The organism is Roseovarius salincola (genome assembly GCF_026891095.1).
Classification (GTDB): Bacteria; Pseudomonadota; Alphaproteobacteria; order Rhodobacterales; family Rhodobacteraceae; genus Roseovarius; species Roseovarius salincola.
On record NZ_JAPTNL010000023.1, the window covers coordinates 1 to 43,212 of the forward strand.

At 63.4% G+C, this 43,212-nt stretch carries 40 protein-coding genes and 1 tRNA gene; 19 read left to right on the plus strand and 22 right to left on the minus strand.

Annotation, left to right across the window (positions count from 1 at the left end; translation table 11 throughout):
- Window positions 1–102: 102 nt before the first annotated feature.
- A complete protein-coding gene (locus tag N5A93_RS17520; RefSeq protein WP_268956390.1) occupies window positions 103–393 on the minus strand; it encodes a hypothetical protein in 291 nt (96 codons plus the stop codon).
- 348 nt (window positions 394–741) lie between these two features.
- Here N5A93_RS17520 and N5A93_RS17525 point away from each other — a divergent pair, with 348 nt between their 5' ends.
- The 3 genes from N5A93_RS17525 to N5A93_RS17535 are packed head-to-tail and all read left to right on the plus strand — an operon-like array spanning window position 742 to window position 3,090.
- Window positions 742–1,053, plus strand: a complete 312-nt coding sequence (locus N5A93_RS17525; RefSeq protein WP_268956391.1) for a DUF3489 domain-containing protein — start codon at window positions 742–744, stop codon at window positions 1,051–1,053.
- 28 nt (window positions 1,054–1,081) lie between these two features.
- Window positions 1,082–1,453 carry a DUF2924 domain-containing protein gene (locus N5A93_RS17530; RefSeq protein ID WP_268956427.1) on the plus strand — a complete coding sequence of 124 codons (372 nt, stop codon included), beginning with the start codon at window positions 1,082–1,084 and terminating at the stop codon, window positions 1,451–1,453.
- Window positions 1,450–3,090 (plus strand): recombinase family protein, encoded by a 1,641-nt coding sequence (locus N5A93_RS17535; protein ID WP_268956392.1) that lies wholly within the window; start codon window positions 1,450–1,452, stop codon window positions 3,088–3,090. Before N5A93_RS17530 ends, N5A93_RS17535 begins: the two co-directional genes overlap by 4 nt.
- A gap of 172 nt (window positions 3,091–3,262) precedes the next feature.
- Here N5A93_RS17535 and N5A93_RS17540 read toward each other — a convergent pair.
- Window positions 3,263–3,337 (minus strand) — tRNA-Gln (locus N5A93_RS17540).
- Between the two features lie 138 nt (window positions 3,338–3,475).
- Entirely contained in the window at window positions 3,476–3,976 is a 501-nt protein-coding gene (locus tag N5A93_RS17545; protein WP_268956393.1) for an SH3 domain-containing protein, read from the minus strand.
- 112 nt (window positions 3,977–4,088) lie between these two features.
- Between N5A93_RS17545 and N5A93_RS17550 the strand changes: the two genes are divergently transcribed.
- Both N5A93_RS17550 and ggt read left to right on the plus strand, forming a co-directional pair.
- Entirely contained in the window at window positions 4,089–5,075 is a 987-nt protein-coding gene (locus tag N5A93_RS17550) for a 2-hydroxyacid dehydrogenase (protein WP_268956394.1), read from the plus strand.
- A 26-nt stretch (window positions 5,076–5,101) separates the two neighbouring features.
- Complete coding sequence (gene ggt / locus N5A93_RS17555) at window positions 5,102–6,895, plus strand: gamma-glutamyltransferase (RefSeq protein WP_268956395.1); 1,794 nt, start codon at window positions 5,102–5,104, stop codon at window positions 6,893–6,895.
- A 219-nt stretch (window positions 6,896–7,114) separates the two neighbouring features.
- On the opposite strand, the gene N5A93_RS17560 is transcribed toward ggt, so the two are convergent.
- The 3 genes from N5A93_RS17560 to N5A93_RS17570 form a co-directional block, all read right to left on the minus strand.
- Window positions 7,115–8,188: a 5-(carboxyamino)imidazole ribonucleotide synthase gene (locus N5A93_RS17560; RefSeq protein ID WP_268956396.1), complete on the minus strand. Its 1,074-nt coding sequence runs from the start codon at window positions 8,186–8,188 to the stop codon at window positions 7,115–7,117.
- Window positions 8,181–8,681: a 5-(carboxyamino)imidazole ribonucleotide mutase gene (purE, locus tag N5A93_RS17565; RefSeq protein ID WP_268956397.1), complete on the minus strand. Its 501-nt coding sequence runs from the start codon at window positions 8,679–8,681 to the stop codon at window positions 8,181–8,183. The genes N5A93_RS17560 and purE overlap by 8 nt, the downstream gene beginning before the upstream one ends.
- Before the next feature lie 62 nt (window positions 8,682–8,743).
- Complete coding sequence (locus N5A93_RS17570; RefSeq protein ID WP_268956398.1) at window positions 8,744–8,968, minus strand: YdcH family protein; 225 nt, start codon at window positions 8,966–8,968, stop codon at window positions 8,744–8,746.
- Window positions 8,969–9,126: 158 nt separating this feature from the next.
- Here N5A93_RS17570 and N5A93_RS17575 point away from each other — a divergent pair, with 158 nt between their 5' ends.
- Together N5A93_RS17575 and N5A93_RS17580 are read left to right on the plus strand one after the other, a co-directional pair.
- Complete coding sequence (locus N5A93_RS17575) at window positions 9,127–9,540, plus strand: Hsp20 family protein (RefSeq protein ID WP_268956399.1); 414 nt, start codon at window positions 9,127–9,129, stop codon at window positions 9,538–9,540.
- Window positions 9,541–9,545: 5 nt separating this feature from the next.
- Complete coding sequence (locus N5A93_RS17580) at window positions 9,546–9,773, plus strand: DUF1150 family protein (protein ID WP_268956400.1); 228 nt, start codon at window positions 9,546–9,548, stop codon at window positions 9,771–9,773.
- Window positions 9,774–9,815: 42 nt separating this feature from the next.
- Here N5A93_RS17580 and N5A93_RS17585 read toward each other — a convergent pair whose 3' ends face one another.
- Both N5A93_RS17585 and N5A93_RS17590 read right to left on the minus strand, forming a co-directional pair.
- The gene (locus N5A93_RS17585; protein WP_268956401.1) at window positions 9,816–10,517 is read right to left on the minus strand and encodes a hypothetical protein; all 702 of its coding nucleotides are present in this window, start codon (window positions 10,515–10,517) and stop codon (window positions 9,816–9,818) included.
- Between the two features lie 76 nt (window positions 10,518–10,593).
- Window positions 10,594–12,306, minus strand: coding sequence for a bifunctional sulfate adenylyltransferase/adenylylsulfate kinase (locus N5A93_RS17590; RefSeq protein WP_268956402.1), 1,713 nt, complete (start codon window positions 12,304–12,306; stop codon window positions 10,594–10,596).
- 302 nt (window positions 12,307–12,608) lie between these two features.
- Between N5A93_RS17590 and N5A93_RS17595 the strand changes: the two genes are divergently transcribed.
- Entirely contained in the window at window positions 12,609–13,661 is a 1,053-nt protein-coding gene (locus N5A93_RS17595; protein ID WP_328407290.1) for a cytochrome-c peroxidase, read from the plus strand.
- Between the two features lie 282 nt (window positions 13,662–13,943).
- A complete protein-coding gene (locus tag N5A93_RS17600; RefSeq protein WP_268956403.1) occupies window positions 13,944–16,445 on the plus strand; it encodes a GcvT family protein in 2,502 nt (833 codons plus the stop codon).
- A 32-nt stretch (window positions 16,446–16,477) separates the two neighbouring features.
- Here the strand turns inward: N5A93_RS17600 and N5A93_RS17605 are convergent, their stop codons facing one another.
- Complete coding sequence (locus N5A93_RS17605) at window positions 16,478–17,362, minus strand: LysR family transcriptional regulator (RefSeq protein WP_268956404.1); 885 nt, start codon at window positions 17,360–17,362, stop codon at window positions 16,478–16,480.
- Between the two features lie 125 nt (window positions 17,363–17,487).
- Here N5A93_RS17605 and cuyA point away from each other — a divergent pair, with 125 nt between their 5' ends.
- Entirely contained in the window at window positions 17,488–18,510 is a 1,023-nt protein-coding gene (gene cuyA, locus N5A93_RS17610; RefSeq protein WP_268956405.1) for a D-cysteate sulfo-lyase, read from the plus strand.
- Window positions 18,511–18,579: 69 nt separating this feature from the next.
- On the opposite strand, the gene N5A93_RS17615 is transcribed toward cuyA, so the two are convergent.
- The 9 genes from N5A93_RS17615 to N5A93_RS17655 all read right to left on the minus strand — a co-directional run bounded on the left by N5A93_RS17615 (window position 18,580) and on the right by N5A93_RS17655 (window position 27,056).
- The gene (locus N5A93_RS17615) at window positions 18,580–19,191 is read right to left on the minus strand and encodes a DUF937 domain-containing protein (protein WP_268956406.1); all 612 of its coding nucleotides are present in this window, start codon (window positions 19,189–19,191) and stop codon (window positions 18,580–18,582) included.
- Window positions 19,192–19,330: 139 nt separating this feature from the next.
- Window positions 19,331–19,672, minus strand: coding sequence for a carboxymuconolactone decarboxylase family protein (locus tag N5A93_RS17620; RefSeq protein WP_268956407.1), 342 nt, complete (start codon window positions 19,670–19,672; stop codon window positions 19,331–19,333).
- Between the two features lie 90 nt (window positions 19,673–19,762).
- Window positions 19,763–20,530 carry an HNH endonuclease gene (locus N5A93_RS17625; RefSeq protein WP_268956408.1) on the minus strand — a complete coding sequence of 256 codons (768 nt, stop codon included), beginning with the start codon at window positions 20,528–20,530 and terminating at the stop codon, window positions 19,763–19,765.
- 48 nt (window positions 20,531–20,578) lie between these two features.
- A complete protein-coding gene (locus N5A93_RS17630) occupies window positions 20,579–21,238 on the minus strand; it encodes a DUF938 domain-containing protein (RefSeq protein WP_268956409.1) in 660 nt (219 codons plus the stop codon).
- Window positions 21,239–21,240: 2 nt separating this feature from the next.
- On the minus strand, window positions 21,241–22,176 hold the full coding sequence (locus tag N5A93_RS17635; protein ID WP_268956410.1) for an aldo/keto reductase: 936 nt from the start codon (window positions 22,174–22,176) through the stop codon (window positions 21,241–21,243).
- A gap of 128 nt (window positions 22,177–22,304) precedes the next feature.
- Window positions 22,305–23,393 (minus strand): BMP family ABC transporter substrate-binding protein, encoded by a 1,089-nt coding sequence (locus tag N5A93_RS17640; protein ID WP_268956411.1) that lies wholly within the window; start codon window positions 23,391–23,393, stop codon window positions 22,305–22,307.
- Window positions 23,394–23,430: 37 nt separating this feature from the next.
- Window positions 23,431–24,351, minus strand: coding sequence for an ABC transporter permease (locus N5A93_RS17645; protein WP_268956429.1), 921 nt, complete (start codon window positions 24,349–24,351; stop codon window positions 23,431–23,433).
- Entirely contained in the window at window positions 24,351–25,439 is a 1,089-nt protein-coding gene (locus tag N5A93_RS17650; protein WP_268956412.1) for an ABC transporter permease, read from the minus strand. The genes N5A93_RS17645 and N5A93_RS17650 overlap by 1 nt, the downstream gene beginning before the upstream one ends.
- A 99-nt stretch (window positions 25,440–25,538) precedes the next feature.
- Window positions 25,539–27,056 (minus strand): ABC transporter ATP-binding protein, encoded by a 1,518-nt coding sequence (locus N5A93_RS17655; protein ID WP_268956413.1) that lies wholly within the window; start codon window positions 27,054–27,056, stop codon window positions 25,539–25,541.
- Window positions 27,057–27,244: 188 nt separating this feature from the next.
- On the opposite strand from N5A93_RS17655, the gene dnaE reads away from it, so the two are divergent.
- Window positions 27,245–30,748: a DNA polymerase III subunit alpha gene (dnaE, locus tag N5A93_RS17660; RefSeq protein WP_268956414.1), complete on the plus strand. Its 3,504-nt coding sequence runs from the start codon at window positions 27,245–27,247 to the stop codon at window positions 30,746–30,748.
- Between the two features lie 10 nt (window positions 30,749–30,758).
- On the opposite strand, the gene N5A93_RS17665 is transcribed toward dnaE, so the two are convergent.
- Window positions 30,759–30,953, minus strand: coding sequence for a SlyX family protein (locus N5A93_RS17665; protein WP_268956415.1), 195 nt, complete (start codon window positions 30,951–30,953; stop codon window positions 30,759–30,761).
- Between the two features lie 111 nt (window positions 30,954–31,064).
- On the opposite strand from N5A93_RS17665, the gene hisS reads away from it, so the two are divergent.
- From hisS to hisG, 3 genes are read left to right on the plus strand one after another with little or no spacing between them, the layout of a single operon-like run.
- Entirely contained in the window at window positions 31,065–32,543 is a 1,479-nt protein-coding gene (hisS, locus tag N5A93_RS17670; protein ID WP_268956416.1) for a histidine--tRNA ligase, read from the plus strand.
- Entirely contained in the window at window positions 32,540–33,625 is a 1,086-nt protein-coding gene (locus N5A93_RS17675; RefSeq protein ID WP_268956417.1) for an ATP phosphoribosyltransferase regulatory subunit, read from the plus strand. The genes hisS and N5A93_RS17675 overlap by 4 nt, the downstream gene beginning before the upstream one ends.
- Window positions 33,622–34,317 (plus strand): ATP phosphoribosyltransferase, encoded by a 696-nt coding sequence (gene hisG, locus N5A93_RS17680; protein WP_268956418.1) that lies wholly within the window; start codon window positions 33,622–33,624, stop codon window positions 34,315–34,317. Before N5A93_RS17675 ends, hisG begins: the two co-directional genes overlap by 4 nt.
- Window positions 34,318–34,488: 171 nt before the next feature.
- Here the strand turns inward: hisG and N5A93_RS17685 are convergent, their stop codons facing one another.
- Complete coding sequence (locus N5A93_RS17685) at window positions 34,489–35,088, minus strand: outer membrane protein (RefSeq protein WP_268956419.1); 600 nt, start codon at window positions 35,086–35,088, stop codon at window positions 34,489–34,491.
- Between the two features lie 289 nt (window positions 35,089–35,377).
- A complete protein-coding gene (locus N5A93_RS17690; RefSeq protein ID WP_268956420.1) occupies window positions 35,378–35,806 on the minus strand; it encodes a DUF1489 family protein in 429 nt (142 codons plus the stop codon).
- Window positions 35,807–35,901: 95 nt separating this feature from the next.
- On the opposite strand from N5A93_RS17690, the gene N5A93_RS17695 reads away from it, so the two are divergent.
- The 5 genes from N5A93_RS17695 to N5A93_RS17715 all read left to right on the plus strand — a co-directional run bounded on the left by N5A93_RS17695 (window position 35,902) and on the right by N5A93_RS17715 (window position 41,819).
- Window positions 35,902–38,181, plus strand: coding sequence for an adenosylcobalamin-dependent ribonucleoside-diphosphate reductase (locus N5A93_RS17695; RefSeq protein WP_268956421.1), 2,280 nt, complete (start codon window positions 35,902–35,904; stop codon window positions 38,179–38,181).
- A 343-nt stretch (window positions 38,182–38,524) separates the two neighbouring features.
- Window positions 38,525–38,923, plus strand: a complete 399-nt coding sequence (locus tag N5A93_RS17700) for a hypothetical protein (RefSeq protein WP_268956422.1) — start codon at window positions 38,525–38,527, stop codon at window positions 38,921–38,923.
- The gene (locus tag N5A93_RS17705) at window positions 38,923–39,309 is read left to right on the plus strand and encodes a hypothetical protein (protein WP_268956423.1); all 387 of its coding nucleotides are present in this window, start codon (window positions 38,923–38,925) and stop codon (window positions 39,307–39,309) included. Before N5A93_RS17700 ends, N5A93_RS17705 begins: the two co-directional genes overlap by 1 nt.
- 445 nt (window positions 39,310–39,754) lie before the next feature.
- Entirely contained in the window at window positions 39,755–40,537 is a 783-nt protein-coding gene (locus N5A93_RS17710) for a DUF5131 family protein (protein ID WP_268956424.1), read from the plus strand.
- Window positions 40,538–40,562: 25 nt separating this feature from the next.
- Window positions 40,563–41,819: a three-Cys-motif partner protein TcmP gene (locus tag N5A93_RS17715; protein ID WP_268956425.1), complete on the plus strand. Its 1,257-nt coding sequence runs from the start codon at window positions 40,563–40,565 to the stop codon at window positions 41,817–41,819.
- Window positions 41,820–42,094: 275 nt separating this feature from the next.
- On the opposite strand, the gene N5A93_RS17720 is transcribed toward N5A93_RS17715, so the two are convergent.
- Window positions 42,095–43,006: a Kiwa anti-phage protein KwaB-like domain-containing protein gene (locus N5A93_RS17720; RefSeq protein WP_268956426.1), complete on the minus strand. Its 912-nt coding sequence runs from the start codon at window positions 43,004–43,006 to the stop codon at window positions 42,095–42,097.
- Window positions 43,007–43,212 lie beyond the last annotated feature (206 nt).

The following is a 43,212-nucleotide window of genomic DNA, read 5'->3' on the forward strand; positions in this document are numbered from 1 at the left end:
CTGCTGCGCTTGAGCTACGCAAGGACTCCGCTCAGCAGGCCTTGACCGCAACCTAATCACGAGAAAGAAACAGGAACGGATTCTACATCCAAACGGCCCACATTAAGGGGCTGGGTCAATCTTGTAAATACCGCTGGCGTCGATCTTGGCCAATTCATCATATGCATCAAGAAGTAGTGGAGAATCGTTTGTCTGAGCGCCTGTGTGGGAAAATCGGTTTGCAGTAACAAGAGAAGCACCCAATTGCTTCGCCAAACTCTCCATCAGGCGGGTTTTGCCTGCTCCGGGTTCTGCCAAGACTACAATGAAGCGCGATGCGGCCAAAAGAGCAGCTTCGCTATAGGTCTTGTCGTCAGAGAAAAGGGTTCGGTGAAGGTAGAAATCTGAGTTCATCGCCGTACCATAACGCGAACCTCAATTTGTCGCCATACAAGACAGGGCAAAGCCCGACGACAATTGTTCCAAATGAAGCAAGGCATAGAACTCATTTACATCGGCTCGGTGTCCTCAAAGCCGACTTTGGCGCATAGCGCAGCGAAAGTCCGGTTTCCGCCCCCAGTTCCCCTTTGGCCCCGCAGATTTCCTCCGTTTGGCCGTCATTCTCAACTGGACTTCGCGCGTGCGTCGAGCGGTACTGTCACCCGCGACGCAAGTGTTTGATCGTGACCTTCGGCCCGGAATGTCGGGCTTTGTTTGGTAGCAGGGGCAAAACGTCCCTGCCATTGAGCAAGGGAAACGACCATGACGACAGCCAGCCCCAATCAATCTAAGACAGGCGCGAAGTCAAAATCTCTAATAAAACGAACGACCAAGAAGGAGCAATTGATCCGCATGCTGAGCGGCAAGGCCGGCAGTGATGTTGCCGCACTCAGCCGGAAACTCGGCTGGCAAAGCCATACGACGCGCGCGGCACTGAGCGGGTTGCGCAAAGCCGGGTATGAGATCGCAGCAGAGAAGTCCAACGCAGGTAAGCCGACGCGGTATCGGATCACGGCTGCACCCGACCCAGCGGACAGCAAGCTAAAGCCCAAGGTGTCCGCTCATGCCGGGTAAGCCGCATCCGGACCGGGACCAGGTGCGCATGCACTGGGAGGAGGCCTTCGGGGCTCCTCCGCCAGCATACCTGTCGGTGAGTTTCATGGAGCACGCGATCTCTTATGAGGCCCAGTGCCGACAGAACGGCGGCTTGCCCGCCAAGACGCGAACTGCGTTGAGGCGCATCGCGGAAGGCCGACCATCCGCCACTGCCTCGCCAGGTCGCCTGCGTCCCGGCGCGCTTCTCGTACGCGAATGGAACGGGCGCACCTACCACGTTGAGGTGACAGCCGACGGCTACATTCTTGACGGTCGAACCTGGGCATCGCTCTCAGCAATCGCAAAACAGATCACCGGCACGATTTGGTCCGGGCCGCGCTTCTTTGGCCTGAATAGCCGAGCGGGGAAGGGGCCATGAACAAGGTCCGCTGCGCCATATACACTCGGAAGAGCTCGGAGGATGGGCTGGAGCAGGAGTTCAACTCGCTCCATGCACAGCGGGAGGCTTGTGCCGCCTATATCGCCAGCCAGAGGCACGAAGGTTGGGTCCTGTTGTCCGAAGAGTATGATGATGGCGGCTTGTCCGGCGGGTCGCTGGAGCGTCCTGCCTTGCAGCGCTTGCTCGATCACGTGCGGGACGGTCGCGTGGATCAGATCGTAGTCTACAAGATCGACCGCCTGACCCGCTCGCTCGCCGACTTTGCCAAGATCGTCGATACCCTTGATGCGGCTGATGCGTCCTTCGTCTCGGTCACCCAGTCCTTCAATACGGCAACCTCGATGGGGCGGCTGACCCTGAACATGCTGCTCTCGTTTGCCCAGTTTGAGCGTGAAGTCACCGCTGAGCGCATCCGCGACAAGATCGCAGCGTCCAAGCGCAAGGGGCTTTGGATGGGCGGGCAGGTGCCCATGGGGTATGACGCGGATGGCCGCACGCTGAAGCTCAATGAAGTCGAGGCTGAGGCGATCAGAACGCTCTACGATCTCTACGAACGATTTGGGACAGTGCGCGCGGTCAGGGATGAAGCAGAACGCCTTAATCTGCGAAGCCGCCGCAGAACCTCCGCCAGCGGGCGCGTGACCGGCGGCGGCCACTTTGACCGTGGCCACATCCATCACATTCTGACCAACCCGATCTACGCGGGCCGCATCCGGCATCGCGAAAAGGTCCATAAGGGGGCTCATCCAGCGATCATCGAGCCGGAGCGATGGGAGAGAGTTCAGGACAGGCTGAAAACAGGTGCGACCCGCACCCGAGACAGGCGGAAAGCTAAGAGCAGAAGCCTGCTTTGCGGAAAACTCCATGATGAGACCGGCGACAGGCTGACCCCGTCGCACTCAAAGACTAAGGCAGGGGTCCGTCTGCGCTACTACATCTCTCACCGCCTGATCGCACAGAGCGGAAAGCCTCGTCCGGATGCGTGGAGATTGCCGGCCGCGGAGCTTGAGCGAAAGATTGTGAATCTGATCGAATCCACCCTCACTTCAACGGGGTTTTTGGCAAAGCTTGTTGAGAATGTATCAGCGGATGCGATTGGTCGGCACGCGGCTTGCCTTGCCGCCAACGCTGCTGATGGCGCTCTGGCAACGCCTCTGAAGCTCGTCGATCGGATCGATCTGGCGCCTGGCACAGTTCAACTAAGGCTCGACCCGGTCGAACTTGCTAAAGTATTGGACATGGTCCCAGACGATCTGAATAAGTCCGCTCTCGCTCACACATTCCCGTTCCAGCTTCGTAAACGCGGGGTGGAGACCAAGATCATCTTGGCTGATCGGCCTCAAGAAATAGACAATACCCTGATCCGCAACATCGCGCGCGCCCATGCCTGGTTCGAACGGATCAAAGCAGGTGAAACCTTCTCAGACATCGCCACGACCGACGACATCTCGAAGCGTCGCATCCAGCAACTTGTAGGTCTGGCCTTTCTGGCTCCCGACATCGTCCGGGATGTCTTGGATGGACAACAGCCGCCGGGCTTTACCTCCGAGTGGTGTTTGCGACACGATCTGCCATCCGAGTGGACCGCACAGCGCCAGCTTCTGGCGACTCTCTGATCCAAACCTTCTCAACCTCGTATGGCGAAAACGGCCAACGCAGACTTTAGCCCTATGGAGCGCCATTTGCGCGGCGTTCTGGTGTCTGCGAAAGAAAGCAACTCACGCAAGCCTTTGAACTTACGCCACAATCCGCTGCGTACCTCGCATGGTCTCGAATTTGGGAAGTGCTTGGCTGGGGTGGTAGGATTCGAACCTACGGTACACGGTACCAAAAACCGCTGCCTTACCACTTGGCTACACCCCAACGGTGACGCGCTAATTACTCTGGACCTTGACCCGGTTCAAGGCCCGAAGCGAAAAAAAACCGATCAATGCTGAGGGCTGCCAAAAGCGTCGTCACAAGGCCTCTGGCTGTGGGGCGTGGCGACCGCGCGGGTCCGGGTCAATCGAGGGTTTCGCCCGGGTGAACGCCCCATATCGCGGTTTTCAGACTCCAGCCGGCGTAGCCGCCCGCAGAAAGCCGGCACCAGTCGATGCTGCAGGAATCGATGCGCGCGATTACGCCGAATTCAAGCCGGGCCACGACCATCGATGCCGGATCGGGCTTGGCGTGGAGCTCCAGTGTCTCCTCTTCTACGATGGCGGTCCGCACGCCCGAGAGCAATGAATAGTGAATCCAGCCACCCGCGCCGTCGCGGTCGCGCACGCGACGCCAGTGGCCGTGCTCGGCAGTGATTTCCAGCGGCATATCTCTGCGCTTGAAGACCCAGTCGATCCGGTGTGTCAGGCTGGGGCCACGGCGGACATTGCCTTCGCTGGCCTTCATCGACACGAAGCGGGGCAGGGGCAGGTTGGTTACCGGACCACGGTCGGCCGCTGGGGATTGCGTTGCAAGCCCCAGTGAGAGCGCCAATGCGCTTAACAACCCAAGACGCGATTTCATGGCCCGTGATCCGATTTCTGCTCGATGATCGGCATGGGGTTCTTGTGCCCCGTCCGTTCCTGCGCCACTCTGGCAGCAATATGCCGGCATGAAAAGTGAAAGGAGGGGGTGCATGTCATCTGGACGTCTGAGTGTTGTCGTTACGCGACGCTTGCCCGCGCCGGTCGAAAGCCGGCTGGCCGAATTGTTCGACGTTACCCTGAACGAGGATGACACACCGCTGGGCCGCGCCGCGCTTGCCAGCGCGATGCGCGAGGCTGATATCCTGGTGCCGACCTTGAGCGACAGGATCGACGCGGCCCTGATCGCGCAGGCGGGTGACCGTCTGAAGCTGATCGCCAATTACGGGGCGGGGGTCGATCATATCGATGTGCAGACCGCCCGTCAGCACGGTATCCTCGTGTCGAACACGCCGGGTGTCTCGGCCGATGATACGGCCGACATGGCGATGGCGCTGATCCTTGGCGTCGCGCGGCGCATCCCCGAGGGGCTGGCGCTGATGCAGTCGGGAGGCTGGGAAGGCTGGTCGCCAAGCGCCTTGCTGGGCGGGCGGCTGTCGGGGCGTCGGCTCGGGATCCTCGGGATGGGCCGCATCGGTCAGGCGGTGGCGCGGCGCGCGGCGGCATTCAACATGCAGATCCATTACCACAACCGCCGGCGGCTGCGCCCCGAGAGCGAGGAGGCGCTCGGCGCGACATATTGGGAAAGCCTCGACCAGATGGTCGCGCGGATGGATGTGCTCAGCATCAACTGCCCGCATACGCCTTCGACCTTTCACCTGATGAACGCGCGACGCCTGAAGCTGATGAAGCCGGAAGCGGTGATCGTGAACACCTCGCGGGGCGAGGTGATCGACGAGAATGCGCTGACGCGGATGCTGCGCGCTGGCGAGATCGCCGGCGCGGGGCTTGATGTCTATGAGCATGGTGCCGAGGTGAATCCGCGCCTGCGCGAGCTGAAGAACGTGGTGTTGTTGCCGCATATGGGTTCGGCGACCGTCGAGGGTCGCATCGAGATGGGCGAGAAGGTGATCGTCAACATCAAGACCTTTCAGGACGGCCACCGCCCGCCCGATCAGGTGGTTCCGGCCATGCTGTAAGGCGCGCCATCCAGGGAGGGTTGGACATGAGAACGATCCTGACGGCGTTTGCCGCTGCCATGCTGTTTTCGGGCGCGCTTTGGGCGCAGCAGGCGACCGACAGCGTGGCGCCGGAAGGTGCGGGCGTGGGGTCCGCGGCGTCGGTGCCGGCATCGTCCGAGGTCGCTGCGGCTGAGGCTGCGAAGGCCGCAGGCAGGCCCGTCGAGGCGCAAGACTGGATGGTTTCGGTGGCTAATCCGCTCGCGGCCGAGGCCGGTGCCAGAGTGCTGCGCGCGGGCGGCACGGCGGCGGATGCGATGGTGGCGGTGCAGGCGGTGCTGGGGCTGGTGGAGCCGCAAAGCTCGGGCTTGGGGGGCGGGGCGTTCCTGGTCTGGCGCGATGGCGGGACCGGTGAAATCACCACGCTTGACGGGCGCGAGACGGCGCCGCTGGCGGCGACGCCGCGGCTGTTCCAGGACGCAACGGGTGAACCGATGCAGTTCTATGATGCCGTGGTCGGCGGGCGCTCGGTGGGGGTTCCGGGCACGCCTGCGTTGATGGAAGCGGCGCATGAACGCTGGGGACGCGCCGATTGGGCGGGGCTGTTCGATGACGCCATTGCGCTGGCCGAGGAGGGCTTCGCGGTGAGCCCGCGCCTTTCGATCATGGCGGCGGGCGATGCGCTGCGCCTGTCGCGGTTTGGCCCGACAAGGGACTATTTCCTGAGTGACAACAGCCTGTTGGAAGTGGGCGAGAGACTGCGAAACCCGGAATATGCCGAGACATTGCGCAGTCTCGCAAGCGATGGCGCGGTGGCCTTCTACAGCGGCGAGATCGCCCGCGACATCGTCGCCACGGTGCGCGGCGCGCAGGGCAATCCGGGGGTCATGACCGAGACCGACCTTGCGATCTATCGCGTCAAGGAGCGCGCACCGGTCTGCATCGCTTACCGCGCCTACGAGGTCTGCGGCATGGGGCCGCCATCTTCGGGCGGGCTGACGGTGGGGCAGATCCTGGGGATGCTGGAGCCTTTCGACCTTGGTGCGATGGGGCCCGGGAGCCCAGAGGCCTGGCGGCTGATCGGCGACGCGAGCCGCCTGGCCTTTGCCGACCGGGGGCGCTACATGGCCGATGACGATTTTGTGCCGATCCCGGTCAAGGGTTTGATCGCCAAGGATTATCTTGAACGCCGTTCGCAAGTTCTGAGGGGCGATGACGCGCTGCCGGAGGTGGCGCCGGGGCAGCCGGCATTCGACCACGCGCTTGACCTGGCGGATGACGAATCAATCGAGTTTCCCTCGACCTCGCATATTTCGTTAACGGATCGTTACGGCAACGCGCTGTCGATGACCACGACAATCGAGAACGCCTTCGGGTCGCGGCTGATGGTGCGGGGATTCCTGCTGAACAACGAGTTGACTGATTTTTCCTTCAGAAGCCATGAAGACGGCGTTCCGGTGGCCAACCGGGTGGAGCCGGGCAAGCGGCCGCGATCCTCGATGGCGCCGACCATCGTGCTGAAGGATGGGGCCCCCGTATTGATTGTGGGCAGTCCCGGCGGCAGCCGGATCATCGGTTACGTGGTCAAGGCGATCATTGCGCATCTGGACTGGAAAATGGATGTGCAGCAGGCGGTTAGCCTACCCAACATGGTCAATCGTTTCGGCGTTTTCGATGTTGAGGCGGGGCGTGTCTCGCCGCGCCTTGCGGCGCGTCTCGAGGCGCTGGGATACGAGGTTTCGGCGCGTCCGCTGGTATCGGGATTGCAGGCGATCGCAATTGGCGCGACGCTGCGCGGCGGGGCCGATCCCCGCCGCGAAGGGATCGCGCTGGGCGAGTGAAGGGCTTGAGAACACGTCGGATTCCGGGATCGGTGTCGCGTCGGTCATCGCGTCGGTATCGTTTCGGTGTCGGGCCTGATGGGCGAAGGGGCCTCCGGCGGGAGTATTTGGGGCAAGATGAAGCCTGGCGCGATCCGGACTTCATCTGGCTGAAAATACCTCGGGGGAGTCGCAGCTTGCTGCGACGGGGGCGGCGCCCCCATGTTCGGGCGACCCCGTTCAGCCGCGCGTGACGCGGTTCACATGGCCCATCTTGCGCCCCGGCCTGGTGTCGCCTTTGCCGTAAAGATGCAGCGCCGCGCCGGGTTCGCGGGCGATATGGGGCACGCGCGTGATGTCATCGCCGATCAGGTTCTCCATCACCACATCCGCATATCGGCTGCCATCGCCCAGCGGCCAGCCCGCCACGGCGCGGATATGCTGCTCGAACTGGTCTATGGCGCAGCCCTGCTGCGTCCAGTGGCCGGAATTATGCACGCGCGGTGCAATCTCGTTGACGATCAGCCCCTCGGAGGTCACGAACAGTTCCACCCCCATCACCCCGACATAGTCGAGCTTGTTGAGGATTTGCCCGGTCAGCAGAACCCCATCGCTTCGCTGCGCATTGTTCAGGCGCGCGGGCACCGTGGTGCGGCGCAGGATACCGTCTTCGTGCAGGTTCTCGCCCGGGTCGAAGCAGGCCACGTCGCCGGACAGGTTGCGCGCGCCGATCACCGAAACCTCGTGGCTGAACTCCACGAATCCTTCCAGGATCGCGGGCTGCCCCTGCATGGCGGCAAGGGCGCTTTCGGCGTCCTCGGGCGCGGTGATCCGCGCCTGGCCCTTGCCGTCATATCCCAGTCGCCGGGTTTTCAGGATCGCGGGCAGGCCGATCTCGGCCAGGGCCTCGGCCAGGTCGATTTCATCATCAATGGCGGCGAAGGGCGCGGTCTTGAGCCCCAGCTCCGTCAGGAACGCCTTTTCGGTCAGCCGGTCCTGGCTGATGCGCAGCGCGTTGCGCCCCGGACGCGCGGGTTTGCCGCAAGCGTCCAGCATGTCCAGCGCCGAGGTCGGGATATTCTCGAACTCGAAAGTGACCACATCGACAGCGGCGGCGAACCGGCGCAACGCGGCCTCGTCCTCGTAGGGGGCGGCGATATGCTGCCCCGCCACATGGCTTGCCGGGCAGTCGGCGCCCGGTTCGAACACGCAGGTGCGAAAGCCCAGGCGCGATGCGGCCACGGCCAGCATCCGGCCCAGTTGCCCGCCGCCCAGGATACCGATCGTCGCGCCGGTCGAAAGGGGTTCAGTCATCTTGCGGCTCTTCCGGAATCGAGTTGGAAAGGGTCGCGCGCCAAGCGTCGAGGCGCTGCGCCAGCGACGGGTCGCCATTGGCCAGGATCGCTGCGGCCATCAGCCCGGCATTGGCCGCCCCCGCCGCGCCGATCGCCATGGTCGCCACCGGGAAGCCCCTTGGCATCTGCACGATGGAATACAGGCTGTCGACGCCCGCGAGCGCCTTGCTCTGCACCGGCACGCCGATTACCGGCACCCGCGTCTTCGAGGCCATCATCCCCGGCAGATGCGCCGCGCCTCCGGCCCCGGCGATGATCACCTGCAATCCGCGTCCGGCGGCCTTGCTGCCGTAATCCCACAGCCGGTCGGGCGTGCGATGCGCCGAGACGATCCGGGTTTCGTAAGGCACCTCGAGCTCATCGAGGATCTCCGCGGCGGCGCGCATGGTCTGCCAGTCCGACTGGCTGCCCATGATGATGCCGACCTTGATCTTGCCTGTGTCTGCGCCCATGTCACTGGCCCCTTGCTTTGGAGCGCGCACTATACCCATCGCAGGCCCCGACGCAATCGGGGTCAGGCGATGATATCGGGGTATAGGCGATCCTCGATATAGGCGATCATGTCCTTGAGCCGTAATTTCTGCTGCTTGAGGCGCTTGATAGTCAGCGGATCGCTCGATCCCTTCTCCTGAAGGGCGGCGATCGCATCGTCCAGGTCGCGGTGCTGACGGCGGAATTCCTCAAGCTCGATGCGCAGCACCTCGTCCGATTTCATGGAGAGATCGCTGAAAGCGTTCATGCCGATGATTCCCTGTGACTGGCCCCGGCTGTGAGGATACCGCTTTTGCATGCCCCGGCAAAGCCCTTGCACGGGCGGCAGCCAGCCCCCATATTTGCCTTGTCGGATCGCCGGAATGGGGTCCGGCATGGACTGTCGCTTTGATGAAGGACGTGTCGATGACAAAGCTCACGTTGGGGTCGCACCCTTATATGCTCGGGTTCGAGCAGTTGGAACGCATGCTTGAACGCAGTGCCAAATCCGGCAACGAGGGCTATCCCCCGTTCAATATCGAACAGACCTCGCAGAGTTCCTACCGGATCACGCTGGCCGTGGCCGGGTTCTGCGAACAGGATCTGTCGATCACGGTGGAGGACCGCCAGCTGGTGATCCGTGGCCGCCAGAGTGATGAGGCCGACACCCGTGTCTATCTGCACCGCGGGATTGCCGCGCGCCAGTTCCAGCGCTCTTTCGTGCTGGCGGATGGCGTCGAAGTGGGCGAGGCGATCATCGAAAACGGTCTGCTGCATGTGGACCTCACGCGCGCCGAACCCGAAACCGTGGTGCAGCGGATCAGGATCAACAAGGGGTAACCGATATGGAAACCAGGTACGATTTCGGTGCCGACGAGGGCCGCAACATCGTCTATGTCCGGCCTGTGAACGTGGCGGACCTTCCCGAGGAAATGCGTGAGCAGGCCATGGGCAGTGAGACGCTCTATGCGCTGCACTCGGCTGCGGGTGAGCGCCTTGCGCTGGTGCGCGACCGTCGCCTTGCCTTTGTGCTGGCGCGCCAGAACAACATGACGCCGGTGACGGTTCACTGATCGCTCGATATATTCGCTGACCATTCGTGACGCGGCGTACGCTCAGGTCGCCTTGGGCCAGATATCGTGGCGCGCGTGAATGAGCGCAGCAGCGGTCAGGTTGGCATCATGGCGTCCTTGCCCGGCGATCAGGCTGTCTTGCAGTGCGTGATCGTCGGCAAAGGCCGGGCGCAGTGCTTCACGCGCAGGCGGCGCGCTGCGAATGGCGATGCCCCGGGCCGCGAGCAGGCCTGACAGCCAGATATCATCCACCGCCCGGACGGCTGTGGGCGGGGCAAGATCCGGCCCGGACAGCCAGGCAGGGTCGATCAGCACGCCCGAGAACCCCTGCGCGATATCCGCATGTTCCGGCGTCGGTGCGCCTGAAACCCGCCCCAGCCGCGCCACGCTGAAGCCCTGTCCCGTGACCGCCTCGTCCGGGTGCGCAGCCTCCAGAAGTGCCGCCGCCCAACCCGGCCCCGCAATCCAGTCATCATCGCAATAGATCAGCCGCGGCACCTGCCCCGCCAGCCGGTCCGACGCCACCAGGGCCTTGGTGGCGGGGCCGTGATCTTGTGCGCTCCACATGAGCTCGACCCCGGCGGGCAGGGCAGGGGCCTGCACCGGGCCGTAGAACCGGACATAGCGGCGGGGCAGCGCCAATATCACCCGCTCGGGTGCGGGGCGCTGCGCCAGAAGGCTTTCCAGCACCGGCCCGATGCGCGCGAAACGTGGCGGGATCGAACTGAGAGAAATCGCATACATGGCAACTGGCTAAACGCAAACGGGCCGCCCCGGCAAGGGCGGCCCGTCGTTGCTTCAAGCGGGAACCGGAGGCGCGTCAGCCCGCGATCAGGCCCATCTGTTCCAGCTTCAGGATCACCTGATGGGCGCAGTTGTCGACTTCGACATTCTCGGTCTCGACGCGCAGCTCGGGGTCCTGGGGCACATCGTAGGGGTCCGAAATCCCGGTGAATTCCTTGATCTTTCCCTCGCGTGCCAGCTTGTAGAGACCCTTGCGGTCACGACGTTCGCATTCTTCGATCGTGGTGGCGACATGCACCTCGACAAAGGCGCCATACTGCTCGACATCCTCGCGCACGGCGCGCCGGGTGGCGGCATAGGGCGCGATCGGGGCGCAGATGGCGATGCCGCCATTCTTGGTGATCTCGCTCGCCACATAGCCGATCCGACGGATGTTGAGGTCGCGATGCTCCTTGGAGAAGCCCAGCTCGGAACTCAGGTTCTTGCGCACGATATCGCCATCCAGAAGCGTGACCGGGCGGCCACCCATCTCCATCAGCTTGGTCAGGAGCGCGTTGGCGATCGTGGATTTGCCGCTGCCCGAGAAGCCGGTGAAAAAGACGGTGAAACCCTGCTGACTGCGCGGCGGGTAGCGGTGGCGCAGCTCGCGCACCACTTCGGGGAACGAGAACCACTCGGGAATCTCCAGCCCCTCGCGCAGGCGGCGGCGCAGCTCGGTGCCCGAGATGTTCAGGATCGTGACATTGTCGCGGTCCTCAATCTCGTCGATGGCCTCGTATTGGGCGCGTTCCTGCACGAACACCATATGTTTGAAATCGACCATCTCGATTCCCATTTCTTCCTGGTGCTGGCGGAACAGGTCCTGGGCGTCATAGGGGCCGTAGAAATCCTCGCCCGCGCTGTTCTTGCCGGGGCCGGCATGGTCGCGCCCGACGATGAAATGGGTGCAGCCGTGGTTCTTGCGGATCAACCCGTGCCAGACCGCCTCGCGCGGACCGGCCATGCGCATCGCCAGGTTGAGCAGGCTCATCGTGGTGGTCGATCCCGGGTATTTGTCCAGCACCGCCTCATAGCAGCGCACGCGGGTGAAGTGATCCACGTCGCCCGGCTTGGTCATGCCGACGACCGGATGGATCAGGAGGTTGGCCTCCGCTTCCTTGGCGGCGCGGAAGGTCAGCTCCTGATGGGCGCGGTGCAGCGGGTTGCGGGTCTGGAAGGCGACGACCTTGCGCCAGCCCAGTTTGCGAAACAGCGCGCGCAGTTCATTGGGCGTGTCGCGGCGGCCGCGGAAATCGTAATGCACCGGCTGCTGGATGCCAGTGACCGGCCCGCCCAGATAGACCTTCCCGGCGCTGTGATGCAGGTAGTTCACGGCCGGATGTGCCAGATCGTCGGCGCCGAACACCTTTTCGGCCTCGCGCGGCTTGTCGGGGGTCCAGCGGTCGGTGACCGTCATCGTGGCGAGGATCACGCCCTCCTGGTCGCGCAGCGCGATATCCTGTCCCAGTTCCAGCCCTTCGGCAAAGCTCTCCGAAACATCCAGCGTGATCGGCATCGGCCAGAGCGCGCCGTCGGCCAGGCGCATATTCTCGACCACGCCGTCGTAATCGGCTTCGCTCATGAAGCCCTTGAGCGGGCTGAACCCGCCATTCATCAGCAGTTCCAGATCGCAGATCTGGCGCGGTGTCAGATCCCAGCTGATCAGATCGCCGGCTTCGCCCTTCAGCTTCTGGGCGGATTCATAGGATACGTATAACTCGGGAATGGGGGCCAGGTTCTGCTGGGTCATCATAACTCTCGGATTCTGCTTCGCGAAAAGGGGACGCCGCCAGAAGCGGCGCAGGCTTGATCAGGGCCTTAGCCCCGCATTATGGCGGGATTCAAGGGTGAGTTGGACGTTTTCATGAAAAGAGGCGTCTGTGCCACCCATCCGCAACCCGGTGGAAAGATGTTGCGCGCGAGAGAGGCCCGGCGAAACCATGATCGTCCGTATGCCGTGCAGATTCTTGATCTGCGTCAACGTGGCGTGAACCGGCCTCGATTAGAATGATTCCAGACGCGCGAACGTCAATTGAGGTTCTGGAGGAATCCATGTCAGTTTTACGTCATCTTGCGCTTGGAACCGCCTCGGTTCTGGCGCTGTCGTCCGGGGCGCAGGCATCCGAATTGCGCGATAATGCGCTCGATATGTTCGCAGCCCTGCCCTCGACGGTGCCTGCGCTCAAAGATAACATAATCACCCCGGAAAAGATCGAACTGGGCAAGGCGCTGTTCTTCGATCCGCGCATGTCGGCCTCGGGGGTGTTCTCGTGCAACTCCTGCCACAACCTCGCGACCGGCGGTGATGACAACATGCCCACCTCGATCGGCCATGGCTGGCAGCAGGGGCCGCGCAACTCGCCCACGGTGCTGAACGCCGTGTTCAACGAAGCGCAGTTCTGGGATGGCCGTGCCGCCGACCTTGCCGAACAGGCCAAGGGTCCCGTCCAGGCCGGTGTTGAAATGGCCAACACGCCCGACAACGTGCTCGCCACGCTCAATTCGATGCCCCAATATCAGGACTGGTTCAAGGCGTCCTTCCCCGAGGAGGCGGATCCCGTCACCTTCGACAATTTCGCCAAGGCGATCGAGGCGTTCGAAGCCACGCTGATCACGCCCGCGCCCTTTGACGCCTTCCTCAATGGCGACGACAACGCCCTAACCGACCAGCAGAAGGTGGGGCTTGAGCTTTTCATGGACAAGGGCTGCGCCTCTTGCCACAACGGCGTCAATCTCGGCGGCACGGGGTACTTTCCCTTCGGCCTGATCGAGAAGCCCGGTGCCGATGTGCTGCCGCCCGATGACAAGGGCCGCTTCCAGGTCACCGCGACGGCGGATGATTCCTATGTGTTCCGCGCCTCGCCCCTGCGCAATATCGACCAGACCGCGCCCTATTTCCATTCCGGCAAGGTCTGGGATCTGAAGGTCGCCGTGGCGATCATGGGGACCTCGCAGCTCGGCACCGAACTGACCGAGCCCGAGGTCGACGACATCGTCGCCTTCCTCGGCGCATTGACCGGCAAGGTGCCCGAGGTGATCTATCCGATCCTGCCGGCCGAAACCGCGACCACGCCGCATCCCACCGGCGAGGTGGTGCCGAACTGACGGCGCGGATGATCCTGCAGACAAGCGTCGGCGCGGGCGAACCCCGCGCCGTTCTCATCTGGGCGACAGGCGGTTTCGCCCGGTTTGTCAGGCGCGGCGCGCCCGGCGGGCGCCGGATGCCTCCGGCGGGAGTATTTGGAGCAAGATGAAGCGCGCAGGCGTCTTGGCGCGGTGAAGATGGCGCCGGGCGTCGGTTTTGCGCAATCTTGTGTCGGCTGGACCCTGCGTGGCGATGCAGGACTGATAAACAGGGTCCAACGCCATTCAAGGAGTCGCAGCCCAATGAAGACCCATGTCAAAGCCCTGATCGTCGGTGGCGGCGCCATCGGCACATCAATCGCCTACCATCTGGCAAAGTTCGGATGGGACGATGTCATGCTGCTGGAGCGCGACGAGCTGACGAGCGGTTCCACCTGGCACGCCGCGGGGCTGCTGCCGCTGTTCAACATGTCCTATGCGGTCACCCATATCCACGACTACTCGGTCAGGTTCTACAAGACGCTTGAAGAGGAGACCGGGCTCAATGCGGGGTTCTCGGTGGTGGGCAACCTGCGCATGGCGCAGAGCGATGCGCGGATGGACGAATACATGGTCTATGCCTCCACCGCGGAAACGGTGGGGGTGCCCTTCGAGTGGCTGACGCCCGCGCAGATCAAGGAACGCTGGCCGCTGGTCAATTGCGACGATCTGAACGGCGCGATCTATCATCCGACCGATGGCTATATCAACCCGGCCGACGTGACCATGGCCATGGCGCGGGGCGCGCGCCAGCGCGGCGTCGCCATCGAGCGCAAGTGGCAGGCGGATGCCTATCACTGGAATGGTGAGGCCTGGGAGGTGACGCTGACCAAGATGGTCGAGAAGGGCGGCAACCTTGTGCCGTCCGAGGAGCAGGTTGTTGTCACGGCCGAGCATGTGGTCACCGCCACGGGCAACCATGCGCAGCGCACGGCGCGCCTGTTGGGCATCAAGACACCGGCCATCCCGGTCGAGCATCAGTTCATCGTGACCGAGCCCGACCCGGCGCTGGTGGACTACCGCAAGGCGGGCAATCCCGAGCATCCGGTGCTGCGCGATGCCGATGCCAAGTGGTATGTGCGCGAGGAGCGCGGCGGCTGGATCCTTGGCCCGTATGAGCGCAATGCGCCTGCGCGTTTCGAATACGGCGTGCCCGACAGTTTCCGCGCCGATCTCTTTCCGCTGGACCTCGATCGGATCGAGGAGGAATACATGAGCATGATCCACCGGCTTCCCAGTTCGGAGACCGTGGGTCTGAAGGACGATTTCAACGGTCCGATCTGTTACACGCCCGATGGCAACCCGCTGGTCGGCCCGGCGCCGGGGCTGCGCAACATGTGGCTGGCCGAGGGGTTCAGTTTCGGGATCACCGCCGCGGGCGGCACCGGACATTACATGGCGCAGATGATGGTTGAGGGCGAAGCCGAGATCGACATGGCCTCGCTCGATCCCAAGAGGTTCGGCAGCTGGATCACCACCGAATATGGCGCGCGCAAGAACGAGGAGGCCTATAGCCACGTTTATGTTCTGCACCATCCCGACGAGGAGCGCGAAGCCTGCCGCCCGCTGCGCACCGCGCCCAGCTATGACCGCCTGAAGGCGCGCGGCGCCCAGTTCGGTGTCGTCAACGGTTTCGAGCGGCCCAATTATTACGGCCCCGTGGATGCGCCCGCCGATTTCGACCATGGCGCGCGCAGTTTCCGCCGTGGCGGCTGGTGGCAATATGCGGTCGAGGAGGCGAAGGCGGTGCGCGAGGGTGTCGGGCTGATCGACGCGTCGGCCTTTACCAAGCATACCGTGAAGGGGCCGGGGGCGACGGCGTTCCTGGATTGGTTCACCTGCAACCGGCTGCCCAAGGTGGGGCGGATCAACCTGACCTATGCGCTGACGCCCCAGGGCACGACGCGCACAGAATACACCATCGTGCGCCTTGGCGAGGAGAGCTATTACCTGGTCTCCTCCGGGGCGCTGACGGATTACGACGGCGACTACCTGCGTAAATGCGCTGAGGACAAGGCGCCCGAGTTTGGCTATATCGCGGTCGAGGACGTGACCACGCAATGGGGTGTCTTCGCCATTGCCGGGCCGAAATCGCGCGATGTTCTGAATGAGGTCATCAAGGATGCCGAACCCGGCACCGCGCTTTCCAACAAGCGTTTCCCGTGGCTGAGCCAGCGCGATATCGAGCTGGGCATGTGCCCGGTACGCGCGATCCGCGTGGCTTATACGGGCGAGCTGGGATGGGAGCTGCATCACCCTATCGAGATGCAGAACTACCTTTTCGACCTGCTGGAAGATGCGGGCCGCAAGCATGGCATGAAATTGGTCGGCGCGCGCGCTCAGAACTGGCTGCGCCAAGAGAAATCCTATCGCGCCTTCGGCAATGAGCTGGGCCGCGATGCGACGCCGCTCGAGGCCGATCTGCCGCGTTTCGTGGACCAGTCGAAGGACTTCCAGGGCAAGGATGCGATGAATGCGCTTGGTGTGCGGGTCAAATGCGTCACCCTGCTGATCGATGGTCCTGAGGATGCCGACCCATGGGGCGCGGAGGTGCTGTTCGATGGGAGTCAGCGCGTGGGCCGCCTGACATCGGGGGGCTATTCGGTGGCCTTCGGGAAATCCATCGGCATGGGCTATGTCAGCCCCGACAAGGCCGAGATCGGCCAGAAGCTGAAGGTGCGAATCCTGAACCAGTTGTGGGATGCCGAGGTGGTCGAGGACAGCCCCTACGACCCCAGGAACGAGGTCATCCGGGTGGATGGCTGAAGCGAAGGGCCGGGCCGAAAGCCCGGCCTTTTTCATTTGGGGGCGAGGACGGTGCGCAGCATGTCCCAGCATTTCAGGGCAGCGGGGCGGATCGGCTCGGCCAGGCGGATCATGCGCAGATCGAGCATGTGGTCGGGGCCGTCAAGCGGTGCGCGTACCAGGTGACCTTGCGCCAGCGCCTCGCCGGCGACGCCGTGAGGAAGCCATGCAATGCCGATGCCATCGAGTGCATATTGGAGCGCTGCCAGAGTCAGCGCGGTTTCGGCCTTGCGCCTGATATCGGTGTCGGGGGGCAGGCGGCTCAGGACGGCGCGCTCCACCACCTGCCCGAGGAACACGTCACCCGGATAGGCGATAATCGCCAGCGGTTCGGCGGGATCGCGGCTGGACAGAGCGGGCGCGCAGACGGCGACCAGGGGTTCCGCGCCGATCGAGAGCTCGGTGAAGACGCGGCTGTCGGGGCGGGGCGGCCCGAGGGGTGAGTCGTAGATCACAGCCAGATCGACCTCGCCGGTGACAAGCTGTGCGAGGCAGTCGTCGCGATTACCCGAGCGCACCCGCACCGAGCGGTCCTGCGCCAGCAGGTGAACGAGGCGGGGCGAGACGGTGGTGGTGATCGCATGCTGGCAGGCCAGCGACACGATGCGCCCCGCGCCCGAGGCAGACTGGCGCAGACCATCACGCAGCGCGCGCAGGTCGGCGGCCATGCGGCGCATCTCGGCTTCGCGCGCGCGCACGTCAGGCAGCAGTTGCACGGGCTTGCGGGAGCGGTCGAACAGGGCGGCACCGATGCCATCCTCGATGCTGCGGATGCGCCGGGTAAAGGCGGATTGCGTGAGGTTGCGGGCCATCGCCGCACGGGCAAAGGAGCCGGTGTCGAGCACCGCAAGGATATCTTCGAGCCAATCGAGACGCATAAGAGAGGGGATAGGGTGCACCGCTACAAGATGCAAGTTGCACAATATGCATTGCGCTATTCGCATTTGCGAAGGGGCCTGGGCCAGGTTATCTGAAGTATAGCGCATTATAAGGAGGACTCCCCATGCATCTCGCCCGCTTCCCACGCCATTTCCTGGCGCATCTGCCCACGCCGCTGGAACGTCTCGACCGGCTGAGCGCCGAACTGGGCGGGCCGGAGATCTGGATCAAGCGCGACGATTGCACGGGGCTGAGCACCGGCGGCAACAAGACCCGCAAGCTGGAATTCCTGATGGCCGAGGCCGAGGCGCAGGGCGCCGACATGGTGATGACGCAAGGCGCGACGCAGTCGAACCATGCCCGCCAGACCGCCGCATTCGCCGCCAAGCTGGGGATGGATTGTCATATCCTGCTGGAGGACCGAACGGGTTCGAACGATGCGAATTACAACCATAACGGCAATGTGCTGCTGGATCACCTGCACGGCGCCACGACCGAGAAGCGCAGCGGCGGCGGCGACATGAATGCCGAGATGGAGACCGTGGCCGAAAGGCTGCGCGCCGAAGGTCGCAAGGTCTATACCATTCCCGGCGGCGGCTCGAATGCGACCGGCGCATTGGGCTATGTGAACTGCGCCTTTGAACTCTTGTCGCAGGTCAACGGTACGGGCCTCAGGATCGACCACCTGGTCCATGCCACCGGCAGTGCGGGCACGCAGGCGGGTCTGATCGCCGGGCTTCAGGCGATGAACGCGCAGATCCCGCTTCTTGGGATCGGGGTGCGCGCGCCCAAGGCAAAGCAGGAAGAGAACGTTTACAACCTCGCCTGCACCACTGCCGAAAAGCTGGGCTGCGCGGGTGTGGTCAAGCGTGAGGATGTGGTCGCCAATACCGATTACGTGGGCGAGGGCTATGGCATTCCCACCGAAAGCGGACTGGAGGCCATCCGCATGTTCGCCGAACTGGAGGCGATCCTGCTGGATCCGGTTTATTCGGCGAAGGGTGCGGCTGGTCTGATCGACCTGATCCGCAAGGGCCATTTCAAGAAGGGCGAGCGGGTCGTGTTCCTGCATACCGGCGGCGCGGCGGCGCTGTTCGGCTATGACCAGGCCTTCGATTTCGCCGATCGCTGGACAGCGGCGGGCTGAGGCAAGCGCTGAAGAAACAGACCGGCCGGAATGGAGCGGGGCAGACGCTGGCGTCTGCCCCTTTCGCGTTCATTTCATGAACTTGCCAAGGATATCATCCATGACCGAGCCGTCGCCATCGGCGTCAAGCATTCCGGTCAGCATCGAAAGGTCCGGCCCCGAGGATGCCGCGCCGCCCTTGCCGCCCAAAAGCCCGCCGATCATGCCCATCAGGCCGCCGCTACCGCCAGCCCCCTGGATCATGCCGAGCATGCCGTCGATCGAGGAATCGGGCATCTGCTTTTGCAGCCCGCCCTGCGCCATCGCGGCAAGCGCCGGCAGGAATTGCGCGACCGTGCCCTGATCGACGCCTGCCTTCTCGGCAGCGGCACTGGCCAGCCCTTCGGTCGCGGCGGCGTCGCCCATCAGGCTGTTCAGAAAGGACTGACCCTGTGCGACCCCCTCGGGAGTCGCGGCGGCGCTGGCATCGTCGAAGAAGGCGGCCTTGTCCTCGCCTTTCATGAAGCCGAGCACGGTTTCGGCCTGCCCGGTTTCCGCGCGCTTTTTCGCGGCCTGGCCGATGGCGGGCGCCAGCATGCCGGTCAGTGCCTGCGCCTTGGTTTCGTCAAGTCCGAACTGGCTGGCAAGCTGGCTCAGGCCCTGTCCGCCTTGCGCCTGTTCGAGAAGTCTCATGATCGACATTCGTTAACCCCTGTATACGTGTAACTGATCGCGGACATGAGACGCAGATCATTGCCCGATGCGAAAGGGGAAAAGCGACCCGGCCTTCCGCATTCGCGAGGCGAATGGTGGCCGCGGCTGGTCTTTCCGGGAGTGGCAGTCAGCCTTGACCCGTCAATTCGTCGAAGCAGTCCAGCGCCTTGGCGGCATACATCATCGATGGCCCGCCACCCATCTGGATGGTCATGGCCAGCACGTCGCCCAATTCGTCGCGGGTGGCACCGCAGCGCACCAGCGCCTCGACATGGAGACCGATGCAGGCCTCGCATTTGGTAGCGACGGCGATGCCCAGGGCGACGAATTCCTTGGTCTTGAACTCCAGAACGCCGCCTTCCTTGACCGCCTTGCCAAGGGCGCCAAAGGCCTGGGCGGTGTCGGGTATGGTCTTGTTGAGCGCCCGCAGTTGTTGGCGTGTGTCGTTCAGTTTACCGGCCCAGGTCACATTCGCACTCCTCGATGTGTTTCAAGCATCTCCTAGTGCGCGCGCCGGGTCTCTACCTTGACCCAGATCAGACCGGGCGGCAGGAATGCGTTAATTGAGACGTGCGTGAAACCGGGCGCGATGGCGTGACATGAAGCCGGGATCGGGAAGGAAGCGCGACGGCATCGACAGTCGCTCGGCGGCGCCCTTTCTGAGCTGGCGCTGCGTCGCTTCGGGCAGGTCCGGGGCGATCATCATGCGCAGATCGTCGTCGAAGGTCATCAGGTGCCGGTCGAATGCGCGGTCATGCAGCGCATTGAGGCAGATCCCGTTCGAGGGATCGAGCCGCGCGGTGCTGTCTTCCGCCCAGCCAACGATATGGCTGGCGGTGAGCAGTTTGGGACTGTCCAGCCCGGTCAGCGCGCATCGGCCCCGATAGGAGGTGAGGATCATCTCGCGAAAGAACCCCTGTCCCAGCCGCCGCGCATGTTGGCTTGTGTGCATTTCGCCCTGGCGCGCCTCGAAGGCGGCCTGGCGTTCGGCGAAACCGGTTGGCAGGCCATGCGCGCGCGTCTGCTCTTCGTAGGCGCGCAGGACGGGGTCAGGCGAACGCAGGAATTCAGTCCAGACGCGCCGGTCGGTTCGCGAGGCGTTCGCCATGCCCTTTTGTGGCAGGCTGTCATCGAGCGCGGCAAGATTGGTCAGTTTGAGCGCCACCGCCGAGGCTGTGCGCCCCAGCATTTCGCCAAGGGCGATGACCTGCGGGTTGCGGCTGTGAAACTTGCCGAAGTCAAGGCGCAGATAGAGCGCCAGCGCCTTTCGCACCTCATCTTCGCTCCAGTTTCGACGCGCCGCCACCAGCCCTCGATCCTCCGGCATGTGTTGCGATCAGACTGCCAGGATCGCCGCGCCTGTTCAATGGCGCCGTCAGGCCGGGCGGCGGGTGACGATGGAAAGATTGTTCGCGGGCATTTCGACCACGTCGACAAGCGTCAGGCCCGCGTCGTGCAGCCAGTCGATCACGTCGAAATCATCCTTGTAGCCGATCTCGGGATCCTGCGCGCGCAGGCTTGCGTCAAAGCTGGCGTCGCCCTCGGAAATGGCCTCGCCGGCGCGCAGGAACGGGCCGTAGATGATGAAGCGCCCGTCAGGGGCGAGCGCCTGTGCGGCCTCCGATATGAGTTGCCGGGCCTCATCCGTGCTGATGAGGTGCAGGAGATTCACCAGCAATATGAGGTCCTGACCGGCGTGTTCTGAGCTCCAGCCCGGTGCGGTGGCATCGAGCGCAATGGGTTTGCGCAGATTGGGGGCGTTCACGCTGGCGGCCCAGGCGTCGATGCTGGCGCGGCGCGCGGGGTCGATCTCGGATGGCTGCCAGGTGAGTTCCGGAAGGGCTGGCGCGAAATGCGCGGCGTGCTGGCCGGTGCCCGCGGCAAGTTCCAGCGCGCGCCCGCTGGCAGGCCCGTGGTGGCGCAGCAGATCCAGGATCGGCGCGGCGTTGCGCTCGGCCGAAGGCGCGTAGAGGCGGCTATCCTCCCCCGGCGTCGCAACCGAAGCACTGTCGGGCAGGTTGAGGCGGCGCGCCATCTTCAGGCCTCTTCCAGGCGGTCGGTGGCGGGTGGTGGTGCCGGGCTGAGAGCGCTCAGCCGGGCATGGAGCGCCTCGTCCATCGCAAAGCCGATGGCGTCGAGCGACGGTTGCAGCTGTGCGGTTGATCGCGCCGAAAGGATCGGCATCGGTCTGGCGGGGTGATGCGCGGCCCAGGCGGCGGCCAGCGTGGCCGGGCTCACGCCCAGTTCGGTGGCGATGTCACCGAGGCCCTTCGCCGCCGCGTGCATCCAGTCCTGACCATAGCGCGCGGCATAGCGGTCATTCTCGGTCAGCCGCCCGGTGCCGCCCGCGGCGTATTTGCCGGTCAGCAGCCCGCCCGCCAGCGGCGAATAGGGCGCCACGGCGATGCCTTCGCTCTGGCACATCGGCAGAATCTCGACCTCGGCCTGGCGTTTGACGAGGTTATACATCGGCTGCAGGATCGACACCGGCAGATCGAAGCGCGCGGCGATGCAGGCGGCCTTCATCACCTGCCAGGCGGCGAAATTCGACAGGCCCATATGGGCGATCTTGCCCTCCTCGCGCAGGGTGGCGAAGGTCTGCATCGTCTCGTTGAGGTCGGTGTCGGGATCGAAGCGGTGCAGATAGAGGATATCCACGTGATCCATCCCCAGCCGCCGGCGCGAAAGATCGAACTGCGCCCGAAGGTTATCGCGCCCCGCGCCACCGCGATAACCTGCCTTGGTGGCGATGATCAGCCGCTCGCGCAGCGGCGCGGCAAAGCGCCCGAGCAGGGTTTCTGCTTCCCCGTCGGTATAGACATAGGCCGTGTCGAAGTGATTGAGGCCGGCCTCGATGCAGGTGTCGAACATGGCGCGGCTCTGGCCCTCATCGGCGGGGCCGCCGAATTGCATTGTGCCGAAGGCGAAACGGCTTGCGGCTGTGCCGTCGGGGGAGGTGATCATATTTTTCATGGCGCGAAAATGCCACGCGGCGCGGGAATGTGAAAGGCCTCTCGTGTCTCTTTTCGCGCGCGCCTGCCTCTTCATCTGGCCTCAAATACCTCGGGGGGTCCGGGGGGCTGGCCCCCCGGCCTTAATCGTTATTGCGGGATGTCGGCGTCAAGGCCCTCGACATAGAAATCCATGCCCAGAAGCGTGCCGTCATCGGCGGTTTCGCCCTCGGCCAACCAGTCCGAGCCGTCCTGCTTCTTCAGCGGGCCGGTGAAGGGATGATATTCGCCCGATGCGATCGCGTCCTTCAGGGCAAGCGCCTCTTGCTTCACCTCGGCGGGCACAGCGTCGGTGATCTCGCCGATGGCGACCATGCCGGGGCCGATACCGTCCCATACCTGATGGCTTTCCCAGGTGCCGTCGATCACCGCCTGGGTGCGGGCGATGTAATAGGGTTTCCAGTCGTCGATGATCGAGCTGACGCGCGGGAAGGGCTTGTATTCGGCCATGTCCGAGGCCTGCCCGAATGTGACGACGCCGCCGGCTTTTTCAGCCGCCGCCTGCGGCGCGGTGGAGTCGGTGTGTTGCAGGATCACGTCGGCGCCCTGTTCGATGAGCGCGGTGGCGGCGTCGGCCTCCTTGGCGGGGTCGAACCAGGTATAGGCCCAGATGATCTTGAACTCGACCTCGGGGTTCGCCTTGCGGGCATGGATGAAGGCCGCATTGATGCCCCGGATCACTTCGGGGATCGGGTAGGAGGCGATATAGCCCACGATGTTGGACTCGGTCATCTTGCCCGCGATATGACCCTGGATGGCGCGGCCCTCGTAAAAGCGGGCCGAGTAGGTCGAAAGGTTCGGCGCGGTCTTGTAGCCTGTCGCGTGTTCGAATTTCACGTCCGGGAATTTCTCGGCCACGGCCAGGGTGGCATCCATGTAGCCAAACGAAGTTGTAAAGATCAGGTCAGCGCCATTCAGCGCCATCTGGGTGATCGCGCGGGTGGCGTCGGCGCCTTCGGGGACGCTTTCCTGATAGACCGTCTCGACCTGGTCGCCGAAATGCTCTTCGACGGCAAGGCGGCCCTCGTTATGCTCGTAGGTCCAGCCGCCATCGCCGATCGGGCCGACATAGATGAAGCCGACCTTGGTCTTGTCGTCCTGCGCCTGCGCCGGGATCACGGCTCCGGCGGCAAGGCCGAGCGCCACCGTGGCGCCGGTCAGAATGGTCTTGAGGGTCATGGGTTGAACTCCCTGTGGTTTGAGGATGGGCAGCGCCTCATTGCGAGGCATGGAAAATCCGGGCCAGTGACGCGGGCGCGCGGCTGCGGTCCGCCGACATGATGACAAGCACCAGGATGGTGATGAGGTAAGGCGACATCGAAAGGTATTCCACCGGCAGCGCGACACCGGCGGCCTGAAGGTTGAGCTGCAGCACGCTGACGCCGCCGAAAAGCCATGCGCCCAGCAGGACGCGCCCCGCCTTCCAGCTGGCGAAGACCACCAGCGCCAGTGCGATCCAGCCTGCGCCCGCGGTCATGCCTTCGGTCCATTGGGGCACCCGCACAAGGCTGAGATAGGCCCCGCCAAGCCCGGCACAGGCGCCGCCGAAGGCGATCGCCAGCACCCTCACGCGCACCACCTTGTAGCCAAGTGCATGGGCGGCGTCGTGGTTCTCGCCCACGGCCCTCAGGACCAGGCCGGCGCGGCTGTATTTCAGACCGGCCCAGACTGCGGTCACCAGAGCCAGCGCGAGGTAAACCATCAGGTCATGCGAGAACAGCACCGGCCCCAGAAACGGGATGTCGCCCAGCACCGGGATGTCCAGCCGGGGCGTGGGCGGGGGCTTGATGCCGACATAGCCCTGACCCAGAAGTGCGCTCAGCCCCAGGCCGAACAACGTAAGTGCCAGGCCTGAGGCCACCTGATTGGCCAGCGCCACCTGGGTGAGGAGTGCGAAAAGCAACGACAGCCCCGCCCCCCCCAGCGCCGCGACCAGAAAGCCGAGCGCGGGCGAACCGGTATTGACGGCGATGGCGAAGCCGCAGATCGCGCCTGTGATCATCATCCCCTCGACACCGAGGTTCAGCACGCCCGCGCGCTCGACCACCAATTCGCCGATGGCGGCCAGCAGGATCGGCGTCGAGGCGGCCATGATCGAGGCCAGCAGAAGGATCGGGCTGATCGAGGAGAGGTCCATCATGCGGTCTCCGGCCGGGGGGTCAGGCGCAGGCGGTAATTGGTCAACAGGTCCACCGCCAGCAGGAAAAAGAGCAGCATCCCCTGAAACATCTGGATCGCCGCCGAAGGCAGGCCGAGGTTGGATTGCGCGATCTCGCCGCCGATATAGGTGAGCGCCATCAACAGCCCCGCGAGCGCAATGCCGAAAGGGTGCAGGCGCCCTAGAAAGGCCACGATGATCGCCGTGAAACCGTAGCCGACGTTGAAGTCGATGCTGACCTGCCCGGCGGGGCCGGATACCTCGAACATGCCCGCAAGCCCGGCCAGTGCTCCCGAAATCCCGAGGCAGAACAGCGCCAGGCGTGCAGGATTGACGCCGGCGAAGCGCGCGGCGCGCGGAGCCTGCCCGGTCAGGCGGATCTGGTAGCCCAGCACATGACGTCCGAGCAGGATATAGGCGAAGATCACCGCGATCAGCGCCGCGACCACGCCCCAATGCATCCCGGTATCGGCGATCAGGTCGGCATTATGGGCCGATGGGTATTGTTGCAGGTTGCGGCTTCCGGGAAAGCCCATGCCCTCGGGGTTCTTCATCGGGCCAAGCGCCATTGCGGCCAGCAGTTTTTCGGCCACATAGACCAGCATCAGCGAGACGAGGATTTCATTTGTGCCGAAGCGAAGCTTGAGCAGACCCGGAATCATTCCCCAGGCCAGCCCGCCAAGCGCGCCCGCGATCACCATCAGGGGAAAGATGAACCACGCATCCAGCGGAAAGAAGGCCAGCCCCACACCCGCCCCAGCGAGTGCGCCGATGATATACTGCCCCTCGGCGCCGATATTCCACACACCGGCGCGGAACCCGAGCGAGAGCCCGATGGCGATCAGCACGAGCGGCGCGCCCTTCACCAGAAGCTGGGGCCGGTAATAGAAGGCGAACTCGCCAAACAGCGGCTCCCAGAAGATGGTGGCGATGGCCTCGACGGGGTTCTTGCCGAGGGCCGCGAAAAGCGCGCCGCCTGCCAGCATCGTGACCACCACCGCAAGAAGCGGCGAAAGATAGAGCCAGCGGCGCGAGGGCTGGGGGCGCTTTTCCACCCGGAGCCTCATGGCTGATACGCTTTGGCAGGCTGGGCAGGGGGCGCTGCCCCCGTCGCCCGAGGGGCGACTCCCCCGGAGTATTTCGGGCAAGATGAAGCGCGCAGATGGTCAGGCATGGGCCACCTCCATTCCATGCGCGCCGCCCATCATCAGGCCGATTTCCTGAAGGGTGAGCGCATGGGTGGGGCGGATATCGGAAAGCCGCCCTTCATTGAGCGCGCCGAAGCGGTCCGCGATTTCCATCAGCTCGTCGAGATCCTGGCTGATGCAGAGGATCGCGGCGCCATCGGCGGCGAGATCCAGCAGGGCCTGGCGGATCGCCACGGCGGCGGCGGCATCGACGCCCCAGGTGGGCTGATTGACCACCAGCACCTCGGGGCGCTGGAGAACCTCGCGACCGATGACGAATTTCTGAAGATTGCCGCCCGATAATGCGCGCGCGGCGGTGCCGGGGCCGGGGGTGCGCACGTCGAAACGGGTGATGATGCGCTCGGCGAAGTCTTGTGCGGCGGGCCAGCGGATGAACCCGCGCGCCAGCAGTTTTTCGCGCTCGGCGCCGGTCATCAGGGCATTTTCCGTGAGGCTCATATCGGGTGCGGCGGCGTGGCCGAGCCGTTCCTCGGGGGCGGTAAGCAGCCCGAGGCGGCGGCGCGGCGCGGGTCCGAGCGCGCCCACCGGGCGGCCCTTGAGCCGGATCGCGCCCGGGGCGCTGCGCAATTCGCCCGAAAGCGCGGCAAGAAGTTCATCCTGGCCATTGCCTGCCACCCCGCCGATGCCGAGGATTTCGCCCTCTGCGAGGGTGAAATGCAGGTTTTTCAACGCGGTGCCGAAGCGGTTGGGCGAGGCGAGCGACAGGCCGGTGATGTCGAGCGCGGTCGCGCCCAGTTGGCGCGCGGGGCGGGCGGTGACATCTAGAGAGGCACCCACCATCAGCTGCGCCATCTCGCGCGCGGTGGTTTCACGTGGATTGCAGGTGGCAACATTGCGCCCCTGGCGCAGGATCGTGGCGCGGTCGCAGAGCGCGCGGATTTCCTCGAGCTTGTGGGAGATATAGAGGATCGACACGCCTTCGGCGGCGAGTTTGCGAAGAGTCTGGAACAGGATCGTGACCTCTTGCGGGGTCAGGACCGATGTGGGTTCGTCCATGATCAGCAGCCGCGGGTTCTGCAGAAGGCAGCGCAGGATTTCGACGCGCTGGCGCTCGCCCGCCGAAAGAGCGCCCACGGTGCGGTGAGGGTCCAGCGGCAGGCCGTAGGTCTCGCTGACATCGCGGATACGGCGCGAGAGGTCGCGCAGAGGCGGGGGCGATTCCATGCCGAGCGCGATGTTCTCGGCCACGCTGAGCGCGTCGAAAAGCGAAAAGTGCTGGAACACCATCGCCACCCCGGCGGCGCGCGCGGCGCGCGGCTCGCCCGGCGCAAAGGGGGCACCATGCAGGGTCATCGTGCCGCTGTCGGGTTTCACCAGACCGTAGATCATCTTGACCAGGGTCGATTTTCCGGCGCCGTTTTCGCCCAGGAGTGCATGCACCTCGCCGCCCGCGATCTCGAATGAAACGCTGTCATTGGCCACGACTCCGGGATAGGCCTTGGTCAGTCCCGAAATGGCAAGCAATGGTGCTGTCACGCGTATGTCCCCTGGTGGCGCGGTTGCGCGGCGTTTCAGGATGACTAGCGCAGGGTCGCCATGGTGGGCAATGGGTTGCGCGCTTTTTGCGCGCCCTGGTGCGGGGTGACGGCCCGGTATGGGCAAAAAACACGCAAGGCCGCGCGAAGCGGCTTTTTCCCGGCGGGTCAGGCGGCTAGTCTGGCGCCATGAGCAAAGCCCCCCGATTCATTCACCTTCGACTCCATACCGAGTATTCCCTTCTGGAAGGGGCCGTGCGGCTCAAGAAGCTGCCGGGGCTTTGTGAGCGCGCGGGCATGCCCGCGGTGGCGGTCACCGACACCAACAACATGTTCGCCGCGCTGGAATTCTCGGTCACGGCGAGCGACGCGGGCATTCAGCCGATCATGGGTTGCCAGATGGACCTGGAGTATGTCGAGCTGCAGCCCGGCGAGCGCCCGAGGCCCCCCGCGCCGGTGGTTCTTCTGGCGCAGAGCGAGCGTGGGTACGGAAACCTCATGAAGCTCAATTCCTGCCTTTACCTGCGCGGTGACGGGCAACTGGCGCATCTGACGGTTGCCGATCTCGAGCGCTACGCCGAGGATGTGATCTGTCTGAGCGGCGGGCCGGACGGGCCGGTGGGGCGGCTGTTGCGGGCTGCGCAGCGCCCGGCCGCAGAGGCGCTGATGGCGCGGCTGCATGGCGCATTCGGGGATCGTCTTTATGTCGAGTTGCAGCGCCATCCCGGCGAGGACGGCGCGCCCGAGGCCGAGCGCCAGACCGAACGGGGATCCGTGGAAATGGCCTATGACATGGGCATTCCCCTGGTGGCCACGAACGATGTGTATTTCACTGATTCCGGCATGTACGAGGCGCATGATGCGATGCTGTGCGTGGCCGATGGCGCCTATTTGGATCAGGGCGAACCGCGCCGCCGCCTTACGGCGCAGCATTATTTCAAAACGCCTCAGGAAATGGCGACGTTGTTCGCCGATCTGCCCGAGGCGCTGGAAAACACCGTCGAGATCGCCAGGCGTTGCGCCTTCGGGGCCTTTCGGCGCGATCCGATCCTGCCGCGTTTCGCCGATGACGAGGTCGACGAGCTGCGTCGGCAGGCCAAGGAAGGGCTGGCGGCGCGGCTGGCGGTGATACCGCATGCGGCATCGGTCGAAGACTATGAAAAGCGGCTGGAATTCGAGCTGGGCATCATCGAGGGAATGGGCTTTCCGGGCTATTTCCTGATCGTCGCCGATTTCATCAAATGGGCCAAGGAGAAGGATATTCCGGTGGGGCCGGGGCGGGGCTCGGGCGCGGGCAGCCTTGTGGCTTACGCGCTGACGATCACCGATCTTGACCCGCTGCGCTATAGCCTGCTGTTTGAGCGGTTCCTCAACCCTGAGCGGGTCAGCATGCCCGATTTCGACATCGACTTCTGCATGGATCGCCGCGAGGAGGTGATCCATTATGTCCAGGAAAAATACGGTCGCGACAAGGTGGGGCAGATCATCACCTTCGGCGCGCTGCTGTCCAAGGCTGCGGTACGAGATATCGGGCGGGTCTTGCAGATGCCCTATGGGCAGGTGGACAAGCTCAGCAAGATGATCCCGGTCGAGGGCGTGAAGCCCGTGTCGATCGAACAGGCGCTGGCGCAGGAAGACCGTCTGCGCGAGGCGGCGCGCAGCGAAGAGGTGGTGGACCGGCTGCTCAATTACGGGATGAAAGTCGAGGGACTGTTGCGCAACGCCTCGACCCATGCCGCGGGGGTCGTGATCGGGGATCGGCCGCTGGATGAGCTGGTTCCCATCTACCAGGACCCGCGCTCGGACATGCCTGCCACGCAATTCAACATGAAATGGGTCGAGCAGGCCGGGCTGGTCAAGTTCGACTTCCTTGGCCTCAAGACTCTGACGGTGATCCAGAACGCGATAGAGCAGATCCACAAAGAGGGGCGCGACCTGCATGTCGCGCAGGATGGCAGCACCATCTACGAGCCCTTCGAGGGGGCCGAGAACGATATCGGGCAGATCCCGCTCGACGACGAAAAGACCTATGAGCTTTATGCGCGCGCACGCACGGTGGCGGTGTTCCAGGTGGAAAGCTCGGGGATGATGGATGCCCTCAAGCGGATGAAACCCACCTGCATCGAGGATATCGTGGCGCTGGTGGCGCTCTATCGGCCCGGCCCGATGGAGAACATCCCGAAATATTGCGAGGTCAAGAACGGGTTGAGCGCGCGCGATGATCTGCATCCGACAGTCGATCACATCCTGGACGAGACCCAGGGCATCATCGTCTATCAGGAGCAGGTGATGCAGATCGCCCAGGAGATGGCGGGCTATTCGCTTGGCGGCGCGGACCTGTTGCGCCGCGCCATGGGCAAGAAGATTCAGGCTGCGATGGATGCCGAACGGCCCAAGTTCATCAAGGGCGCCAAGGCGAATGGCGTGGATGACGCCAAGGCGCTGGAAGTCTGGAACCTGCTCGACAAATTCGCCAATTACGGTTTCAACAAGTCGCACGCGGCGGCCTATGCGGTGGTCAGCTATCAGACCGCCTGGCTAAAGGCCAATCACCCGGTCGAGTTCATGGCCGGGGTGATGAACTGCGATATTCATCTGACCGACAAGCTGGCCGTCTACTTTCAGGAGGTAAAGAAAGGCCTCGGCCTGCCCTATGCGCCGCCCTGCGTGAATCGCTCGGATGCGATGTTCCAGGTGCGCGGAGGGGTGCTGCATTACGCGCTCGGGGCGCTCAAGAATGTGGGCGTCGACGCGATGCGCCTGATTGTCGACGGGCGCGCCGACAAGCCTTTTGCCACCCTTTACGACGTGGCGCGGCGGGTCGATCTCAAGCGGATCGGCAAGCGGCCCCTGGAGATGCTGGCGCGGGCCGGGGCCTTTGACGAACTCGACCGCAACCGGCGCCGGGTGTTCGACAGCATCGAGGCCTTGATGAACTACTCGGCGGCGATCCACGATCAGAAGAATTCCAACCAAGTGTCTTTGTTCGGTGAGGCGGGCGACGATCTGCCCGAACCGCGCCTGAGCCCGGTGGATGACTGGTTGCCCGCCGAGCGCCTGACCGAAGAGTTCAAGGCGGTGGGATTCTATCTGTCGGGGCATCCGCTGGACGATTACATGGGCGCGCTCAGGCGCAAGGACGTGAAAACGCTGGACGAAGTGACCGCCATGATCGAGCGCAAGGGCGCGGCGGTGGTCAAGATGGCCGGCGTCGTGGCGGGCCGCCAGGAGCGCAAATCGGCGCGAGGCAACCGTTTTGCCTTTGTGCAGCTTTCGGACATTTCGGGCGGCTATGAGGTGACGCTTTTTTCCGAGACGCTGGAAAAATGCCGCGATCACCTGGAAACCGGGTCGCAGGTGGTGCTGACGGCCGAGGCGACGATGGAGAGCGATCAGCTCAAACTGCTGGGCCGTTCGATTTCGCCGATCGACGGGGTTGTCGCCGATGTGGGGGCGACCGGGCTGCGCATCTATATCGAAACCGGGGATGCGATTCCGTCGGTTGCGTCGCTGTTGCAGGACGCCGCGCGCCGGGTGAAATCAGGCGGGCGCGGGCCGATCCGGTTCAACCTGATGGCGCAGGGCCTGCCCGGCGAGGTCGAGATCGACGCGGGCGAGGACTTTCCGGTGAACCCGCAGATCAAGGGCGCGATCAAGAGCCTGCCGGGGGTGATGACCGTCGAGGAGCTTTAGGCGGCGGAGTTTACCAATGGGGCGGGCGCTCGTCGCCCAAGGGAACGCTGCCGCCCTGATCGGCCTCGCGCATGGCCTCGCGCTCCAGCAGCAATTGCACACGGCGGGTCATCAGGGCGATCTCGCGCTCCTGGCGGGCGACCACCTCGGAAAGGTCGTCGACGATGCGGGCGAGATGGGCGATCTGTTCTTCAATGGGTTCCATGGGGTCGATCTAGCGGGTCCGGGGCGCAGGCGTCAATGCGGCACAGCTTGCCCCCGCTGGCCCCATCCGCTAGACGCTGCGGCAAGGACGAAACCCCGATGGATCCGCAGCATGGCCAAAGAGAAGAAACAGCCCCGCCCCAAGGCCGAAACGCCCAAGGGGTTCCGCGACTATTTCGGTGCCGAGGTGACCGAGCGCGCCGAGATGTTGCAAGCGATTGCAAGGGTTTATCATCTTTACGGCTTTGAGGCGCTGGAATCCTCGGCGGTGGAGACGGTCGAGGCGCTTGGCAAGTTCCTGCCCGATGTGGACCGCCCCAACGACGGGGTTTTCGCATGGCAGGAAGACGAGAACGACGACTGGCTGGCGCTGCGCTATGACCTGACGGCGCCCCTGGCGCGGGTCTATGCCCAGCACCGCAACGACCTGCCCACCCCCTACCGGCGCTATGCGATGGGGCCGGTTTGGCGCAACGAGAAGCCGGGGCCGGGGCGTTTTCGCCAGTTTTATCAATGTGATGCGGATACGGTGGGCGCGCCTTCGGTGGCGGCGGATGCCGAGATCTGCGCGATGCTGGCCGACACGCTGGAAACCGTGGGCATTGCGCGCGGGGACTACATCGTGCGGGTCAATAACCGCAAGGTTCTGAATGGTGTGCTGGAGGTCATGGGCCTTGAGGAAGGCGAGCAGCGCGATGCCGTGCTGCGCACAATCGACAAGTTCGACAAGGTCGGCGAAAGCGGTGTGCGGGAATTGCTGGGCAAGGGGCGGCTGGATGTCTCGGGGGCCTATATCGACGGCGTGGGGCTGAGCGATGAGCAGGCCGGGCCGGTACTCGCTTTCCTGACCTCGAAAAGCGCGGATACCGCGGAGACGCTCGGGAATCTTCGCACCGCCGTGGGTGAATCTGTGATCGGCCTTGAAGGCGTGCAAGAGCTTGAAACCATTGCGAACCTGCTTGATGCGCAGGGTTATGGCCCGGATCGGGTGGTGATCGACCCCAGCGTCGTGCGGGGGCTGGGTTATTACACCGGCCCGGTCTTCGAGGCCGAGTTGACCTTTGATATCCTTGATGAAAAGGGCCGCAAGCGGCAGTTCGGAAGTGTTGCCGGGGGCGGGCGCTATGACGATCTGGTCAAGCGGTTCACCGGGCAGGCGGTACCGGCGACGGGCGTGTCGATCGGGGTGGATCGGCTGCTGGCGGCACTGCGCGAAAAAGGCCGCATCGGCGGTTCCATCAATGGGCCGGTGGTGGTCACGGTGATGGATCGCGACCGGATGGCCGATTACCAGGGCATGGTGGGCGAATTGCGCCGGGCGGGTATCCGCGCCGAGGTCTATCTGGGCAACCCCAAGAATTTCGGCAACCAGATGAAATATGCCGACCGGCGCGGCGCGCCGATTGCGGTGATCGAGGGCGGCGACGAGAAGGAACGCGGCGTCATCCAGATCAAGGATTTGATCCTTGGTGCTCAGATCGCCCAGAGCGCGACGCTGGAAGAATGGAAGGAACGGCCCAGCCAGTTCGAGGTGCCGCGCGACCAACTTATTGAAAAGGTTCGTGAAATACTGGAGGAGCAGGGCGGATGAGTGACCGCGCCGCGATCCGGGCCGAGGCCGCGCGGCTGCGGGCGCTGTTCGAAGCCGAGGGCGCGCAGCCGGTAGAGACGCCGGTCCTGCAACCTGCCGAAGTGCTGTTGGATCTTTACGGCGAGGACATCCGGGCACGGGCCTATGTGACTTCGGATGCGCTGCGCGGGGAACAGATGCTGCGCCCGGATTTCACCGTGCCTGTCGTGCAGATGCACATGGAGCATGGCGCGGAGCCGGCCTGTTACACCTATTCGGGCGAGGTGTTCCGTCGTCAGGAGGATGATCCGGACCGCGCCAGCGAATACATGCAGGTGGGGTTCGAGGTCTTTGAGCGCACCGCGCCCGAGGCGGCGGATGCTCGTGTTTTCGGTATTATTTTCAATGCCTTGAAGCCGCTTGGCCTGCGTGCCGCGACGGGCGATATCGGTATCCTGATGGCAGCGGTCGACGCGCTGCGCACCAGCGAGGGGCGCAAGCGGGCGCTGCGGCGTCATATCTGGCGGCCAAGGCGGTTCCGGGCGTTGATGGATCGCTATGCGGGGCGCGCGCCGGTACCGGAAAGCCGCGCCGCGCTGTTGGCGCAATCCAATCCGATGGCGCAGGCGGGGCCGGTCATCGGTATGCGCGGCGAGGACGAAATCATGAGCCGTATCAATGCTTTGCGCGAAGATGCGGCAACCGCGCCGATCTCGGAAAACGAGGTGGCGCTGATCGACGCGATCCTGGGCGTGCGCGAAACATCGGATAATGCGCTGGAGCATCTGCGCGATATCGCCGTGGACCTGCCCGCGATCCAGCCCGCCGTGGAGCGCTTGGCGCGGCGTCTGGAGGCGCTGGAGGCACGCGGAATCGACGTAACGAAACTGGATTTCGAGGCCAGTTACGGGCGCACCAACATGGAATACTATGACGGCTTTGTCTTTGGTTTCTATGCAGAAAATCGCCCCGACCTGCCGCCGCTCGCCAGTGGCGGGCGCTATGATGCGCTGACCCGGCAACTGGGGCGCGGGCGCGAGATACCGGCGGTGGGTGGGGTGGTCCGGCCGGGGCTGGTGGTGGAACTGGGGGGGCTGGCATGAGCCTCAAGCTGGGGGTGCCCTCGAAGGGGCGGCTGATGGAAAAGACCTTTGACTGGTTCAGTCAGAGGGGCATCGGGCTGGGCCGGTCGGGCTCGGAACGCGAATATGCGGGCTATGTCCAAGGCATTGATAATGTTGAACTTGTTCTGCTTTCTGCCGGGGAAATCCCGCGTGAACTGGCGGCAGGGCGGATCAACCTGGGAGTGACGGGCACCGATCTGGTGCGCGAGAAGCTGGGGCAATGGGACAGCCGGGTGCGGGAATTGGCGCTTTTGGGGTTCGGGCAGGCGGATCTGGTGCTGGCGGTGCCGGGCTGCTGGGTCGATGTGAACTGCCTTGACGACCTTGACGCCGCCGCCGCCGCATTCCGGCTAAAGCACGGATTTCGCTTGAGAATTGCCACCAAGTATCACCGCCTGGTGAGGGAGTTTCTGCGCGATAACGGGGTGGCGGATTACCAGCTGGTGGACAGTCAGGGCGCCACCGAGGGCACGGTCAAGAACGAGACCGCCGAAGCGATAGCGGATATCACCTCGACCGGTGACACCTTGCGGGCCAACCATTTGAAAATATTGGAAGATGGGTTGATCCTGCGCAGTCAGGCCACGCTGTTCAAATCCCGTGTCGCGGAGATGGACGAAGCCGAACGGCAGACCCTTGCCGCGCTCTTGCAGAAAATGAAGGTGGACTGAGCGCGGCGCGTACAAAACGTCCGTTTTGTACGCCGCTTTTGCACGCAATCCGGGCATCGCGCCGGAAGATCTGTACAAATCCCCGAAAACCGCCGCCGCAGGGGGCGAGAATCGAAACGGGCGCGCCCCGGATAAGGACGCGCCCGCCTTGCCATTTGGCCATGCCGGTCTTCAGAAGCGGAAGGTGCCGCGGACCTGCGCCGTGGTGGCTTCGATATCCGTGGTGGTCGAATTGAAGTTGTCGAATTCATGATAGAGCACTTCGCCACCGACGGTGAAGTTCTCGTTGATCATGTGCTCGTAGCCCGCGCCGATGAAATAGCCGTCATCGTCGCCGAGCGTGTCCGTGTCGGCCTGTGCCCAGCCACCGGTGCCATAGAGCAGCCCGTTGCCGATCTTGTAGCCGCCGCGCAGCTTGACGCGCAGCACGTTTTCAAGTGTCGGGTTGCCTGCGCCGAGGCCGATATCGGCCCAGTCGTAGTCGAGGCCCGCGCCTGCGACCCACTGGCCGAAATCATAGTCGTAACCCATCACGAGACCGCCGATTGCGCCGTCACCGTCAACGCCGGGGACGTTGGTGTCGACATTGCCATAGCCGAGCTGGCCACCGATATATCCGCCGGTCCAGTCGGGGCTGGCGGGAGCGGGTGCGGGGGCCGGTGCGGGGGCCGAAACGACGGGGTCGGGGGCGGGGTCGCTTGCCGAGCCGGCGAAGGCCGGGCCGGTCGCCAGGGCGATCGTCGCGGCGATCATGGAACCTTGCTTCAACATGGTTCGAACCTTTCTTCTTTGTCCTGTTCACGTCCGCGGTCGGGCGGGCGCTTGCTTCCTGTAATGCCCTCCGTCTTATGCTCGGAGGTTGCCTCCCGGCGGGATGTCCTGCGCGGTTGTTGAGGACATGAGATCGAATGGGCACGGCTTCAAGAAGGGCAGCGGCGCGCGGGCGGCAAGGCAGCGCGTTCTTGCCGTAAGGCCGCTGCGTAATGCGCTGAAATGCGCCGAAAACATCCGGGTTCCGCCCGGGCGGCGGCGGCGCGGTCAAATTACCGTGACTGTTGCCCTAAAGCACCCCGATATCGGCCAGCGCCGCCGAAAGGGACGCGGGGAGTTCGTCTTCGGCCTGGCGATGGGCGGGCAGGTCGGCGGGCGCGTCGGCGGGCTGAAGGTAGCGCCAGCCCTGGAACGGGCGTTTGAGCGCGGTGGTCGTGGGGATGATCGCGGGGTCGAGCACGAAGGCGCAGCGGCGGATACCGTCCTGGCCGATCACCTCGTCAAGTCGCAACAGGCGCTGGCGGCATTGCACCATCCCCTGGAACACCCAGAAGACCGAGCCGCCATCAAGCAGTTCTTCGGCGCGTTTGGGCCACATGCGGGTGACGTGGCGCGGCAGCCCGTCGGCGGTTTGCGCCTGTTTGCTGGCCTGCCATTGGCGCAGGCTTTCGATGCTTTCGGTGCCGACGCTGAGCTTGATGAGATGCAGTTTCGCCATGGCCTTCGATTCCCCCGTCGCGGGCAGATAGGGTAGTGGAAATGTGCCGGGCTTCAAGCTATTGTGTTTTTCCCGACAGGTTCAGGATTCGCCGCATGACCCGTTTCGCCGCCCCCATCGCCCAATCCATCTGGGACATGAAATACCGCCTCAAGGAGGCTGATGGCACGCCGATCGACGAAACCGTCGAGGCGACGTGGCGGCGGATCGCGCGGGCGCTGGCCGCGGTCGAGGCGGATCCCGCCCATTGGGAAGAGCGGTTCTATGCCGCGCTGGAGGATTTCCGGTTTCTGCCGGCGGGGCGGATCACCGCCGGGGCGGGCACCGGGCGCAGCGTGACGCTGTTCAACTGTTTCGTCATGGGCACGATCCCGGACGACATGGGCGGCATTTTCGAGATGCTGAAAGAGGCCGCGCTGACCATGCAGCAGGGTGGCGGGATCGGCTATGATTTCAGCACCATCCGCCCGCGCGGCGCCGAGGTGAAGAGCGTGGCCGCCGATGCCAGCGGGCCGCTTTCCTTCATGGATGTGTGGGACGCCATGTGCCGCACCATCATGAGCGCGGGGTCGCGCCGGGGCGCGATGATGGCGACCATGCGCTGCGATCACCCCGATATCGAGGATTTCATCGGCGCCAAGTCGGATTCCGCGCGTCTGAGGATGTTCAACCTGTCGGTGCTGGTCAGCGACGCCTTCATGGAGGCGGTCAAGGCGGATGGCGCGTGGGATCTGGAATTCGGCGGCAAGGTCTATCGCACGGTGCAGGCGCGCGACCTGTGGAACCGGATCATGCGGGCGACCTATGATTATGCCGAGCCGGGGGTGATCTTCATCGACCGGATCAACGAGGCCAACAACCTCAGTTACTGCGAGACGATTTCGGCCACCAACCCCTGCGGCGAACAGCCCCTGCCGCCTTATGGCGCCTGCCTTCTGGGGTCGGTCAACCTAGCGCGGATGGTGAGCGACCCGTTCGGCAAGGATGCGGCGCTCGATCCCGAGGCACTTGATGCGCTGGTGGCGAGCGCGGTCAGGATGATGGACAACGTGGTCGATGCCAGCCGCTTTCCGCTGGAGGCGCAGGCGCGCGAGGCCGCCGCCAAGCGCCGGATCGGGCTGGGTGTCACGGGGCTGGCGGATGCGCTGTTGATGCTGGGGCTGCGCTATGGCAGCGACGAGGCGGCGGCGCAGACCGAAAGCTGGCTCAGGCAGATCGCGCGCGCGGCCTATCTGGCAAGCGTTGATCTGGCGCGCGAGAAGGGGCCGTTTCCGCTGTTTGACCGCGATGCGTTCCTGGCGTCGGGCAACATGATGAACATGGATGATGACGTGCGCGAGGCGATTGCGAAGCACGGCATCCGCAATGCGCTTTTGACCAGTATCGCGCCGACCGGCACGATCAGCCTTTATGCGGGCAATGTGAGTTCGGGGATAGAGCCGGTCTTTGCCTATTCCTATACGCGCAAGGTCTTGCAGAAGGATGGCAGCCGCACCGAGGAAGAGGTGGTGGATTACGCCGTGCAGATGTGGCGCGAAAAGTTCGGCGATGCCGAGTTGCCCGCGCATTTCGTCAATGCCCAGACGCTGGACCCCGAGGATCACGTCAAGATGCAGGCGGCGGCGCAGCGCTGGGTGGACAGCAGCATTTCCAAGACGATCAACTGCCCGGCGGATATTTCATTCGAGGCGTTCAAGACTGTCTACATGCAGGCCTATGAGACGGGCTGCAAGGGCTGCACCACCTATCGCCCCAATGACGTGACCGGCAGCGTGCTGAGCGTGTCGGAGAGCACTGACGAGGCGCCGGGCGAGAGTGGCGCCCCGGTGCCGCGCGAGGGCGGCGAGATCGTCTATATGTCCGAGCCGCTGGACCGGCCCACGGAGTTGGAGGGCGCGACCTACAAGCTGAAATGGCCCGACAGCAACCATGCGATCTATATCACCGTCAACGATATCGTGCTGAACGGGCACCGGCGGCCCTTCGAGGTGTTCATCAACTCCAAGAACATGGAGCATTTCGCCTGGACCGTGGCGCTGACGCGGATGATCTCGGCGGTGTTCAGGCGCGGGGGCGATGTGAGTTTCGTGGTCGAGGAGCTGAAAGCGGTGTTCGACCCGCGCGGCGGTGCCTGGATGCAGGGCAAGTATATTCCCTCGATCCTGGCGGCGATCGGCGGCATCCTCGAGCAGCACATGATCTCGATCGGCTTCCTTGAAGGCGAGGGGCTGGGCCTGAAAAGTGATCCGACGCAATCGGTGGTCAACCTGGATGCGCCGCGCGGCCCGTCCTGCCCGGCCTGCGGCAGCTATGACATGCGGATGATCGAAGGCTGCATGACCTGCGCGAATTGCGGGCATTCGAAGTGCGGGTGACGGCGGGTTTTATCTCCACCTTGTCGATGCGGGCGTAGTTATGCCAAATTGGCGGATTTTACTGCCACGCGTCGGTGGAAGTTTTGCCAGCGTCTGTAAGGCTCTGTGAAATATAGACTTTTTCCGAAGCAGATTTTGCCCCCCAAAATCTGGCTCTAAAAACAGAGTTTGCGCGCCAACACCGGCAGGGGAGTGTCCGGCGCGGCCCTCTTGATGAGGCCGCGCCGGACAACCCAGTGCCGATGGTAACGCGGACGCCGGAAACGAAATCATTTGACCGGAGCAGGGATCTTCTGACGCAGCCCATGGCGGGCCCGCGCATTCCACCAGGAAAGGTGATCCCATGAAACACATTCCCGATATCCGTGCCCTGCTCCGGCACATGAACAAGGCCAGCGATTTCATGCGCTGGCTGCGCTCAGAGGGTGACAGCCTTGTCGCCTCGGCCGACCTGCTGGGCGGACGCAAATGGGCTGCACGGGCTCGAGCCGTCGTCGAGGCAGCGAAAGCTGGCAACGACCTGGCCGCCCGCCGCGGCGAGCTCCATGAGCTCAACCGCCTGCTGCGTCTCGAATTCACCACCGACATCAAGAGCGTCGAAGCCCGGCGCTTTGCAGCCATACACCCGGATGATCCCCGGGCGGACATCGCGCGGCGCTGCGCGGAGGCGCTGGGCCGCGGAGTGCGCGCGCTCGAGGCTCTTTACGTTGCCGGTATTGTCGGCATACGGGAGGCCGCATGATGTTTGAGACGCAAACCGCGGCGGTTAGTCAGGCGCGCGACCTCACGCGGCGCGCCGCCCAATGGCTCGACCTGATCGACTTCCGCGCACATGCTGCGGCAGAGACCTTCTCGCCCAGCATGTCCACGTATCACGACATGCTGGACCCGGCCGCCACTGATGCGGCGCGGCTCGCAGCCTGCCGTGGCATGCATCAACAAGTGTGCCGCCGCGTAGAGGCCGAACGCCTTGAAGGCGAAGCCACCCATGCGCGCCAGCGTCCGATCGACCCTTACGGACTGCGCTGGCGCATCACGCGTGATGGCGCAACGCTGGAAACCATTGCCTGCCTGCTCTCAGCTGCGATCGAGGTCTTCGAAGGTCATCTCGACGAGGCGGCCGCGTAGAAAAAACGCGGGGCCGCCAAGTGGCGGCCCCGCGCATCTTTCGACTCCGTTCATGATGTTGACGGTTACCCGTGACAAAGGGCTTGATAGCGGCTTGCAGCCCTGCACTACAGTTTGGCGCCTCGCTCGTCTTTATCGGTGAGACCAGCAAGGGCGGAAAGACTAAGCCGACCTTCACTGCGCGGTTCTCGAATGGCCCCAAAGTGCAGATAAGTGGACGATCATAGCGATGTCTGGGGCCGTCGAACCGCGCGGTACCTTGCGCAAGAGACGGAGCAGGCGTTACATTGACAACAAGGCCACCTCGCGGTGATAGTTGCCGTTGAAAAAGTTTGTATCGTCGTCACGGATAACGAGAAGAACTTCGTCGCACTTCACTTCATTAGTCTGTTGTGTGGCGGGGATTGATGTCTCAACGCATTTTGACATCGCTCAGGAGGGCAGCATGGCCGAAACACAGATTGAGTGGACGGACTCGACATGGAACCCAGTCGCGGGTTGTTCGATTGTAACCGCCGGCTGCACGAACTGCTATGCGATGGAGATGGCAAAACGCCTCGAAGCTATGGGTGTTGAGAAATACGCTGGGCTAACCCGGAAGACCGGCGAACGCACCGTTTGGAACGGCGTGGTACGCGAAGATCGTGAGGCGCTGGCAATTCCATATCGCTGGCGCAAGCCCCGCAAAATATTTGTCAACTCAATGAGCGACCTTTTCCATGAACAGGTGAGCGACGCCTTCATCCTCGATGTATGGCAGGTGATGCGCGACACGCACCAGCACAATTATCAGATACTCACCAAGCGGCCGGACCGCATGGCGGAACTCGTTGCGAGCCAGATCGAGGAGGTCCTCCCCAACGTTTGGCTCGGCACCAGCATCGAGGACGCCGATGTCGTTGATCGCATCGAACATCTACGCAAAGTGCCTGCGGCCATCCGTTTCATTTCGTTCGAACCGCTTATCGGAGCTGTAGGCGCGGTTGACCTCATGGGCATTCATTGGGCGATCGTCGGCGGCGAGAGCGGCAAGGCCGCCCGTCCAATCCGTGAGCAATGGATTGATGAAATCCATGCCCAATGCCTATCGGCCGGCACGGCTTTTTTCTTCAAGCAGTGGGGGACGTGGGGTAAAGACAACAAGAAGCGATCGAAGAAGGCGAACGGCCGCGAGTATCGCGGACAGACTTGGGATGAGATGCCGACCGTGACATACGCTGTCGCGTAATTTGGCAGAGAATAGGGATGGCAATGTGGTTGAGAAGCGGTATGAGTGGAAGAACGGCGCTGTCCTCGAAGAACATTCACGCCGGAAGCACAAAATCCTTCGCGAATATGTGTTCGACTACCTCTCCGTCCGCTGCAAGCTGCCCCAACAGGAACGCTTCCGCCTTGCTATAATTGATGGCTTTGCGGGCGGCGGGCGCTATCAATGTGGCGCGGCTGGCTCGCCGCTGATTTTCATCGAAGAACTGATGCGCGCGGTCGAGGCTGTGAACACGCAGCGTGCCGTTCAGGGCCTCGATACGATCGAGGTTGAATGTCTACTGATCTTCAACGACGCCAGCCGTGACGCGATCGAGCTACTGAAAACTCATGTCGCGCCGATGCAGGCTGACATCCTGACGACTTGTCCCAAACTGCACCTGCGGGTGGAATATCTGAACGACTTCTTCGAGGTCGCCTATCCAAAAATCAAGGAGATGCTGGGTCAGGGACGGTACCGAAGCGTAATCTTCAATCTCGATCAGTGCGGCCATAGCCATGTTGAACGCGGTACGATCCTTGAGATCATGCGTTCTTGGCCAGCGGCCGAAATTTTTTACACCTTCGTCATCACGTCTCTGCTTGCTTTTCTGCAGAAGGATCAACCCGAGCAACTGCGCACGCAACTCGACCACCTGGGCATTCCCGCCAACGACATGCAGGTACTCGATGGGCTGATGAGCCGAACGGACTGGCTCGGCACAGCCGAGAAGATCGTCTTTGACGCTTTCCGCCTTTGCGCTCCGTATGTTAGCCCATTCTCCATTAACAATCCCGGTGGGTGGCGATACTGGCTTATCCACTTCGCGAATGCATATCGGGCTCGGCAAGTCTACAACAATATCCTTCACGACAACGCAAGCTTACAGGCGCACGTCGGTAGGCCAGGCCTCAATATGCTGTCCTACGATCCTCGGCGTGACGAGGGGATGCTCTACCTCTTCGACGATAGTGGCCGGGCTTCAGCAAAGACCCAATTGCTGGATGACATTCCCCGTCTTCTCACTGACGCGGGCGACGCGATATCAGTGCTGGAGTTCTACGAAAGCATCTACAACGTCACCCCGGCGCACGCCGATGACGTTCATGCGGCGATAATCGAAAACCCGGATCTCGAGGTGATTACACCGGCAGGCGGGGAGCGTCGCAAGGCAAATACGATCGCGGTGAACGACATCATAAAGCTAAAGAGCCAGCGCAGCTTCTTCCCGATGTTCCTGAATGCGGGAACGAAGAGGAAATAGCGATTAACCGAATGCGGATAGGTCGGGTCTGCAGGCTTCGCGAAAAACCTTCAGGAAAGCAGTCGCAGTACTCATAAGTACAGCCGATGACCGCTTTGGCCGGAAGCGTTGCCGCGCCTGAGTTGATGAAGCTGCACCGCTGCGAAGACCAGCCTGGCGAAGGTCGGCATAAGGCCGACCGTTCACGATAGGTCCTTCCGTTCAGACCTCGACTACCTCGGAAACGGCGAGCGCGTTCTCCAGCTCCACCTGAGGTTTTGCAGGCTTCAACATACCTATGTCGTCACCTTCTGTCGCCCTGTCGCGCGATAGGGTACAGGGCCTGTTGCTGTCAGGTCGACTTGGTAGCGGCGATCGTCAAGAATTTCCAACAGCTTGGTCTCGTCTTGTCGTCTGCACCGAAGCCGTCCGTCAACGTTATTGAGGACAAGACCGTGATGTGCGGCAAGCTCTTGAATCCGATCTTGCCGGATTTGCGCCAAGTCGTTTCGAGCAGCGATCGAAGCCGCCATTCTGGCCATTCTCGGGTGTCTTGCGATATCCGCCTGAATCCGGGTGAAGTCCAGAAAATCGATCGTATCGTGGATTTGCTGCACCTTGTGGGCTGCGGCACCTGCCACATGCTCCACGATGTTCGCCAGATACTCCACTGAGCGCACCTTCAGCATGAATACATGCCCGTCCGTAACGATGGCGTCAAACTCGCGGTCCAGCTTGAGAACGTCATCCTCGATCATCTTGAGGGTGTCGTCACCTGCCAGGCGCATCAGCTTGTTACGGGCTCCGAGGGTGCCCTTCAGCTGTGTACCTTTCTTGATGCCCACGGCCTTCCGGCCCTGATTGTCGTGAAAGATACCGAAGTAGTGGTCGATATCGGGCACGTGGTCGTGCGCGTTGGCGAGATCATCGAGATCGCCTGAATCGAAGATCGCGGACAAGTCCGCCAAATAATCGGTATCCCGCGCCCCGTAAACTCGACGCCGATCCCCGTAGTCTTCGGAGATGTCATGGGGTTCCCAATCGCCACCGAGCTGTGCGAACCCGGCCAATGTCGCGCCGAGGACTTCCTTCAGCGCCTCCTTGATCGGGGCGTCCGTTGGTACGAAGTACCGATTGCCGTTGCCTCTCAGCGCCACGGCAAAATTCACGTTATGTATATTCTGGAAGTCGAAATCGTCTTCAATCATCGGTAGCCTGGTCCACAAGAACATTTCCGCCGAGGCGCCAGCCTTTGAGAGGTTGTCCCAACGCTAAGTTGTGCCGCTTCGAGAGAACAGCGTAAGTGACGAGGCGGGGAGCTATGCGTGATTTTGGGTGACGCGGCCTGATCAAGCGGCGCGGTTTGCAGTGTCGTTTGTGGCGACACCGTCGGTGAATGTGACGCCTTCGATGA

Coding starts and splice junctions, on each gene's coding strand:
- N5A93_RS17520 (WP_268956390.1), bottom strand. CDS start 393: ATGAACTCAGATTTCTACCTTCACCGAACCCTTTTCTCTGACGACAAG.
- N5A93_RS17525 (WP_268956391.1), top strand. CDS start 742: ATGACGACAGCCAGCCCCAATCAATCTAAGACAGGCGCGAAGTCAAAA.
- N5A93_RS17530 (WP_268956427.1), top strand. CDS start 1,082: ATGCACTGGGAGGAGGCCTTCGGGGCTCCTCCGCCAGCATACCTGTCG.
- N5A93_RS17535 (WP_268956392.1), top strand. CDS start 1,450: ATGAACAAGGTCCGCTGCGCCATATACACTCGGAAGAGCTCGGAGGAT.
- N5A93_RS17545 (WP_268956393.1), bottom strand. CDS start 3,976: ATGAAATCGCGTCTTGGGTTGTTAAGCGCATTGGCGCTCTCACTGGGG.
- N5A93_RS17550 (WP_268956394.1), top strand. CDS start 4,089: ATGTCATCTGGACGTCTGAGTGTTGTCGTTACGCGACGCTTGCCCGCG.
- ggt (WP_268956395.1), top strand. CDS start 5,102: ATGAGAACGATCCTGACGGCGTTTGCCGCTGCCATGCTGTTTTCGGGC.
- N5A93_RS17560 (WP_268956396.1), bottom strand. CDS start 8,188: ATGACTGAACCCCTTTCGACCGGCGCGACGATCGGTATCCTGGGCGGC.
- purE (WP_268956397.1), bottom strand. CDS start 8,681: ATGGGCGCAGACACAGGCAAGATCAAGGTCGGCATCATCATGGGCAGC.
- N5A93_RS17570 (WP_268956398.1), bottom strand. CDS start 8,968: ATGAACGCTTTCAGCGATCTCTCCATGAAATCGGACGAGGTGCTGCGC.
- N5A93_RS17575 (WP_268956399.1), top strand. CDS start 9,127: ATGACAAAGCTCACGTTGGGGTCGCACCCTTATATGCTCGGGTTCGAG.
- N5A93_RS17580 (WP_268956400.1), top strand. CDS start 9,546: ATGGAAACCAGGTACGATTTCGGTGCCGACGAGGGCCGCAACATCGTC.
- N5A93_RS17585 (WP_268956401.1), bottom strand. CDS start 10,517: ATGTATGCGATTTCTCTCAGTTCGATCCCGCCACGTTTCGCGCGCATC.
- N5A93_RS17590 (WP_268956402.1), bottom strand. CDS start 12,306: ATGACCCAGCAGAACCTGGCCCCCATTCCCGAGTTATACGTATCCTAT.
- N5A93_RS17595 (WP_328407290.1), top strand. CDS start 12,609: ATGTCAGTTTTACGTCATCTTGCGCTTGGAACCGCCTCGGTTCTGGCG.
- N5A93_RS17600 (WP_268956403.1), top strand. CDS start 13,944: ATGAAGACCCATGTCAAAGCCCTGATCGTCGGTGGCGGCGCCATCGGC.
- N5A93_RS17605 (WP_268956404.1), bottom strand. CDS start 17,362: ATGCGTCTCGATTGGCTCGAAGATATCCTTGCGGTGCTCGACACCGGC.
- cuyA (WP_268956405.1), top strand. CDS start 17,488: ATGCATCTCGCCCGCTTCCCACGCCATTTCCTGGCGCATCTGCCCACG.
- N5A93_RS17615 (WP_268956406.1), bottom strand. CDS start 19,191: ATGTCGATCATGAGACTTCTCGAACAGGCGCAAGGCGGACAGGGCCTG.
- N5A93_RS17625 (WP_268956408.1), bottom strand. CDS start 20,530: ATGCCGGAGGATCGAGGGCTGGTGGCGGCGCGTCGAAACTGGAGCGAA.
- N5A93_RS17630 (WP_268956409.1), bottom strand. CDS start 21,238: ATGGCGCGCCGCCTCAACCTGCCCGACAGTGCTTCGGTTGCGACGCCG.
- N5A93_RS17635 (WP_268956410.1), bottom strand. CDS start 22,176: ATGAAAAATATGATCACCTCCCCCGACGGCACAGCCGCAAGCCGTTTC.
- N5A93_RS17640 (WP_268956411.1), bottom strand. CDS start 23,393: ATGACCCTCAAGACCATTCTGACCGGCGCCACGGTGGCGCTCGGCCTT.
- N5A93_RS17645 (WP_268956429.1), bottom strand. CDS start 24,351: ATGGACCTCTCCTCGATCAGCCCGATCCTTCTGCTGGCCTCGATCATG.
- N5A93_RS17650 (WP_268956412.1), bottom strand. CDS start 25,439: ATGAGGCTCCGGGTGGAAAAGCGCCCCCAGCCCTCGCGCCGCTGGCTC.
- dnaE (WP_268956414.1), top strand. CDS start 27,245: ATGAGCAAAGCCCCCCGATTCATTCACCTTCGACTCCATACCGAGTAT.
- N5A93_RS17665 (WP_268956415.1), bottom strand. CDS start 30,953: ATGGAACCCATTGAAGAACAGATCGCCCATCTCGCCCGCATCGTCGAC.
- hisS (WP_268956416.1), top strand. CDS start 31,065: ATGGCCAAAGAGAAGAAACAGCCCCGCCCCAAGGCCGAAACGCCCAAG.
- N5A93_RS17675 (WP_268956417.1), top strand. CDS start 32,540: ATGAGTGACCGCGCCGCGATCCGGGCCGAGGCCGCGCGGCTGCGGGCG.
- hisG (WP_268956418.1), top strand. CDS start 33,622: ATGAGCCTCAAGCTGGGGGTGCCCTCGAAGGGGCGGCTGATGGAAAAG.
- N5A93_RS17685 (WP_268956419.1), bottom strand. CDS start 35,088: ATGTTGAAGCAAGGTTCCATGATCGCCGCGACGATCGCCCTGGCGACC.
- N5A93_RS17690 (WP_268956420.1), bottom strand. CDS start 35,806: ATGGCGAAACTGCATCTCATCAAGCTCAGCGTCGGCACCGAAAGCATC.
- N5A93_RS17695 (WP_268956421.1), top strand. CDS start 35,902: ATGACCCGTTTCGCCGCCCCCATCGCCCAATCCATCTGGGACATGAAA.
- N5A93_RS17700 (WP_268956422.1), top strand. CDS start 38,525: ATGAAACACATTCCCGATATCCGTGCCCTGCTCCGGCACATGAACAAG.
- N5A93_RS17705 (WP_268956423.1), top strand. CDS start 38,923: ATGTTTGAGACGCAAACCGCGGCGGTTAGTCAGGCGCGCGACCTCACG.
- N5A93_RS17710 (WP_268956424.1), top strand. CDS start 39,755: ATGGCCGAAACACAGATTGAGTGGACGGACTCGACATGGAACCCAGTC.
- N5A93_RS17720 (WP_268956426.1), bottom strand. CDS start 43,006: ATGATTGAAGACGATTTCGACTTCCAGAATATACATAACGTGAATTTT.